This is a genomic window from Bradyrhizobium sp. B120 (assembly GCF_049075665.1).
Lineage (GTDB): Bacteria > Pseudomonadota > Alphaproteobacteria > Rhizobiales > Xanthobacteraceae > Bradyrhizobium.
On the sequence record NZ_CP185242.1, the window covers coordinates 8,305,510 to 8,363,180 of the forward strand.

The window sequence follows — 57,671 nt, forward strand, 5'->3', positions numbered from 1 at the left end:
TGCATGCCCACCGCCGCATTGCTCGCTGCGTGTTCTTCCTCGCCCCGCTTTTGCGGGGAGAGGGTTGGGGTGAGGGGTCGCTCCACAAACCAGATTCGCGGAAGGAGCCCCTCACCCAATCGCTTCGCGCATAGCCGAAGCTGCGCTTCGGCGTCCTTCTTCAAGAACGGCCGCCGGAGGCGGCCTATGCTCTCCCCGCAAGAGCGGGGCGAGGTGAACAAAGCAAGCCACGGGCCAGAATGCCCAAGAGTTACTTCATCGAACACTTGTCGTGAAACTTGTCCTGGTCGTCCTTGACGATGGTCGCGACCGTCTTCAGCGAGAGCTGGCCGTCAGCGTCCTTGACCACGTCCTGCAGATAGAAGTTCTGGATCGGGATGTGGTTGTTGCCATACTTGAACGGACCGCGCAGCGACTTGAAGTTGGCCTTCTCCATCTCCGCCTTCATCGCGTCCTTCTTGGTGAGGTCGCCCTTCACCGCGACGACGGCGCTGTTGATCAGCTGGGCGGCGTCATAGGCCTGGGCGCCGTAATAGGTCGGACGCAAGCCGGGATACTTCTTGCGATAGTCCTCGACGAACTTCTTGTTCTCGGCGTTCGGCAGGTCGTTGACCCATTCCTGCGCGCCGGGAATGCCGATCGCGTTGTCCTTCTGCAGCGGCAGCGACAATTCGTCGACGGTGAAGGCGGTATAGAGCGGGATCTGCGCCTTGATGCCGGCCTGGGCGTACTGGTTCAGGAACTGGACGCCGGCGGCGCCCGGATAAAACACGAAGATCGACTCGGCCTTGGAATTGCGCGCCTTGGTGAGCTCGGCGGAGAAGTCGAGCTGGCTCGGCCACACCGTGTATTCCTCGCCGACCACCTCGCCCTTGAAGGTGCTCTTCACGCCCGCGAGCATGTCCTTGCCGGCGGCGTAGTTCGGGCCGATCAGGAATACCGACTTGACGCCCTTCTGGTTCATGTAGAGGCCCATTGCGGCGGGCGTCTGGTCGTTCTGCCAGGAGGTCGAGAACACGTAAGGCGAGCACAATTCGCCGGCGAGCTGCGACGGACCGGCATTGGCCGAGATCAGGAAGGTTTTCGAATCGACCGCGGTCTTCAGCGACGCCAGCAGCACGTTCGACCAGATGTAGCCGACGATGAAGTCGACCTTGTCGGACTGCACCAGCTTCTCGGTCTTCTGCTTGCCGACGTCGGGCTTCTGCTGGTCGTCCTCGTAGATCACCTCGACCGGCTTGCCGTCGATCTTGCGGCCAAGATGGTCGAGCGCGAGCTCGAACGAATTGCGCATGTCGTTACCGATCACGGCGGTCGGACCGCTGAAGGTCGAGACAAAGCCGATCTTGACGCTGTCAGCCGCCGTCGCGGGCTGCGCGAGCGCCAGAGCCATGGCGCCTGCCAGCCAGAATGCCTTTTTCATATTCACTCCCCTCCTCAACCAAAGATCCCGCCAGGCCTGATCACGTGGGCCCGGGGGTCACGCTTTGCGCGCGCCGTTCTGTGACGTGTTTTGTGCGCGATATCGCAAGTGTGCAGCAAGCATGAACCGACGGCACCCAATTAGAACCTTCGGCGCATACCCCAGCACCTTGCATCATAATTCGTCCAATTCGACCATTGCAAGAAATATAATGCCGGTTGCGCAGGCAACGATTGTCGCAGGTGCCCCCTTGCCCCCGGGACACAGTGCAGCAGGCTTTAGGCATTCGGTAAAGCGACCGGAAACCACATGCCGTGAGAGCGGTCGCGGCTTTATGGTCCGGAAAGCATCAGCCGGTGATGGTCCCAGCCAAAGGGATGCTCACATGCTGAATTACATCTTCGGCTTCAACGCTCGGATGGGCCGGCTGGCCTTCTTCTTCTGCGGCTTCGTGGCGGGCATCGGCTTCCTGATGCTGGTCTACGGTATCACGGGCAACGCACCGGCGAGCGGCAGGACGGACGTGTTGCTGGCGCAGGCGGCGAGCAGTCCCGCCTTGATCTTTGCCTTCTATGGCATGCTGGTCGTCTGCTTCATGCTGCAGTCGATGCGGGTGCGCGACATCGGATGGGATCCGGTTTGCGTAATGGCGGCCTGGATCGCCCTCATGGTGCTCGACAGGGCCGTTGCCGGACGATTTCCCGAATATGCGCTGACCTATCAGCACACCACAACGGTGGTCGGCGCGACCGTCAATGGCGTGATGAACCTGGTCCTGATGTTCTGGCCGGGCAGCGGCCATTCTCATGAAGCGTCGCCAGTGCCGCGCGAGAGCAGCAACGATGGCATGTTTGAACGAAGCAGCGCACCGGCTGCAACCGGCAGCCGTGTCGCGCGGATCGCCAACGGCGAGTTCGGCGGCAAGACGCGGTAGGCACGCTGTCTCAGCATCGTCGTCCCTGCGAAAGCAGGGACCCATAACCACAGGGTTGTGTTGTCGAAGAGGGCTGTGGCCCCAGCGTCGCCCAAAGTCTGCCATTCGTGGTTATGGGTCCCGGGTCAAGCCCGGGACGACACTGAGCTTGTGGCGCGGTTGCTGCGTTACGGAGGCTGCGCGAGCGACCACCACCTACCCCCCATCCACCACCCATTCAGCCCCATCAATCGCATAGGGCGCGTGGCGGAAATCCCGGATCGTCGCGACCTTGTCGGCCGACCAGTCGAGCAGCATGAACGATCGCGGCGGCCCACCCTGTGCGTTCGGATCGAACACCAGGATCGCGGGACGTCCCTCGACCTGTCCGGTCACCAGGTGCCAGTCGTCGATCTTCGCATAATTGCCGAAGTAGCGTGACACCTCGGCCTTGCCGTTCAGCCGCGTCTTGTTGACGAGCTCGAGCCTGATGTCGTCGGCGATCATGGCGCGGATGGCATCGAAGTCGCGGTCATTGAAACGGCCGACATAGGCGTTCAGCCTGAGGCGATCGGCCGGCGACAGGCCGGGCCGCGGCGCATCGTCGGGCTCGCGGGCGAATTGGCGCAGTTGCGTGCGTCCGCGGTAAAGCGCGGCCTTCACTGCGGGCAGGCTGAAATCCATGATGCCGCAGACCTCCTGCAACGAGCAGCCGAGCACATCCATCAGGATCACGCTGGAGCGCTGCGCCACCGGCAGCCGCATGAAGGTGCGCAGGCTGCTTGCTGCGATCTCGCGGCGGCTGACGTCGTCAAGCTCTCCGGCCATCATGTCCACCTCCTCCGGCGCGTGGAGCGCTTCCTGGCGGTTGCGCCGCCTGAGGAAATCGAGCGCGGTGTTGTGCGCGATCCGGAACAGCCAGGCTTCCGGATGCTGGATCGGGGCTGCGGGCGCGAAGGCTTCCATCGCCTTGATCAGCGCGTCCTGCAGCACATCCTCGCCGTCGATGACCGATCCGACCATGCGAGCGCAGTAGCGATGCAGCCTTGGCCGCATCGCCGCCAGCAGCGCCTCGACCTCGGCCGGCGCCTGGGGTGGTGACGTCATGATCGCTCCGCCAGATCGTTTCAAGGCCGGCCGGTTCACTCCGGTCACGGCGCATCCAGCATACGATAGTTTCCGACAATCACAGCACTGCGAACCAGCGGCGGCTCGGCGCAACGATCGCGGATGCCGTCCTGGAAGGCCTGGAACGCCGCCAGCTTCGGGATCGGGCTCGAGCCGTCATCGGCTGTTGTCTCGACCATATGGATGAAGGTGTCGTCCTCCAGTCGCAGGGTCATGTAGCGCACGCCATCCGGGCTGGCCGCCTTCAGCTCGGCGAACACGGCCGCAACCAGCGCGGCATTCTTGTCCGCCATTTCCGGCTTGGTCTTGTACCTGATCAGGGTCCGTCTCATCGCAGCCTCCTTGGCCTGGTTCTGCGGCCCGAACCTGCCGCGTCATACCCAAGGACGTTTGCCGGCGGCGAAAGGATGCGGTCCGGCAAAAATAATTCTCTGCCGCATCCTTTGCCCATCCCGGATCGTCTTGTCGACGAGCGCGCCGCAACCCGGCGGCACGCCAACGGAGAACGACCATGCAGACCCCTCGAGAGCGCAACGAGCAGCGCTGGGTGCTCGGCCTCACCGCGCTGGCATCCTTCATGATGGCGCTGGACGCCATGATCATGACCACGGCCTTCGCCACCATTCGCGCCGATTTCGGCAGCGCCGTGGAGACGCTGCAATGGACCGTCAACGCCTTCAATTTGACCTTCGCGGTGCTGCTCTTGACCGGCGCGGCGCTCGGCGACCGTTTCGGACGGCGCAGGATGTTCGCGGCCGGGATCGGCCTGTTCGTCGTGGCCTCCGCGGCCTGCGCACTGGCAGTCAACGCCGCGGCACTGATCGCCGCGCGCGCTTTGCAGGGCGCCGGTGCGGCGCTGGTGATGCCGCTGGCGATGGCGATCCTGAGCGGCGCGTTCGGCCGCGAGGAGCGCGCCCGCGCGCTCGGCATTTTCAGCGGCATCACCGGATGCGCGCTGATCATCGGCCCCGCGATCGGCGGTTTCATCACCGAACATCTCGGCTGGCGCTGGATCTTCTGGATCAACCTGCCGATCGGCCTCGTCGCGATTGCCCTCGTGCTGGCGCGGCTGCGCGAAAGTTTTGGTCCGGCTGCGCCGCTCGACATCACCGGACTGTCGCTGGTCGCACTCGCGGCGCTCGCGCTGGTCTGGGGCCTGTTGCGCGGCAACAGCGCCGGATGGGCGAGCGCGGAAGTGACGGGCGCGCTGATCGCCGGCGCCGCGCTGGCAGCGATGTTCGTGCTGTGGGAGCTGCGGGCGGTCAGCCCGATGGTGCCGATGCGGCTGTTCGCGGCCAGACCGTTCGCGGCCGGCATCGCCGCAAGCGTGCTGTTCTATGCCGCGATGTATGGCGTGCTGTTCCTGCTGCCGCAATTCCTGCAGATCGCGCTCGGCTTCGACGCCTTCGGTGCCGGGCTGCGGCTGTTGCCATGGACGGCGACATTGTTCGTCACGGCGCCGATCGCCGGCGCCGTGGTCAACCGGTTCGGCGAACGCACGCTCGTCGTCACCGGACTCCTGATGCAGGCGATCGGGCTCGGCTGGATCGGCGAGATCGTCACCCCGTCGATGCCCTACTCCGCGCTGGTCGCACCACTGATGCTCGCCGGCGTCGGCGTATCGATGGCGATGCCGGCTGCACAGAACGCGGTGCTGAGCGCGGTCGCGGTCAGCGAGATGGGCAAGGCGTCGGGCGTCTTCAACATGGGCCGTTTCCTCGGCGGGATGTTCGGCATCGCGGCGCTGGTGGCAACCTTCTCCGCCAATGGCACGGCCGATTCGTCCGGACATTTCACCAATGGATTCGCTGCAGCGATGAGCCTTGCGGCAACGCTGTCGTTCGCCGGCGCGGTCGCGGGGCTGTTCCTGCCGATGCGGCGACGAGTTGTCGCCACGGCCGCGCGGCAGGATGCGTGAGGCTTGCCGCGATTGGGTTTTGCTATCGGGTGATCGGGCATTTCATGTTGGAATGAGGCTGCGAATGACTACATAATGAAATGACGAAGCCGTTCGGAACCGAGGGCGACATCAGATGACGCAAGCGCCGGCCAAACCTCATCGCGTGGTGATCGTCGGCGCCGGCTTCGGCGGGCTCGAAGCCGCCTTCGGTCTCGCAGGCGCGCCGGTCGAGATCACGTTGATCGACCGCCGCAACCATCATCTGTTCCAGCCGTTGCTCTATCAGGTCGCGACCGCATCGCTTGCGACCAGCGAGATCGCCTGGCCGATCCGCTATCTGCTGCGCGACCGGCCCGAGGTGACAACGCTGTTCGCCAATGTCTGCGGCGTCGACGCTGCGAACAAGCAAGTGCAGCTCGACGACGGCGGCAGCATTCCCTACGACACGCTGATCCTCGCCACCGGCGCCCGCCACGCCTATTTCGGCCATGACGAATGGGAGCCGTTCGCGCCCGGCCTGAAGACGCTGGAGGACGCCACCACGCTCAGGCGGCGCATCCTGGTCGCCTTCGAGCGCGCCGAGCGCGAGACCGATCCCGACAAGCGTGCGGCGCTGCTCACCTTCGTCATCATCGGCGCCGGGCCGACCGGCGTCGAGATGGCCGGCACCATCGCCGACCTTGCCAAGGACACGCTGCCGCAAGACTTCCGTCACATCGACACGCGCAAGGCGCGCGTGGTGCTGATCGAGGCCGGCCCGCGCGTGCTGGCAGGATTCCCCGACGATCTCTCGGCCTATGCGCAGGCGTCGCTGGAAAAACTCGGCGTCGAGGTGATGCTGGGCGAGCCGGTCACCGAATGCTCGGCCGACGGCGTCGTGTTCGGCGGCAAGCGGCTGGAGGCGCGCACCATCGTGTGGGCCGCCGGCGTGCGCGCCTCGCGCGCCGCCGAATGGCTGAACGCGCCGGCCGACCGCGCCCATCGGCTGCAGGTCGAGCCGGATCTGACCGTGCCCGGTCATCCCGACATCTTCGCGGTCGGCGACACGGTCACGATCAAGGGTCCCGACGGCAATCCGGTGCCCGGCATCGCGCCGGCCGCCAAGCAGGAGGGGCGCTACGTCGCCGCACTGATCAAGGCCCGGCTCGACGGCAAGACGCTGCCGCCGTTCCGCTACAAGCATGCCGGCAGCCTCGCGCAGATCGGCAAGAAGAAGGCGGTGATCGATTTCGGCTGGCTCAAGCTGCGCGGCTCGCTGGCATGGTGGATCTGGGGCCTCGCCCACATCTACTTCCTGATCGGCGTGCGCCATCGGATTGCGGTGGCGATGAACTGGCTCTGGATCCACACGCGCGACCAGCGCGCCGCGCGGCTGATCACGCAAGGCAGCAGCAAGGTCGCGCAGTAGCGTCGCTCGGAATGTTACGCGCGCTCACTTCATCTCCGTCATCCTGAGGAGCGCGTAGCGCGTCTCGAAGGATCGACGGCCCGGCTGGTGGCCGTCGACCCTTCGAGACGCGCGCAAGAGCGCGCTCCTCAGGGTGACGGAACTGCGTTCGACCATTGTGCACCAACTCCGCGCGTGAAATACTTGCCATGGCAACAATATCAAGCCTTGCGGAGAGGAAACAATGCAGATCGATGCGCGCGCATGGGCGCTTGCGGCCTCGCTTGTCACGCTGACGTCATTCGCATGTAGCGCGGCGACGACGCAGATGACCGGTGATCCCGCGGCAACCTGCAGCGGCCTTGCCGGTCCCGCCGATGGCGCGATCAAGATCGTCAGTGCCACGCTCCAGGCACCATCGCCGCTCTCGGTCGCCGAGAAGGCGCCGACGCCCGCAGCGCGCATCATCCCGGCCAATCCCGCCTTCTGCAAGGTGCCCGGACAGATCACGCCGACCGATCCTGCCGCGCCGCCGATCAAGTTCGAGGTCAACTTGCCAGTGGAGTGGAACGGCCGCTCGCTGCAATATGGCGGCGGCGGCTTCAACGGCGTGCTGATCACGGGTCTCGGCCTGCCGCCGGCCTATCCATTCGACAAGGCCTCGCCGCTCGCGCTCGGCTTCGTCACCGTCGGCACCGATTCCGGCCACGAGCAGAAGCCGGGCGAGCCGCCGCAGCTGTTCGCGCTCAACGACGAGGCGTTCGAGAATTTTTCGCACAAGGCCTACAAGAAGGTGCGCGACGCCGCGCGGACGCTGACGGTCCGCGCCTACGGCAAGCCGCCGGCGAAGATGTATTTCATGGGATCGTCCGAGGGCGGCCGTGAGGCGCTGACCATGGCGCAGCGCTACCCCGACGATTTCGACGGCATTTTCGCACGCGTTCCCGTGATCAACTGGGTCGGGTTGCAGCATGCCGGCACCCGCTCCGGCCTCGTAACAATGGGCGACGGCTGGATCAGGCCGGCGCAGATCAAGCTGGTCGCCGACGCCGTGCTGAAGGCCTGCGACACACAGGACGGCTCCGACGACGTGCTGGTGCAGGATCCCGTCGGCTGCAAGGCCGCGTTCAAGCCGGCCACGCTGGCGTGCGCCGCCGGCCACAGCGGCGACGACTGCCTGACCGACAAGCAGATTGCCGCGATCGAGACCCTGCATGCGCCGTACAAATTCTCATTCCCGCTCGCCAACGGCCTCGACGACTATCCGGGCTGGGGTGTGTCGGGCGAGGATACGCCGGCGTTCGGCCCAACCGGCGGCTGGAAGGCCTGGTGGCTCGGCACCACGGCGCCGGCGCAGCCGCCGGCTCCGACCAACGGCATTGCCTGGATCTACGGCGCCGGCGGCATTCAATATGTCTTCGCCCGCGATCCGAAACTCGACGTCACGACCTACAAGCCCGAGGACCACAAGGCGCGCGTGCTGGAAGTCTCCGCGTTGATGGACTCCACCGATCCGGACCTCACGCGCTTCCACGCCCACGGCGGCAAGCTCGTGATCCTCGAACACATGTCCGACTACGCGCAAAGCCCCTATGCCGGGATCCGCTACTTCGAGAACGTCGAGAAGACGCTCGGCAAGGACAAGGTCGCGGAGTTCGCCCGGCTCTACACCGCGCCCGGCGTCGACCATGTCGGCTCCGGCGCACCCGCCAATGTCGACATGCTGGCCGTGCTGGTCGACTGGGTCGAGAACGGCAAGGCGCCCGGCGATCTCGAAGTGCGCGAGCAGAAGACCGAGGCGCCGGCTTTCGACACTATCCGCGCGCTGCCATTGTGCCGCTGGCCGGCATGGCCGCATTACAAGGCAGGGCCGGTGAACGCGGCAGCGAGTTTTGCCTGCGCGCCGTGAGGTAGGCTTCGTCACAACTTCGGATCGTCGCTCCGCCAGTGGGACTACCCCCTCTTAGCCGGCGGCATTGCCGTATCGCGGCGCGCGGACAGCTCTCATCGATGGTTGATGTGCTACACCATCGCGGTCCCGACCGGCCGAGACAGATCCTCAACAATGATTTTAAGGAGGGAATGCAATGCGAATTTCTTCCGCCTTATGTCTGTTCATTGCGTTGCTCGCGATGCCTGCGACCGCGACCGCCGGCGACGAAAGTCTGAAGCAACAGTTCGAGAAGGTTGCGGCGGTCTACGCCGACAGCTTCAACAAGCAGAATGGCGCGGGGATCGCTGCGCTCTATGCGCCCGGCGGGATGGTCGTCAATGCGACCGGGTCGCACACCGATATCGCCCAGACCTATGAGGGCATCTTCAAGGCCGGGTTCAACCACAATGAAATAACGGTGGACGAGGCCCTGCCGTTGGGAACCGATACGGCGATCGCGACTGGCGAATATCACATCACCGGCAAGAAGCAGAGTGGCGAGCCGCTTGATGTGACTGGCCGCTGGACCGCGGCGTATGTCGGCCAGGGCGGAAATTGGAAGATCCGGATGCTGTCGGCCTTCCCGAAGGCGCCTCCGGCGAAATAGTGTCGTCAGTGATCCTCGCAGCAAAGGGTGCTGCCGATCTCGGTTCGCCTCTCGCCTTGCGCGCGAGGCGGGCCGCATGAAGCGAGGCGGAAGGCGAACCGGTCGACGAGTGGCGATCGCTCCGTGCCGCCCCGCAGCCGCACTGGTGGATACAGCGTCACCCCATCACCTGATGCGGCGAACGGCCGAACGCGGCCTTGAAGGCGCGGCTGAAATGCGAGACGTCGCTGAAGCCGAAGCTGAGCGCCGCATCGGTGACGTGGCTGAAGCGCCGTTCGGCCAGTGCCTGATAGGCGCCGGCAAGGCGCTGCTGCCACAGCCAGCGGATCGGCGTCGTGCCTTCGCGCGCGAACAGGCGGTTGAGCGTGCGCGGCGCCATGTTCTGCGCCGTGGCAATCGCATCGAGATCGAGCTCGGGATCGTCGAGATGGGCCAGCATGTAGGCCTTGACCCGCGCCAGCCGTTCGTCGCCGCGCGGCGGCACATCGTCGGTCAACTCGGTCTGGAGCGTGGTCGCGAAAATATCGAGCACTGAGGCGCCGAGCCTTATCGCAGCAGGCCCGGCCGCGTCGTCGAGGCGCGTCAGCCGGCGGATCAACGATCCCGCCAGCGCACCCACTTTCGACGCATTGCCGACCCGCCGTGCCGTCAGCCGCTGCGCATCCGGCAGGCGCGCGAGCAGCAGCGGCCGCGGGATCGAAACCATGATCGAACGCGCGCTCGGGGCGAATTCCAGCGTGAACGGTTGCGCCTGGTCGTGGAGCATGAGATCGCCGCGGCGCATCCGCACCTCGCGGCCGCCCTGCGCGAAGCTGACCTCGCCGCGCAAGGTGAGCCACAGCATGAAATAGTCGCGCGGGTCCCTGCGGACGTCGCTCGCGCTGCGCATCACCCGGATGCGGTCGGCGGCCGGCGTCGACGACCAGATGTCGTTGATGGCGAGCGGACCGAAATGGCGGATCGAGATCGCCGCCTGAAACGACTCGTCCGCGACGCGGCGGCATTCGGTCAGCGAGAATTCGCGGCAGGTGACGTGATGCCAGCGGTCGAAACCGTCACCCGGCGCGACCAGTGTCTGCGCGACGACTGCGTGATCTGGGATCTGCATCGGACCTTACTCCTGCCCAACCCGGCAGCGAGGTATTCTGCGTCCACCCCTGCATTCTGGCAAGCAGAGTCCAGCAACTGGCCGGCGCAGCCAAGAACGGCTGCCGCGACAGATGTAAAAAAGGTCTCCCACCAGAGGAGGAGACGCCACATGGGCTACCAGTGCGACATCATCGACCCGGCGCGAACCGTCATGATCGTGGTCGACATGCAGAACGATTTCGTGGCCGAGGGCGCCAAGCTGCGTTCGGCGCAGGCCGCCGCCATGGTGCCGCGACTGGCGCAGACCCTGAAGGCCTGCCGCGACAAGGGCATCCGCGTCATCTACACCGCGCATGTGCATCGCCGCGACGGCAGCGACATGGGGCTCTATGACGATCTCTATTCGCCGATCGCCGACCGTTCGTCGCTGGTCGACGGCACCGCGGGCGTCGAGATCTTTAATGACCTCGCGCCGGCGCCGGGCGAGCACGTCATCAAGAAGCACCGCTACAGCGCGTTTTTCGCCACCGACCTCGACCTCATCCTGCGCGAATGGGGCATCACGACGGTGATCATTTCGGGAACGACCACCGAGAACTGCTGCCACGCCACCGCGCGCGACGCCATGTTCCACAATTACAAGGTCGTCTTCCTGTCGGACGCCACGGGCACGTTCGACTATCCGGATGTCGGCCAGGGCGCACTATCAGCCGAACAGGTGCACCGCGCCACGCTAACGATCCTCGCGTTCTCGACCGCGCATGTGATGACGGCGGCCGAGATGCTGGGGCGGGTGAAGGGGGCGGACGGGACGGCGAGCCCGAAGGCGGCTTAACTACAAGAGCGATTCCCTGCGGCATATTCGGCCGCCTCTCCCCTTGTGGGAGAGGCCGGAACGCATGAAGCGAAGCGAAATGTGTTCCGGGTGAGGGGTCGCGGTCTCTCCAAGCGGTACGCCGCGTGGAGAGCCCTCACCTGCCACCCTCCCCTGGAGGGGGAGGGTCGGATCGCAACGAGCGAAGCGACGTGCGATCCGGGCTGGGGTGATCTCTCAACGCGGGCACTGCTCGACTGGAGGGACCTTCACCCCACCTCGGTTCGCATTCCATGCGAACCGATCCTCCCCCTCCAGGGGAGGATGAAGCACGCGCGGCCGAGACCTCACTTCACCAGCGAGCACCCGCCATCGGCCAGCGGCCGGAACGCCTGCTCGGCCGGGATGGTCGCGATCAGCTTGTAGTAGTCGTAGGGGTATTTCGACTCCTCCGGCTTCTTCACCTCGAACAGATACATCGGATGGATGACGCGGCCGTCCTGGCGGATCGTGGTGTCGCCGAACAGTTTGTCCTTGCCCTTGAAGGTCTTCATCTGCGGCACCACGACCTTGGCGTCGTCGCTGCCGGTCGAGGCGACGGCGTTGAGATAGGCGAGCGTCGCGGCGTAAACGCCGGCCTGGTTGCCGCTCGGCATCTTGCCGTTCATGCCGGGACGCGCGGCGAAGCGCTTTGCGAATGCGCGGGTGTCGTCATTCATGTCCCAGTAGAAGGCCTCGAGCAGCTGCAGGCCCTGTGCGACCTTCAGGCCCATGCCGTGGACGTCGTTCACGAACAGCAGGAACGCCACCATGGTCTGGCCGCCCTCCTGGATGCCAAACTCGGCCGCCTGCTTCACCGCGTTGATGGTGTCGCCGCCGGCATTGGCGAGCCCGATCACCTTTGCTTTCGAGTTCTGCGCCTGCAACAGGAAGGACGCGAAATCCGACGTGCCGAGCGGATGCTTGCTCGATCCCAGCACCTTGCCGCCGTGCTTCTCGATGTAGTTGGTCGCTTCAGCTTCAATGCCTTTGCCGAGCGCGTAGTCGACGGTCACGAAATACCAGTCCTTGCCGCCACGCTGCATCATCGCGGCTGCCGTGGTGTTGCCGGTCGCCCAGGCGTCGTTGACCCATTGAATGGTGTTCGGCGAGCAGGCCTTGCCGGTGAGATCGGAGCTCGCGGTCGACGACGCCAGGAACGTCATCCTGGAGTCGCGCAGCACGGTGTTGACGGCGAGCCCGACCGCCGAGTTCGGCACATCGACGATGGCGTCGACGCCTTCGACATCGAGCCATTTGCGCGAGATCGCGGATCCGACGTCAGCCTTGTTCTGGTGATCGGCGTAGACGATCTCGACCTTGATGCCCTTGCCGCCGCCGTTGAAATCCTCCGCCGCCATCCGAGCGGCTTCCACCGAACCCATGCCGTTGGTGTCCTGGAAGATGCCGGAAATGTCGTTGAGCACGCCGACGCGCACGACATTGTCGGATATCTCCGCGCGCGCGCTGCCCGCGGCGCAGGCCAATGCCACCGCAAGTCCGATCCCAAATCGCCCGACCCCGAAGCCCCTCATCGTATCCCCTCCCATGTTTCCTTAAACCAACCGTTTGCCGGTATTGAGCGTCTCGTCAGGCCGGCGTGATCTCGACCGGCAGGCTGCTCAGCCCGCGCAGCGTGTTGTTGAACAGCCGCTTCGGCTCGCCAGTGATTTCGATCCTGGCGACACGACGCGCCAGCGTCGCCATCATCACTTCGCCTTCAAGGCGGGCGACGAGCTGGCCGACACACATATGGATGCCCGAACCGTAGCCGACATGGCCCGACGTCCGGCGCGTGATGTCGTAGCTATCGGGCGCTTCCCAGCGCCGCGGATCACGATTGGCCGCAGCCAGGAACATCAGCACCTTCTCGCCTTCGGGAATGGTGGCCCCGCTGAGCTCGACGTCGCGGGTCGTGGTGCGGAAGAAAGTCTGAACCGGACTTTCGAACCGCACGGCTTCCTCGAACGCGTTGCGCGCCAGCGTCGGATCGCCGCGCAACCTCTCGAACTGGTCGGGGAAGCGGGCGAGGCAGTAGACGGCGGCCCCGATGCCGTTGACGGTGGTGTCGAGACCGGCCGAGAGCAGCGAGCGCACCAGCAGCGGCGCCTCGGTCGCGGTAATGGCCCCGCTATCGACATGGGCGTGGATGCAGGCACCGATACCATCAGGGGTGAGATTGTCGCGCTGACACTGCTCGGAAATATAGGCCTGGTGCGGCGCGGAGCGCTCGATCGCCTGCTGGCGCAGCTCGTTCGGCGGCCCGAAGGCGTTGAACACCAGGCTTGCGTAAGGCAGCAGATTCTCGCGGCCCTCCGGCCGCAGGCCCAGCGCATCCGGGAAGATCGACAACGGATAGGCTTCCGCGAGGTCCTCGATCGCATCGAAACGGCGCTTCTCCAGCAGCGCATCGATGCAGGCCTCCGCCGCGGCGGCAAATCGCCCGCGAAGCTGCTTCATCACGGTCGCCGACAGCACGCTGCTCAGCACCGCGCGGGTGCGGGTATGCGCCGGCGGGTCGGCCTCCAGGATCAGGCTCGGCGGCCGCCAGGGCTTTTCCCTGGAGAAGTCGCTGAGGCCCACGCCGCGGCTGGAGCAGAACGTCGCCGGATCGTTCAGCACGGCATGGACCTCGGCATAGCGCGCCACGCCGTAGACATTCCACTTGTCGAGATAGACCACGGGTGCGGCCTCGCGCAGCCGTTCATGGGTCGGGAACGGGTCGGCGAAGAACTCGAGCGCGAACGGATCGACGTCGAGATGCGGGATGGACGCAGCTTCTGTTGCAGTCATCGGGACCTCCCGAGGTTTGATCTTGTCAATACGGGCCGCATGTCTATTGCTCCCGAACAGTTTCGCAGCGATGATTTGGGAAATGAGCAGCCAGCCCCTCCCCCGAAAGCCCCGCCGGCCCAAACCGGCCGATCCCGCAGATGCCACCGATGGCCCGCTGCTGGACCTTAATCGCTATGTGCCGGCGTTCATCACCTTCATCGGCAACAAGCTGTCGAACAGCGCCACCGCATTTTACCAGAAGAATTTCGGCGTCAACGTCACCGAGTGGCGAATCATCTCGCAACTGGCGATCGAGCCGGGGATTCCTGCCTCCCGCATCTGCCAGGTGATCGGCTTCGACAAGGGCCCGGTCAGCCGCAACCTCGCGGCACTGCAGAAGCGCGGCCTGCTGACGATCCGCACCGCGCCGGACGACGGCCGCACCCATTCGATCACCCTGACCGCCCGCGGCCGCGCCATCCACGACAAGGTCATCGTCGCGGCGCTGGAGCGTGAGCGGCGGCTGCTGGCGTGCCTGAAGAAGGACGAGCGCGAGGTGCTGATCGACCTGCTGCGCCGGCTGCACGAGAATCTCGGCGCCGTGACCGGGCAAGGTACGACCTGACCGCGCGGCAGGAGCGCGGGCGGCGCCCTGCGCCACCGCGATACTCGCCCGGTTGTCCATGCGTGCCGCTCGCGCGCTGCTGCGCAACATTGTCCTCCCAAAAGCGTGGCCGTTGACCGGCCCCGTCCCTATGGGTGCGGAAACTCGCACAGCTTAGTTGCCGTGGCAACTAAAAACGCGCGTGTGCGGCGCGGCGTCCCAGGGAACCGGTGCCGACGGCTCAAGTGGGGTCCACCAGACGTGCCATAAACTCAGTGTCGTCCCGGCCTCCGAGCCGGGACCCATAACCACCAATGCTGATTATTTCACACCGGCGGAACGACGACCTTTGCACACAACTTCGGCCGCGGAGTATGGGTCCCTGCCTTCGCAGGAACGACGACAGTGTGCGCGGCGTCCTGCCAACACCCAACCGGCCCAAATCACGTCACGACCCCGCACAGGCGATCGGCTCGGACGATCCGTCGTCCTCCAGGACCACAACCGCCGCGGCGCGGCGCGTCAGCACGGCGCGCTGGTTGATGTAGCCCTTGTCGGTGATCTCCCCGCCGTCGACCGAGGCAGGCTCGGCGAGCAGCAGCGCACGGGTGGCGTGGCCGGAGGAATGGCCACCTTGCGCCTTCAGCCGTGCCAGCCCCTGCCCGATCGCGGAACGGACCGCCGGATGGCCGATCGCCTCCTGCGCACCGGCGCTCTCGGGCAATCCCGCGAGCGAACGGCAGGCGGCGAGGTTCGGGAACACCAGGAAGCGGACCTCGTCGCGGCCGTGGCCGGTGACGACGATATCCTGCGCGAGCGGTGCCAGCGCCGCGATGCCGGCGACGCGCAGGGTGCCGACGCTGACCCAGGTGCCGGAATTGAGCTTGAAATCCTCCGCCACCCGGCCATCGAAGAACAGGCCGAGATCAGGCCGGTCGGGATCGGCGAAGGTGACGGCGTCGCCGATCTTGTAGAAGCCCTCGCCATCGAAGGCCTCGGCGGTGAGTTCGGGCGCCTTCCAGTAGCCCGGCGTGACATTGGGCCCGCGCACGCGGACCTCGAGCTTGTCGCCCGAGGGCACGAGTTTCAGCTCGGTGCCGGGGATCGGCACACCGATATTGCCGGAGCGTTTTGCAAGGAAGTGGCAATCGGTCGCCAGCGGCGACGTTTCGGTCGAGCCCCAGGCCGACACCATCGGCAGCCTGCGGCCGACCGTTTGCAGCGACAATTCCTCCAACGCGTCCCACAGATTCTGCGGCAGCGCCGCGCCGGCATAGAAGGCGAATTTGGTGCCCGCGAAGAACTTGCGGCGCAACTCGTCATCGGTGCGCAGCGCCGCGATCAGCATGTCGAAGCCGCGCGGCACGTTGAAATAGACCGTCGGCACCACGCTGCGCAGGTTGGCGAGCGAGGTCGCGAACAAGCCAGGCGCCGGCTTGCCGCCGTCGATATAGAGCGTGCCGCCGTTGCGCAGCACCAGATTGAAATTGTGGTTGGCGCCGAAGGTGTGGCTCCAGGGCAGCCAGTCCAATATGATCAGCTCCTCGCCGGCCTGCTCCAGGAAGGTCCAGGTCTGCGCCTTGGCCTGCTGGCTCGAGGTCAGCATGCGCTGGGTGTTGATCACGGCCTTCGGCGTGCCCGTCGAGCCCGAGGTGAACAGGAATTTTGCGATCGTGTCCGGCGTCACCGCCGCAAAGGCGGTGGCGACATCAGGCGATTCAGGCGTCGCCGCGACAGCGCGGAACGCCGGCGCCCCGGCATCATCGGGATTGCCGCTGACGATGGTCGCCCGATGCAGCGGCGCGATCGCGGCAAGCGCGTCTGCAAACGGCTTTGTGCCCGTGACATAGATCGCGCCGGGATCGAGCAGGCTGATCATGCTCTTCAGCTTGTCGAAATCCTTCGACATCAAGGAATAAGCCGGCGAGATCGCGGCCGAGGGCACGCCGACATGCTGGGCGGCGAGCGCGAACAGCGCGTGATCGATGCCGTTGTCGGCGAGGATGACGAGCGGTCGCTCGGTGCTCAGCCCTTGCGCCAGGATCCACGATGCGGCCCGGTGCACGATTCCGAGCGCATCGCGATAGCTGACGGTGCTCCAGGGCGCTTCGGCGCTGGCGCGCTCGCCAAGGAAGACGCGATCCGGCGCCTGCTGCGCCCAGTGATCGAGCCAGTCGCCGACGCAGCGGGCGCTTGGTTTCAACGGCGTGGTGGAGCGGACCAGGATGCTGCCATCCCCGCGGCTAACGGCAACGATCGCAGGCGTCGCGAACAGGCGGTGCGGATCGTCTCCGCTGGCGGCCATCGTCATGGTTTCCTCCTCGCCCGTATCTTATCAGGATCGCGCTGCAACAAGGTGCGGCGGTCCCGGCCGGGCTCTTTGGTCATAATGTTGCGGACATCAATTGTTGTCGTCAACAACAATCTTTCCCTCCCGCCTCAAGCGCGCTAGCGTTACGGCCATGGCAAGCCAGCAAAAGACGTCGCGCAAGGCGGCAGGAACGAGAGCGGCAATTCGCCGCCCCCAGGCGCGCGCGGCAAATGGCCGGACGCAAGGCGGTGACACTGGCGACGACATCGGCCTCGACGCGCTGGTCGGCCACGCCGGCTATGCGGTGCGGCGCTTCCAGCTCTGGATCTTTCAGGACTTCATCAAGACGCTGGCTGCGGTCGATATCCGTCCGACCCAATATTCGGTCATGACCGTGATCGGGGCCAATCCGGGCCTCAGCCAGATGGCAGTCGCCAAGCGGCTCGGAATCGAGCGCGCGCGGCTGGTGCACCTGCTCGACAGCCTGGAAGAACGCGACTTCGTCAGCCGGATTCCTTCCGCCACCGACCGCCGCTCTCACGCGCTGCATCTGACCGCGCGCGGCAAGACCGCCCTGGCGCAATTCAAGCGGCTCGCCGCCGAGCACGAGCGGCATGTCGCCGACAAGATCGGCAAGGAAAACCGCGAGCAACTGCTGCGGATCCTCGCTTGCTTCACCTGATCGATCGACCGGATTTCGGCTGGGTCACGCTTGCCTGAAAATTGAGCAGACAGGCCTCCACGCGAACACGCTCCAACTCCCAGCGACCATTTCAAGCAACTGATATTGTGCAATAATCCGTCGCGCCGCGGGCGCAGGAAAATTGTACACAATGGCACATTGCTTGCTTCGATCAGGCTGCAATTCCCTCGCGGCGGGCATCCTTTGCCTCACCGCGCCAGAGACGAGGCCAACCACGTGACTGAAACTGTCGCCGCGATTGTTGCCGCACACCGCGCCGGGACCATGACGCCGGCGCAAACCGTGGCGCGCAGCTACCAGCGCATCCGCGAGCACAACGATCCCGCCATCTTCATCAGCCTGCGCGACGAGCAGGACGCGCTCGCCGAGGCCGCGCGGCTCACAGACCCAATGCTGCCGCTCTATGGCGTGCCGGTCGCGGTGAAGGACAATATCGACGTAGCGGGGCTGCCGACCACCGCCGCCTGCCCGGCGTTCTCCTACCTGCCGGCGCATGACGCTACGGCGGTCGCCAGACTGCGCGCAGCTGGCGCCATCATCATCGGCAAGACCAATCTCGACCAGTTCGCCACCGGCCTGGTCGGCGTCCGCTCGCCCTACGGCATTCCAAAAAATCCGGTGCGCGATGATCTCGTGCCGGGTGGCTCAAGCTCGGGCTCCGCGGTCGCGGTGTCAGCGGGCCTCGTGCCGCTGTCGCTCGGCACCGACACCGCAGGCAGCGGCCGCGTGCCGGCGATGCTCAACAACATCGTCGGGCTCAAGCCGAGCCTCGGGCTGATCTCCAACGCGGGGCTGGTGCCGGCCTGCCGCACGCTCGACTGCATCTCGGTGTTCTCGCTCACCGTCGACGATGCGCTGGCGGCGCTTGCCGTGATGGCCGGGCCGGATGACGCCGATCCGTTCTCGCGCGATCGCCCGCTGGCACCTCTCGCGACGTTTCCGGCCAAGCTGAAGCTCGGCATTCCCAAGAGCGGTCAATTGATCTTCTTCGGCGATCGCGAAGCCGAGAAGGCCTATGGCGAAGCCTGCAAGCGCTGGCAGGCACTCGGCGCCGAACTCGTCGAATTCGACCTCGAGCCGTTCTACGAGACCGCACGGCTGCTCTATGAAGGCCCATGGGTCGCCGAGCGCTATCTCGTGATCCGCGACCTCCTGGCGTCGTCGCCGGACGCGATCCATCCGGTGACGCGCGAGATCACGATCGGCGGCGCGCGGCCCACCGCGGCGGATACTTTCTCCGCGCTCTATCGCCTCCAGGCGCTGCGCCGCGTTGCCGCGCGCACCTTTGCAGATTGCGATGCGATCGTGCTGCCGACCGCCCCGACGATCTATTCAACCGCTGACGTGCTGGCCAACCCGATCGAGCTCAACTCGCGGCTCGGCACCTACACCAATTTTGTCAACCTGCTCGATCTTTGCGGCCTGGCGCTGCCGGCGGCGATGCGGCCCGACGGCGCGCCGTTCGGCATCACGCTGCTCGCTCCGGCCGGCCGCGATGCGGCGCTTGCCGGCATCGGCCGCGTATTCCACGCCGACACCGGACTTGCCATCGGCGCCAAGGCGGTGCCGCAGCCGCCGCTGGCCGCAGTCCCGGCGCGGGCCAGTGCCGACGAGATCACGATCGCGGTGGTCGGCGCGCATCTCTCCGGCATGGCGCTGAATCACGAGCTGACCACGCTCGATGCGTGCCTGCTGGAAGAGACGGTCACCGCAGCGGACTACAAACTCTACGCGCTCGACACCACGCCACCAAAACCCGGCATGCTGCGCATCGAGGCGGGTGCCGGTCATGCGATCAAACTCGAACTGTGGGCGATGTCGCCGACCGCGTTCGGCAGATTCGTCGCCGCGATCCCGCCGCCGATGGCGATCGGCACGCTCCGGCTCGCCGACGGACGGCAGGCCAAAGGCTTTATCGTGGAGCCCGCCGCGATCGCCGGCGCGAAGGATATCTCCGCCTATGGTGGCTGGAGGGCGTTCATGGCGGAGAAGACAAAGGCGTAGCTCTTCTCGTCATTCCGGGGCGCGCCGCTTGGCGCGAACCCGGAATCCATTTCGCTGCTGTGAAGGTCCTAACGTAGCGCGTCGATGCCGATGAATGGATTCCGGGCTCGTGCTTCGCGCGCCCCGGAATGACGGCGTTGATGGGTTTGCGCGAGACCTACACCGACACCGCGTAGGTCTCGTATTCCCCGCGCACCTGCTCGATATGGGCGCGCATCGCAGCCGCAGCACCTGGCTTGTCGCCGCGCATGATGGCTTCGACGACGCGGTCGTGCTCGGCGTGGGATTTCGCCAGCCGCCCGAGGTTGCGGAACTGGGCGCGGCGGAACGGCTGCACGCGCACCCGCGTCGCAAGCGTGATCTCGGCGATATAGGCGTTCTGCGATCCGGTGTAGATCGCGTTGTGGAAGCGCTCATTGACCTCGTGGAAGCGATCGGGATTGCCGGTGTAGCTCAGCACCCGCAGCTCCTCGTGGACCGCCTCCAGCGCGTGACGCTCCGCGGGCGTCATCCGCTCGGCGGCAAGACCGGCGCACATCGCCTCGAGCTCGGCCATCGCCTCGAACATGCCGGTGAGCCGCTCGAGCGACGGCCGTGCCACCACGGCGCCGCGATGCGCGCGCGCGTCGATCAAGCCGCTGGCGGCGAGCTGCCGCAGCGCCTCGCGCACCGGCGTGCGCGAGACCTTGAAGCGGCGCGCCAGATCGGTTTCATCGAGCCCGGCGCCCGGCGGCAGCGTACCGCGCACGATCTCGTCGGCGAGCTGCAGCCGCAATTCTTCGGCGCGGGTGGTCTTGTCGACCAGCGACGACGGACGGTCGATGCGGCGCACCGTTATCTCGGATTCTGCGCCCTGCGGCAGATCGTCCAGGCTCATCTTCGAGCGCCCTTCAAGCCCCTTTGGGTTCATCGATGACGCTGACATGGGCGGCGACGATTCTCCAGCCCTCGGCGAAACGAATCCATGTCTGCATCTGCCGCCCCACCCGGCCCGGCGTGCTGTCCCGATAGAACAGCGTCGAGGCGATCGCGGTGTCGCGGCCATAGGTCGTGATCACGGTACGGTCGATCCTGCGCATCAGCCCGGCCGCCGGCCGCCCGGCACGAAACGCCGCGATCTCGGCGTAGCCGTAAAGGTTCTCGCCGATGCCATAGCGCAGCGTCCGGCTGTCGTTGCGGAACAGCTCGTCGAGCAACGCCACATCGTTCGAGACCAGCGCCTTCTCGTAGCGCTCGAACTGCGCCGTGACCTCGGCAAGTACGTCGGGAAGATCGATTTCCATTTTAGAGTCCTCTTGGCGCGGGAGCCGCCACGACACCCATCTGTTCCAGCGCGTAGGCGACCCGCAGCGCGATGTCCTCGCGCCAGGGCGCGGCAATGATCTGCACCGCGATCGGCATCGGTTCAAGCGGCACCGGCACGGCGGCCACCGGCAGGCCGATGAAGGAGATCGGCTGGGTGTGGATACCGATATTGGGACGGACCGGAAGCTCGACCCCGTCGAGCGTAAAGGTGGCCTGGCCGATCTTCGGCGCCACACACGGCGTTGCAGGCGCCAGGATCACGTCGACCGACTGGAACAGCTCCAGCACCTTGGCGCGGTACCAGCGGCGGAATTTCTGCGCCTTGTCGACATAGACTGCCGGAATCATCGCGCCCGCGAACAAGCGGTCGCGCACCGGCGGGTCAAAGTCTTTGGCGCGGTTGCGCAGCCGATCGAGGTGCAGCGCGGCGCCCTCGGTGGTCGTCATGATGAAGGCGGCCGCGCGGGCGCGCGCGGCTTCGGGCAGCTCCACGGTCTGGGTGGCGCCGAGCGCCTTAGCGACGCGCGCGACCGCTTCGACCGCCTCGGGGAGCAAATTCTGCTGGAAATAGCCGCCGGCGATCGCAACGCGCAGCCGGCCGACATCATTGGCAAGCAGCGGCACGGTCGGCTCGACCGACTGCACACTGCAGGCGGGATCATCGGCATCAGGACCCTGCATGACGTCATAGGCGAGCGCCAGATCCTTCACGTTGCGCGCAAACGGACCGAGGTGATCGAGGCTGGCGACGAACGGAAAGGAGCGCGCGCGCGACAGCCGCCCATAGGTCGGCTTCAGGCCGAACGTGCCGCAGAATGACGACGGCACCCGGATCGAGCCGTTGGTATCGGAGCCGAGCGCGATCGGCACCAGCGCGCCGCCGACGGCGCTGCCGGAGCCGCCCGAGGAGCCGCCGGCCATCCGCGTCGGATCGTGCGGATTGCGCGACGGACCGTCATGCGCGTTCTCGCCGGTGAAGTCGTAGGCGTATTCGCCCATGTTGAGCGCGCCGACCAGCACGGCGCCGGCGGCTTCCATCCGCTCGATCAGCGTGGCATCGCGCGGCGATGGCGGCAGGTCGCGATTGATCTTCGAGCCGGCGCGGGTCGCAAGGCCCTGCACGTCAAACAGGTTCTTCACCGCGAACGGCACGCCGGCAAGCGGGCCGGCCGGTTGGCCCGCCGCGATCGCGGCATCGACCGCCTTCGCTTTGGCCCGCGCGCGATCGGCGGTGACGTCAGTGAAGGCATTAAGGACCTTGTCGTGCACAGCGATCCGCGCGAGCGCCGCCTCGGTCGCGGCGAGCGCAGTGATCTTGCGGCTCGATACGGCCTGCGCGATTTCGGCGGCCGACATGAAAGCGGGAGTTTCGGACATCGCGATCTCAGGTCGAATAGACGGCGGCTGACGCGAGGTCGTCAGGCAGCGGGAAGTCATCGACCAGCCGCGCCAGCCGCAGCGCGACCTCGAGATTGGCGCGCACCGCCGGACGCCAGGCGTCTTCCAGCGGCAACGCCATCGTCCGGGCGACGGCGGTCATGTAATCGTCGAGATGATCGTCCATTTCGCTCCCAATAACTTTTTTCAGGCCACCGGCAACGGCGGATGCGGGATCGCCGTGAGCAGCTCCCTTGTATAGGCATCCTGCGGATTGCCCAAGACGTCATCGGATGTGCCCTGCTCGACGATGCGGCCGCTGCGCATCACGATGACGCGATCACACAGCAGGCGTACCACGTTGAGATCGTGCGACACGAACAGATAGCTCATGCCCATCGACTGCTTGAGGTCCTGCAGCAAATTGAGCACCACCGCCTGCACCGAGACGTCGAGTGCCGCGGTCGGCTCGTCGAGGATGACGAGCTTCGGATGCAGCGCGATCGCGCGCGCGATACCGACACGGGCCTTCTGGCCGCCGGAAAGCTGATGCGGAAAGCGGTCCAGCAGATTGACCGGCAGGCCGACCAGCCGCGCCAGCTCCTCGCAGCGGTCGCGGAGCGCGTCGCGCCCCCTGATGTCGCCGAGCTGCATGATCGGGTCCACGATCGCGCGCGCCGCGGTGAAGCGCGGGTTGAGGCTGTCGGTCGGATCCTGGAACACCATCTGGATCTGGCTGCGCCGTGGCAGCCGCGCGAAGGATTGCGGCATGATCGCGCCGATGTCCTCGCCGTCGAACACGATGCGGCCGGAGGTCTGGTCCAAGAGCCGCATCACCATCATCGACGTCGTCGACTTGCCGCAGCCGGATTCGCCGACTAGCCCGACGCTCTCGCCGTGGTCGACCTGGAAGCTGATGCCGTCGACCGCGCGGAAGATGTCCTCCTCGACCGGCGGCTTGCGGCCGAACAGTTTTGAGAGCATCGAGCCTGCGCCCTGGCGGGGATATTCCTTGACGAGCTTTTCGACCAGCAGGAGGGGCTCTCTCTTCTCGTCACCCCCGGGCTTGACCCGGGGGTCCATCGCGGAAGACGCCTCCTGCGAAGGCTGATGGATGGCCGGGTCAAGCCCGGCCATGACGGAGGCTGGCTGCGGAGACTTCGCCTCCTCCTCCGGCAGCAGATCCCTGAGCGACACCCCGATCCGCGGCGTCGCGCGCATCAGCTTCTTCGTATAGTCGTGCTGGGGTGCGGCGAAAATGTCGGCCGACTTTGCGGTTTCGACCACGCGGCCCTTCTCCATCACCACGACACGGTCGCAATAGGCCGCGGCGAGGCCAAGATCGTGCGTGATCAGGATCGTCGACATCGACCGGCGCCGGGTCAGCTCGACGATCAGGTCCATCACCGCCTTCTGGGTGGTGACGTCGAGGCCGGTGGTCGGCTCGTCCGCGATCAGCAACTGCGGGTTGCAGGCCAAGGCCAGCGCGATGACGACGCGCTGGCACATGCCGCCGGAGAGCTCGAACGGATAAGCGTGATAGCGCTCGCGCGGACGCGCGATCTTGACCTGCTCCAGCGCCTCGATCGCCGTCTCGCCGCGATCGGTGACCTGCGCCTGCTGCACGTGCTGGCGCAGCACGTCCTCGATCTGGTGCCCGACCTTGCGGATCGGATTGAGCGCCGCGCGCGGATTCTGGAAGATCATCGAGACTTCGCGGCCGCGCAGATCGCGCATCTGGCTTTCGGTCGCCGCCTTGACGTCGATGCCGGAAAACATCACCGAACCTTCGGCGATCCGGCCGGCGCGATCGAGGATGCGCATCACGGCATAGGATGTCACCGACTTACCGGAGCCGGACTCGCCGACGATGCCGACGGTCTCGCCCTTGCCGACTGAGATGTTGACGTGCTGCACCGCCTTGACGATGCCGCGACGCGTCGTGAACTCGACGGTGAGGTCGCTGACGTCGAGCAGCGGCTGGGCGGTCATGCGCGCCGCCCCTCTTGCAGTGCGTCATCCAAAAATCCGCAAAACAACCCCATGCAAAGTAAGGTGGGCACCGCTCTCGCGCTCCCTCCCCCCTTGCGGGGGAGGGTTGGGGAGAGGGGTGGCCCCAGGCAAGGTCGGAGTTCGTGGCTACCCCTCTCCCTGCCCCTCCCCCGCAAGGGGGGAGGGAATGAGAGAACAGTGCCCGCCTCACTTCCAAACGTTGCGCTTCGCTCTCCGCATTTGCCCGTCATCAGGTCCTCCGCTGCGGGTCGACGATGTCGCGCAGGCCGTCGCCGAGCAGGTTGAAGCAGAACACCGCGATCATCAGCGCAAGGCCCGGGAACAGCGCGATCCACCACTCGCCCGACACCATGAAGCCCGCGCCCTCGGCAACCATGATGCCCCACTCCGCGGTCGGCGGCCGGACGCCGAGGCCGATGAACGAGAGTCCCGCGGCGTTGAGGATCGCGTAGCCCATGGTGAGCGACATCTGCACGATCATGATCGGCATGATGTTGGGCAGGATGTGTCCGAGCAGGATGCGGTATTCGCCGTTGCCGGAGAGCCGCGCCGCCTGCACGAAGCCGGCGTTGCGGCGGACGTTGGCTTCGGCGCGTGCGACGCGCGCGTAGAGCGGGAAGTTCACGATCGCGGTCGCGATGATGATGTTCTGCACGGTGTTGCCGAGCGCCGCGACGATGCCCATCGCCAGCACGAACAGCGGGAAGGCCATGATGGTATCGGCGATGCGGCCGACGATGCGGTCGGTCCAGCCGCCGAAATAGCCGGCGGCGATGCCGGCCAAGCCGCCCATCAGGAACACCAGCACCACGGAGGCGACCGCGATGAAGGTATCGAGCCGCGTTGCCACGATGACCCGGCTGAAGATGTCGCGACCGAGCTGATCGGTGCCGAACCAGTGCGCGGCAGACGGCGGCTTCAATGCAGCCGCGGTGTCCGAAGCGAGTGGATCATAAGGCACCACGTAAGGCCCGAACAGCGCGGCAAACATGATCAGGATCAAGAGCGCGAAGGCAAAGCCGGTGACCTTGTTTTCGCTCAGCACATAACGGGTCTGCTCGAAGACTGCGGTGAGCCCGGAGGTACGGGCGGGACCGACCGGCTCAACAGTGGGGGCAACGCTGCTCATCTGTCCTCCCTAACCTTCCAGCCTGACGCGCGGATCGATCACGCCGTAAAGGATGTCGATCAACAGATTCAGCAGCACGTACATGACCGCCATGGTGAGAACAAAACCCTGCACCGGCGCGAAGTCCGACGCGATCAGCGCCTCGACTGCGTAGGAGCCGATGCCGGGCCAGGCGAACACCTTCTCCACCAGCACATTGGCCCCTAGCAGGAAGGAGAACACCATGCTGAGCGTGGTGATGACCGGCAGCATCGCGTTGCGGAAGGCGTAGGTCACGATCACCTTGCCGGGCGACAGGCCGCTGGCGCGCGCGGTGCGGACGAAATCGGACGCCAGCACCGCCAGCATCGAGGCGCGCGTCATGCGCGCGATCGGCGCCAGCGAGAAGATCGCGAGCGTCACCGCCGGCAGGATCAATTGGCTGAACGCCGAACGGAACGCCTCGAAGTCGCGCGCGATCAACGCGTCGATGAGATAGAAGCCGGTGACGGTCGGCGGCGCACTGTAGAACACGTCGAGCCGGCCGAGCGGCGCCGGCGACCAGCCGAGCCGGAAATAGAACACGTAGACCAGCACGAGGCCGGTGAAGAACACCGGCAGCGACACGCCCGCCGTCGTGGTGACGCGGCAGAGATGATCGATCCAGGAGCCCGGCCGCGTCGCCGCCAGCACGCCGAGCGGAATTGCGATCACGATCGAGACGACAAGGCCGAGCAGGGTGAGCTCGGCCGACGCCGGCAGACGGTTGCGCAGCTCGGCGGCCACCGGCTGCCCCGTGGTGAGCGAGGTGCCGAGATCGCCATGGGCGAGATCGTTGGTGTAGCGGACGAACTGCTCGATCAGCGGCTTGTCGAAGCCGAGCTTCTTCCTGATCTGATCGACCGCCTCCTTGGTTGCCGCGGGCCCAGCAAAATACGCCGCGGGATCGCCCGGCAGCGCGCGCGTCAGCAGGAACGTCACGATCACGACCCCGATCAGCGACGGGATCGCGAACAGCAACCGCTTGCCGATCAGGGTCAGCATGCTGACCTCTCAAGCGCATAGCAGAGCGCCACAACGGGACTGGTAGGGCTCCCTCCCCCCTTGTGGGGGAGGGTTGGGGAGAGGGGTGCCGCTTGCTCGGCTACCAACCGAAACGCTTCGCTGATCCACGCGTGATGCTGCGAATGGTCGGGCCCGATCTCGCCTGGCGTCGTCCTTGCGCGTATGCGGCTTACCCCTCTCCCCACCCTCCCCCACAAGGGGGGAGGGAGCCTGAGAGGCGTGCTCACCTCACTTGCGCGTGCCGATGCGTGGCTGACCGTCAGCATCACCGTCTCACCCCTTGGCCATCGCGCGATAGTCGAGCCGGCGGTGGAACCAGTATTGGTAGCCCGAGATGTTCTTCTGCATCGCGACGTTGACGAACGGCTGATACAGCGGGATGCGCGGGATGTCGGTGAAGGCGAGATCGACGAAACCCTTGACGTCGGCGTCGTAGGCCGCGGTGTCGCCGTTGGCGGCAGCGATGCGCGCGCCGTCGATGAGCTTGTCCATCTCCGGCGACTTGTAGCTCATCGTGTTGAAGATCGAATTGTTGCCGTGATAGCACCAGTAGAAGAAGTACTCGGGGTAATCGAGCCAGCCCGAGAACACGTTGGTGAACAGCGGCATTTCCTTCTTGGTGAGCTCGGTTCGCCAGTTGGCGCCGGGCACCTTGTTGATGGTGGTCTTGATGCCGAGCTGCGCCAGGCTCTCCTGCACCAGCACGCAGAGCGGCTCGTTGACCCCTGCGAAATTCAGGTCGAACGAGATCGTGGTCTCGAAGCCGTTGGCGTAGCCGGCCTCGGCGAGCAGCGCCTTGGCCTTCTCCATGTCGGTGACATATTTGGTCGGCTGCGGCCAGGCCACCTCGGTCGGCTTGTCCTTTGGCGCGCCGAACATCGGGTTGGCGAGACCGAAGAGCACCGCGTCCATGATCTTCTGATACGGCATCGCGTAGGCCATCGCCTGTCGCACCTTCGGATTGTCGAACGGTGGCTTGGTCACGTTCATGCCGATGTACTGGATGCCGTTGGAGAACGGCAGCGAGACCACGTTGAGCTTGCCGTTCGTCTTCATCTCCTGGAAGTCCTTGAACGGCAGCTCGTAGGAGATATCGGCATCACCGCGTTCGAGCAGCGCGCGGCGGTTGCCGGCCTGCGGCACCATGCGCCAGATCACGCGCTTGATCTTGGGCATCGGACCAGAGACCCAGTCGTCGTTGCGCTCCATGACGACTTCGGTGCCCGCGGTCCATTTGGTGACCTTGTAGGCGCCGGAGCCCGCGGTCTGCTGCTTGGTGAATTCGAGGCCCCACGGATCCTTCTCGCTGGCGTTCTTCTTCACGAGTTCGGAATTGACGACGCAGGGCACGATCACCGCGAGGTCCGGGATCGTGAGCCTGTCCTTCTTCAGGAAGTCGACGCGCACGGTGCTGTCGTCGACGACGACGAACTGCTCGGGCTTGGTCAGCGAGCCCGCGCTCATCTGGAAGGTCGGAAAGCCGCCGACGCTGACGGCACGATCGAGCGACCATTTGACGTCCTTCGCCGTCACCGGCGTGCCGTCGTGGAATTTGGCGTTCTTGCGCAGCTTGAAGGTGACCGACATGTCGCCGATGTTGAAGTCCTCGGCGAGCTCGGGCTTGAACTTGTCGCGGTCGTAATAGGGCACGCCGCCCGGACCGCTCTTCATCTCGTGGCTGATCAGCCGGTCGTAGCAATTCCACGACACCTCATAGCCGGGCACGTTGGTGCCGACGCCGTGGATATCGAGATTGTTGGGACCGCCTTCGGAGACGATCAGCAGCGTCTCGGAGCGCGCGTCGGCCTTGGCCGGCGACCAGATCGCGGGCGCGGCCGGCGCCAGCGCCCCCGCGGCCAGCCCGGACACCGATTTGAGGAAATCGCGACGCTTCATGTGATGCTCCAACGCCCTTGAGAACGGCCTTGGAACTCAGATCGCAAGGATTGTGCCAACCCTTAATGAGATCTTATGGGGCGCTAACACGCTGGTGATGTAGGAGAAATCGTCGAAGGTATCTTGTTCTGAGGCCGGCCAGCACGGCTTGGATTGCATACAAAGCAAGGCCATCTGCTTAATAGATAAGCAAACAATAGATGCTGCTCGCTTTCTGGCCGGCGACCGATGTCAGTCGGGCCAGACCAGCTCCTGCAACTGCACGAGATCATCGACCCGGTCCGGCCAGCCCGCGATGCAGATGTGCCGGAGCGGATCGCTGGCCGAGTGCAGCATCATCAGCGCCAGCAGCCGCCGCTTCAGCGTGAACGTCACCTCGCTGCGCGGGATGCCGTAGCCGTCGAACAGGCTGCGCACCCGGCGCGGATGCCCGGCGGCCATGAAGGCGCTGGGACCGAGCAGGTCGTACTCGCCCCATCCGGTCCGGACGTCGCCGAAATCGAACAGGCCGGCGACGTGCCAGCCGTCGGCCCGGCGGCCGAGCAGGAAATTCTCCGGGATGTACTCGCCGGTCAGGATCACCGGCGGCGCGCGCATCGGAATCAACTCAGTGGCGTCGCGCAGCAGATCGTCGAGCGAGGTGAGGAATTTCGCCGGCAGGCCGAGCCGTTCATGCCGCGCCCGGCACTGCGCCATCTGCCCGTGCATGAAGGCCTCCCAGCGCGGCTCGATCGCCAGCAGGCTGCCGGGCGGCACGCGCTGCACCTCGGCGATCACGGCGCCGATCTCGCCGAGCACACGCTCGCGCTCGGCTTCCGACAGCGATGGCCATACCTCCGAGCCGACGGTGCCGGCGAGGTGCGTGATGGCGAGATAGGGCCAGCCGTCGCGCTCGCCCTCCGCGACGAGATCGGGGATCGGAATGCCGAGCCGTCCGCGCAACTCGGCGAGCGCGCCGCGTTCGGACACGAATTGCGGGCGCAGAAACGGCGGAAACAGTTTCAGGATCAGGTCACCGTCGAGCCCGACGACGAGGTTGGTGCCGGTCGAGAACACATGCGGCGCGCCACAGGACAGCCCGTGGCGATCGGCAATATCGCGCGCCACCGGCAGCCAGCGCGACGTGTCGCCGCGCCAGGCGCGGTAGGCGTCGTAGTCGGTGATGGGTGGAAGGGATATCATTTCAAGGAATCTCGTAGCCCAATCCATCCTCGTCATCTCTGCGCAAAGGCTTGTTCAACTGTCGTCCCTGCCTAGTGCGCAATTGCGCACGGGAGCAGGGACCTATACTCCGCGGCGGATGTTATGAAAGGGGCTCGTCGTCCCAGCAGTGCGCAACTATGAGCTTCCGTGGTTATGGGTCCCTGCTTTCGCAGGGACGACACCGAATCTGTTGCGCAGTCACTGAGTCATACATTCATCCAGGCTGCTCAACTGCTTCTCCGTCATCCTGAGAGGATATGTGCTCTCACCGGTCCGGATTGGCGCGCTCGAACTGGCGCAGCAGGCGGTTGCCGCGTTCGACGGCGTTGTCCATCGCGGCCTGCGCCGAACGCTTGCCGGCGAACACCTGCTCGAGCTCCTCCTCGATCACGTCGCGGATCAGGACGAACGAGCCGAGCCGGATGCCCTTGGAATTGTCGGTCGGCGGCTTCAGCGTGACCTCCTCGATCGAGATCGAGGCACCGGGATTGCGCTCGTAGAATCCCTGCGTGCGACTGAGATCGAACGCAGCGCGTGTGATCGGCAAATAGCCCGTGTTCTGGTGCCAGGCGGCCTGCACCTCGGGCCGCGACAGATAGGCGAAGAACTTTGCCACCCCGGCATATTCGGCGCGCGGCCGGTCGCGCAGCACCCACAGCGTCGCACCGCCGATGATCGAATTCTGCGGCGCGCCCTGCACGTCGGGATCAAATGGCATCATGCCGTAGCCGACCTCGAATTTCGAATTGGCCTTGATGTCGGCGCGGGTGCCCGACGAGCCGATGAAGATCCCGCACTCCCCCTTCTGAAAGCGCGGCTCGGCGGTCTGGCCGCGGCCGCTATAGTCGAAGGTCTTGTCGGCCTGCCACTGCGCAAGCTGCGCGATGTGGCGCACCACCAGCGGGTTGTTGAAGATCAGCTGCGCGTCGAGCCCGGAAAAGCCGTTGGCCTTGGTCGCGATCGGCAGGTTGTGAAACGCGGAGAAGTTCTCGACATTGATCCAGGACGGCCATGACGTGGTCACGCCGCACATCGCACCCGCGGAACGCAGCCGCTTGGCCACGATGCCGAGCTCCGGCCAGGTCTTCGGAGGCTCGCTCGGATCGAGCCCGGCCGATCGGAACATATCCTTGTTGTAGTACAGGATCGGCGTCGAGGCGTTGAACGGGAACGACAGCATGTTGCCGTCGACATCGGCATAATAGCCGGCCACCGCGGGCAGATAGGCCGACGGCGCGAACGCCTCCGATTGGTCGCGCATCAGCTCGAACACCGGATAGATCGCGCCGCGCGCCGCCATCATGGTTGCGGTGGCGATCTCGTTGACCTGAACGATCGCCGGCTGACTGCGCGAACGGAACGCGAAGATCGCCGCGGTGACGGTCTCGGTGTAGTTGCCCTTGTAGGCGGGCACGATCCGGTAGTCGGATTGCGATGCGTTGAAGTCGGCGGCGAGCTTTTCGAGCTGCTTGCCGAGCTCGCCCGACATCGCGTGCCACCACATGATCTCGGTCGCCGCCTGCGCTGGTGCCACAAGCAGAAGGGTCGCGACGACGAGATGCAACAGCTTCAAAGCGAACTTCACGACCAGCCGTTCCCGGATGCCAACATGCGGTCATACGGCGCTACAACCGCAAATTCAATCGACACCGCAGGTTGCAGCGCGGTTTTAACGTTTGGCAGATGGGCGAACCACCGCCATTCTGCTAAAAGCGTTGAACCTTTTCCTCCCGCCCCGGACTCAAATCACAAGGGGAATTGTAGCCAGTGTATCGCCGCGCCGGCCTTTCGCGGACAATAACGCTTGCCGTCGCGCTGTTATGCACAGTGGTCTCGGCGAGTGCTTTTGCGCGCGAATTCCGCACCGCCGATACCCAGAATGAAGACTATCCGACGGTCCAGGCGCTGAACTACATGGACCGCCTGATCGCCGAACGCACCGGCGGCCGGCACCGCATCGTGGTCTTCCACTCCCGCCAACTCGGCGAGGAGAAGGAGACGCTGGAGCAGACCCGGGCCGGCGCCATCGACCTGAACCGGACCAATGTGGCGCTGATCGGAACCATGGTGCCTTCCGTGAACGTGCTGGCGATGCCGTTCCTGTTTCGATCCCTTGAGCACCTGCAGCATGTGCTGGATGGACCGATCGGCAACGATATCCTGAACAGCCTCGAGGCCCACGGCTTCGTCGGGCTGACCTTCTACGATTCCGGCGCCCGCTCGATCTACAACAGCGTCCGCCCGGTACGTTCGCTCGACGACCTCAAGGGGCTGCGGCTGCGGGTGCAGCAATCCGCACAGATGTCGGACATGATCCGCGCACTCGGCGCCCAACCGGTCGAGATGGCCTACGGCCAGGTGCTGACCGGGCTCGCCAACCGGCTGATCGACGGCGCGGAGAACAACTGGCCGTCCTTCGTCACCACCGGCCACTACAAATACGCCGGCTACTATACCCTGACCCAGCACACCGTGAGCCCCGAGGTGCTGGTGATGTCGCGCAAGGCCTGGGCCAGCCTCACGCCGGATGAGCAGATCATCTTCCGCGAAGCCGCGCAGCGCTCCAGCCTTTACATGCGCGAGAAGTGGCGGGAGCTCGAGGAGCGCTCGCGCAAGCAGGCGGAGCAGGCCGGCGTCAAGGTCGTGACCGATTTCGACCGTAAGCCGTTCGAGGCAGCGATGGCCGGCATCTATGCCAAGGCGGAGCGCGATCCGGCGATAGCTGCGCTGATCGAACGCATCCGCAACATGGAGTGACCGGATCTTGGACGCACCCCAACAGAGCGGGACGATGCGACGGCGGGCGGCCTTTGGGCCGCAGGGCCGTTTCCGCATCGTTCAGTTGCTGCGTGCGGTGCCGATCCGCTGGCGCATTCTTTCGATCGCGCTGCTCAATTCCGCCGTCGTGATCGTGCTCGCGGTGCTGATCTGGAACGGCTCGAAGGTGCTCGGCTCGGCCTGGGACGATGTCCGCCAGGTCCGGGAATCCGACAAGATCCTGGCCAAGCTCGAGAGCGAGACCAGCCGTCTGCAGAACCTGATCCATCGCTACATCAACCAGCCGAGCCCGGACCTGTTCGCGGAAATCCTGCTGCTGCGCGAGGCCGTGCTCGGCACGCTGACCAACCGGGCCTCGACCGACCCGATGCTGTCGGGCTCGGTCGAGCAGCTGGAGCGCGTCACCAGCCGCTTCCTCGACGGCTTCGGTGAATTGCGCACCGTGCAGACCACGATCTCCAAGACCTATGACGAAGAGGTGCTGACGCCGACCAAGGACATGGCCGGGCTCTATTCGATCATCGAGGGCGCCACCGGCCATCGCGACGCACTGATCTGGCCCGCGCTCGGCAAGTCGCGCGAAGCCTTCACCTCGCTCCTGGTCGCCGCCAACGCCTACTATCTCTCGCTTGCGTCCTCGTCGGCCGAGGAAGCCCGCCGCAACATCGATACGATCGAGAAGACGATTCCCGTCATGACCGATCTGGCGGAGAACGATCTGCAGCGCATGGCGCTGGCGCGGCTCAAGGTCAAGACCGCCGAGCTGCGCGACGGACTCGGCAAGCTCAGCGAACAGCTCACCAACCGCACCGATCTGTTGCGCAACTCGATCGACGCCAGCCAGGCCGACGCGATCGGTGCAATCGACGATCTCTCGGTGAAGATGCGCCAGCGCGAGCAGAAGGCGCAGGAGACCTTCGACAAGACGCTGACGTCGATCTCGCGCCGGGTGCTGTCGATCGCCGTCATCTTCCTCGGTGTCATCATGTCGGCCGGCGTCATGATCGCATTGTCGATCCGGCTGCCGCTGGCGCAGATCATGGCCGCGATGCGCACCATCACCTCGGGCGACCTCGACCGGCCGGTGCAGGGCACCTCGGCCAAGGACGAGGTCGGCGCCATGGCGCGTGCGGTCGAGGTATTCCGCGAAAACGCCATCGCCAAGCGCAAGACCGAGGACGAGCTGCGCAGCGCCAAGGAGAAGGCCGAGAGCGCGCTGCTCGAGCTCAACGCCGCGCAGCAGAACCTGATCGATGCCGAGCGCCTCGCCGCGCTCGGCGGCCTCGTTGCCGGTGTCGCCCACGAGGTCAACAACCCGATCGGCATCAGCCTGACGGTCGCCTCGAGCTTTGCCCGCCGCAGCGAGATGTTCGAGAACGACCTGAAGACCGAGCCGCTGCGCCGCTCCAAGCTCGACGAATTCGTGCGCGCCTCGCGTGACGCATCGCAGCAACTGGTCTCGAACCTGCAGCGCGCCGGCGAGCTGATCCAGTCGTTCAAGCAGGTCGCGGTCGATCGCTCGCATGCCGAACGCCGCCAGTTCGCCTTGAGCGAAGCGACCGACCAGATCGTGGCGAGCCTGCGGCCGGTGCTGAAGAAGGCGGCGATCGCGCTGTCCGTCGACGTACCCGACGGGCTCCTGATCGACGGCTATCCCGGCGCCTATGGCCAGATCTTAACCAATCTTTTCCTCAACGCCGTCAATCATGCCTTCGCCGACGGCCGCTCCGGCAACATCACGATCTCGGCGCGCGGCCGCGGCGCTGACGATGTCGAGATCATCTTCGCGGATGACGGGGCCGGCATGACGCCGGACGTGCAGCGACAGGCGTTCGACCCGTTCTTTACGACGCGCCGCAACGAAGGTGGTACGGGCCTCGGCCTCCATATCGTCTATAACCTCGTCACCCAGCAGCTCGGCGGACGCATGATGCTGGAGTCAAGGGTAGGACAAGGCACCACTTTTCGCATTATCATGCCCAGGATCGCCAAGGGACAGCCCACGATCACTGACGCAGCAGCCGACGGAACCAGTCAATGGCCGAACAGGACGATGTCCTCCAACTGATCGACGACACCGAGAGCCCCCCGGAGGACTCGCCGGTACGGAAATGGAAGATCGCCGTGATCGACGACGATCACGCCGTCCACGAAGGCACCCGCTTTGCGCTCAGCGACTACAATCTGAACGGCGCGACGCTGGAGATCCTGTCGGCCTATTCTGCGGCCGAAGGCCGCACGCTGATGCGGGACAACCCCGACATCGCAGCCGTGCTGCTCGACGTCATCATGGAGACCGACGTCGCCGGCCTCGAGCTCGTCGAATACATCCGCAACGAGATCAAGAACGAGACCGTCCGCATCATCCTGCGCACCGGCCAGCCCGGCCAGGCGCCGGAGCGGCGCGTCATCGTGCAGTACGACATCAACGACTACAAGGCGAAGACCGAGCTCACCGCCGATAAGCTGTTCACCTCGCTGACCGCCGCGCTGCGCAGCTACCAGCAGCTCGAGCGCATGGTGCAGACACGGCGCGGGCTCGAGATCATCATCGACGCGGCCTCGACGCTGTACGACTTCAAGTCGATGCAGCGGCTGGCCGAGGGCGTGTTGACGCAACTCGCCTCGCTGCTCAATGTCGACTGCGCCGGCATCCTGGTGCTGCGCGACGACGGCAATTCGGCGGCAGCCGATTTCTCGGTGCTGGCCTGCTCGGGCTGCTACAGCCGCTTCATCGGCACGACGTCCTCGAAGGCACTCGATCCCGACCTGCGGCACATGGTGGAGGAAGCCTTCCAGCGCCGCAAGAACGAGTTCGCCGACCACCGCAGCGTGCTCTATTCGCGCACCGGCAGCGGCCGCGAGGTCGTGGTGCTGCTGCAGGCCGAGCGCCAGCTCTCCGACACCGACCGCGCGCTGGTCGAGATCTTCTCGAGCCGACTGTCGATCGCGTTCGATAACGTGATCCTCTACCAGCAGCTTCAAGAGGCCAACACCCAGCTCGAGGACCGCGTCGTGCAGCGCACCCGCGCGCTGATGCAGGCCAACCGGCGGCTATCGGCGCAATGGCTGCGGCTGCAGCGCGCCAACGGCTTCAAGAATGAAATCCTCGGCACCGTCGCACACGATCTGAAGAATCCGCTCGGCGTGATCCTCGGCCGTACCGAGATGCTGACCGAATTGATCGGCGCCGGCTCGCCGAAGGAAAGCGTCACCGCCCAGGTCGAGCACATCAGGGACGCCACCAAGCGGCTGACCTCGATGGTCGACCATTTGATCTCGGACGCGATGGCCGACGCCTTCGACATCACCATCCGCCGCGAGCCGGTCGACGTCGCGGCCCTCGTGAACGAGGTCACCGAGGCCAATCTGCCCTCGGCCGTCAACAAGCAGCAGAGCATCTCGGTCTCGGGGCCGCAGCAGTTCGTCACGATGTGCGACTCCGACCGGATCCGCGAGGCGATCGACAATTTGGTCAGCAACGCCATCAAGTATTCGCCGATCGGCGGCAAGATCACGGTCGCGGTCAGCCACGAGGGCGACGACACGGTGATCCGGATCGCCGACCAGGGCCCCGGCCTCAGCCCCGAGGATCTCGGCCGGCTGTTCGGCCGGTTCCAGCGGCTGTCGGCCAAGCCGACCGCAGGCGAAAGCTCGACCGGCCTCGGCCTTTCCATCGTCAAGCGCATCATCGACATGCATGGCGGCCATGTGACCGCACAGAGCCCGGGCCCCGGACAGGGGTCGACCTTTACGGTTACACTGCCGGCGACAGAGACATCATGAACCAGAACCCGCATATCTTCATCGTCGACGATGAGGCGCCGGCCCGCGAGATGGTCGGCGATTACCTCAAGATGCACGGCTTCGGCGTGACGCTGTGCGATGGCGGCAAGAGCCTGCGCAAGGAGATCGAGAGCAGCACGCCCGATCTCGTGGTGCTGGACCTCAACATGCCCGAGGAAGACGGGCTCTCGATCATTCGCGACCTCAAGAGCAAGATCAACGTCCCCGTCATCATGCTGACAGCTACTGCCAGCCCGATCGATCGGGTGGTCGGGCTCGAGCTCGGCGCCGACGATTACGTGGCCAAGCCCTGCGAACTGCGCGAACTGATGGCGCGCATCCGCTCGGTGCTGCGGCGGAGCGGGCCCGCGAAGTCAGCTGCGCCGGAATCGGCGAGCGCCAAGGCCGAAAAGGAGCAGCTGGTGCGGTTCGGCACCAAATGGCTCGATCTCGAGGCCCAGGCGCTGCGCGACGACGAGGGCAACGAGCACCCGCTGACGGCCTCCGAATTCGGCCTGTTGAAGGTGTTCGCGGCCAATCCGAAGCGCGTGCTGTCGCGCGAGCGGCTGCTGGAACTGGCCAATGCGCGCGACGCGGAAGCCTTCGACCGCGCCGTCGACCTGCGCATCATGCGCATCCGCCGCAAGATCGAATTCGACCCGACCAAGCCGTCGGTGATCCGGACCATCCGCGGCGGCGGCTACCTGTTCTCGCCGACCGGCGACAAGGCTTGATCGGCGCCGCAGCTGCCCCGTCACCCTGAGGAGCGCGCTATTGCGCGCGTCTCGAAGGGTCGATGGCCACCAGCGGGCCGTCCATCCTTCGAGACGCCGCTTCGCGGCTCCTCAGGATGACGGGACTAGGCTTGCGGGTCACCCTCAAGACAATCGATTTGGCTGTGTGGCAAGAGCGGAATCTACGACACAAAGGCTGTCAATCCGCGCAAAAATCCCTAAGTTTCGGCCATGCCGAAAACAGCCTCCCAAGACCCCGCCAAATCAGCCCCGAAGACCACAGCCAAGCCCGTCGCCGCCAAGCCGGTTGCGAGCAAGCCCACGACCAAGGGCGACCACGTCTTCCTGGTCGATGGTTCAGGCTACATCTTCCGCGCCTATCACGCGCTGCCGCCGCTGAACCGCAAGTCCGACGGGCTGCAGGTCAATGCCGTGCTCGGCTTCTGCAACATGCTGTGGAAACTGCTGCGCGACATGCCGGAGGACCACCGGCCGACCCATCTGGCGATCATCTTCGACAAGTCGGAGATCACGTTCCGCAACAAGCTCTATCCCGACTACAAGGCGCACCGGCCGCCGGCGCCCGACGATCTGATCCCGCAATTCGCCCTGATCCGCGAGGCGGTGCGCGCCTTCGAGCTGCCTTGCCTCGAGCAGGCCGGCTTCGAGGCCGACGATCTGATCGCGACCTATGCGCGGCTCGCCACCGAGCGCGGCGCGACCACGACGATCGTGTCATCGGACAAGGATCTGATGCAGCTCGTCAACGACAAGGTCGTGATGTACGACACGATGAAGGATCGCCGCATCGGCCGCGACGAGGTGATCGAGAAATTCGGCGTGCCGCCGGAGAAGGTGGTCGAGGTGCAGGCCTTGGCCGGCGATTCCACGGACAACGTGCCTGGTGTGCCCGGCATCGGCATCAAGACCGCGGCCCAGCTGATCATCGAATATGGCGATCTCGATCAGCTGCTGTTCCGCGCCGGCGAGATCAAGCAGCCGAAGCGGCGCGAGGCGCTGCTCGAGAACGCCGAGAAGGCGCGCATCTCGCGCCAGCTCGTGCTGCTCGACGACAAGGTCGATCTCGAGGTGCCGCTCGACGACCTCGCGGTGCACGAGCCCGACTCGCGCCGGCTGGTCGCCTTCCTCAAGGCGATGGAGTTCTCCACCCTCACGCGCCGCGTCGCCGACTATGCGCAGATCGATCCCGCCAATGTCGATGCCGATCCCGGCAACAAGAGCGGCGCCAGCGTGTTCTCGCCGCTGCCGCCGTCGGATGTGACGCCGGCGCCGGGAGACGCACCAACATCGGCCGCAGCACCGCTTCCGAAGGCCAAGCCGACCGGTGCACGCGACGACAAGAACTCCAGCCTGAAGGGCACGCCGGCAATCTTGGCCGAGGCCCGCGGCGAGGCGATCCGCAAGACCGGCTTCGACCGCAAGGCCTACCAGGCGATCGGCAGCCTCGACCAGCTCAACGCCTTTGTTGCGCGCGCGCACGACAGCGGCTACATCGCGATCGAGGCGATGTCGGAATCGATCGATCCGATGCAGGCCGAGCTGTCGGGACTGGCGCTCGCCGTGGCGCCGAACGATGCCTGCTACATCCCGCTCAGCCACAGAGAGCCTGGTGGCGGCGCCGGGCTGTTCGATGCCGGCCTCGCGCCCGGCCAGATCAAGACCGCCGATGCGTTGAAGGCCTTGAGGCCGCTGCTGGAGTCCGCCGGCGTCCAGAAGGTCGGCTTCAATGTCAAGTTCACCTCGGTGACCTTGGCGCAGCACGGCGTCACGCTGCGCAACATCGATGACGCGCAGCTGATGTCCTACGCGCTCGATGCCGGCCGCGGCTCGCATGCGCTGGAAGCGCTCGCAGAGCGCTGGTTTGGGCATGCCGTCGTCGCCTACGGCGGCCTCGTCGGCAGCGGCAAGGGCAAGCTGACCTTCGATCAGGTCACGATCGACAAGGCGACCGAATATGCGGCCGAGAGCGCCGACCTGATCCTGCGGCTATGGCGGGTGTTGAAGCCGCGCCTCGTCGCCGAACGGATGACGACGGTCTACGAGACGCTGGAGCGGCCGCTGGTCTCGGTGCTGGCGCGGATGGAGCGTCGCGGCATCTCGATCGACCGCCAGGTGCTGTCGCGGCTGTCGGGCGATTTCGCCCAGACCGCGGCGCGGGTCGAGGCCGAGATCCAGGAGATCGCCGGCGAGCCGGTCAATGTCGGCAGCCCGAAGCAGATCGGCGACATCATCTTCGGCAAGATGGGATTGCCCGGCGGCACCAAGACCAAGACCGGCGCCTGGTCGACCACCGCGCAGGTGCTCGACGATCTCGCCGAGCAGGGCCACGACTTCCCGAAGAAGATCCTGGAGTGGCGCCAGGTCTCGAAGCTGAAATCGACCTACACCGACGCGCTGCCGAACTATGTCAACCCGCAGACCCATCGCGTGCACACGACCTACGCGCTGGCCGCGACCACGACGGGACGGTTGTCGTCGAACGAGCCGAACCTGCAGAACATCCCGGTGCGTACCGAGGACGGCCGCAAGATCCGCCGCGCCTTCATCGCAACGCCCGGCCACAAGCTGGTGTCGGCCGATTACTCCCAGATCGAGCTGCGGCTGCTCGCCGAGATCGCCGACGTGCCGGTGCTGCGCCAGGCGTTCCGCGACGGGCTCGACATTCACGCCATGACCGCCTCCGAAATGTTCGGCGTGCCGATCAAGGACATGCCGAGCGAGGTGCGGCGTCGCGCCAAGGCGATCAATTTCGGCATCATCTACGGCATCTCGGCGTTCGGCCTCGCCAACCAGCTCGGCATCGCGCGCGAGGAAGCTTCCGCCTACATCAAGAAGTACTTTGAGCGCTTCCCTGGCATCCGCGCCTATATGGACGAGACCAAGGACTTCTGCCGCCGCAACGGTTATGTGACGACGCTGTTCGGCCGCAAGTGCTACTACCCCGACATCAAGGCGTCCAACGCCTCGGTGCGCGCCTTCAACGAACGCGCCTCGATCAACGCGCGCCTGCAGGGCACCGCGGCCGACATCATCCGCCGCGCCATGATCCGGGTCGAGGACGCACTCGCCGAGAAGAAGCTCTCGGCGCAGATGCTGCTGCAGGTGCATGACGAACTGATCTTCGAGGTGCCCGACGACGAGGTCGCGGCGACGCTGCCGGTGGTGCAGAAGGTGATGCAGGACGCGCCGTTCCCCGCGGTGATCCTGTCGCTGCCGCTGCAGGTCGATGCCCGCGCCGCCAACAATTGGGACGAGGCGCATTAGAATCCACCTCGCCCCGCTTGCGGGGAGAGGTCGGATCGCATGGAGCGAAGCGGAATGCGATCCGGGTGAGGGGGAGTCTCCTCGGATTCCACGGTCGCCGCGGTTTGCGGAGAGAGCCCCTCACCCCAACCCTCTCCCCGCAAGAGCGGGGCGAGGAGCGCACCTCGCTCGCCACTACATTGCTCCGAGAGCAATTCCCGCATGGCCGCGCGGCGGATGACACGCTAGAAGTGCGTGTATCCCCTCGCGAGACCCATCATGCCCCACACATCCGCGTTGCTCGGCTTTGCGCTCGTCTGCCTCGGCATGGTGCTGACACCAGGGCCGAACATGATGTACCTGATCTCGCGCTCGATCACGCAGGGCCCGGCGGCCGGCATCGTCTCGCTCGGCGGCGTCGCGCTCGGCTTCGTGTTCTACATGCTGTGCGCGGCGTTCGGCATCACCGCGCTGCTGTTTGCGATTCCCTACGCCTATGACGCGCTGCGTTTCGCCGGCGCCGCCTATCTGCTCTGGCTGGCGTGGCAGGCGCTGAAGCCGGGCGGCCGCTCGCCGTTCCAGGTCAAGGCGCTGAAGGTCGACGGCCCGCGCAAACTGTTCGCGATGGGTTTTGTCACCAATCTTCTGAACCCGAAGATCGCGATGCTCTATCTGGCACTGCTGCCGCAATTCATCGATCCCGCCGGCGGCAGCGTGCTGACACAGTCGCTCGCGCTCGGCTCGATCCAGATCGTGATCAGCGTCAGCGTCAATGCGATGATCGCGCTCGCCGCCGGCTCGATCGCGGTGTTCCTCGGCACTCGCCCGACCTGGCTGCTGGTGCAGCGCTGGCTGATGGGCACGGTGCTCGCGGGACTCGCGATGAAGATGGCGCTCGAGGCGCGGCGGGCGTGAACCCAACTCGTCATGCGCGGGCCTGACCCGCGCATCCATCGCCCGCTCAAGCGGGCGGCAACTAAAGGGTTTTTGCCAAGAGGATGGATTGCCGGGTCAAGCCCGGCAATGACACACCCAATCAATCCAGCTTCGCGTCCATGCCCCGCTTGGTCGCTGGGCGGGCCATCAGCGTCTCGTACCAGCGCTTGACGTTGGGGAAGTCGGCCAGGTCGACCTTGTGGCGCGGATGGCGCCAGGCCCAGCCGAGGATGGCGAAATCGGCAACCGAGAGATCGCCGGCGACGAACTCGCGGCCATCCAGCCGGCGGTCCAGCACGCCGTAGAGCCGTCGCGTCTCGGCCATGTAGCGCTTCAGGCCGTAGGCGCGGTCCTGCTCGTTCTCCAGCGCGATGAAATGGTGCACCTGGCCCGGCATCGGGCCGAAACCGCCCATCTGCCACATCAGCCACTCATAGACCGGGATCCGCTCGGCCAGCGGTTGCGGCAGGAACTTGCCGGTCTTCTCGCCGAGATAGAGCAGAATCGCGCCGGACTCGAAGATGCTGACCGGCTTGCCGCCGGGACCATCGGGATCGACGATCGCCGGGATCTTGTTGTTCGGGCTGATTGCGAGGAACGCGGGCGCCATCTGCTCGCCCTTGCCGATATTCACCGGGACCACCTTGTAGGGCAGCGCCATTTCCTCCAGCGCCACCGAAATCTTGCGGCCATTGGGGGTGTTCCAGGTGTGCAGCTCGATGGTCATTTCCGCTTCCCGTGCAAATGTTTGGCCGAGCGTTCAGCCGAGTCTTTGGCGCCTGCTTACGGGGATTGGAACGGCCGCACAACCCGCGTATTCGGCACGCGGCTGCGCTGAAATGGCGGCGCGGGCACTGTTGACGGCGGGATTTACCCGCTGGAATGTGCGCCAGACCGCCGATAGATTGCCGGCCGCCTCAGAGCCCCCAAAGAACCCCTAAGGGAAAAAGCCTTTGTCCAAATCAGCCTCCCGCGCTCGCCTCGCCGAGATCATCCGCAAGCGTTCGTTCGGCCGCGGCGAGATCACGTTGGCGTCGGGCCGCAAGAGCGATTTCTATTTCAACCTGAAGCCGACGATGCTCGACCCCGAAGGCGCAGCGCTGCTCGCCGAGCTCACCTATGAGGCGCTGAAGGACGACAGGCTCGATTTCGTCGGCGGGCTCGAGATGGGCGCGGTGCCGCTCGCCGGCGCGATTGCACAGCTCTCCTGGCTGAAAGGTCACCCGATCGCCGCTTTCTTCGTGCGCAAGAAGCCGAAGGAGCACGGCGCGCGGCTCGCCGTCGAAGGGCTCGCCAAGGGCGAGAGCCTGGCGGGCAAGCGCATCGTGATCGTCGAGGACGTCACCACGACAGGCGGCTCGGCGCTGAAGGCTGTGGAAGCCGTGCGCGAGGCCGGCGGCGAGATCGCACTGGTGTTCACCATGGTCGACCGCGAGGAAGGCGCGACCGAGACGTTCGCCGAAGCTGGCTTGCCGTTCCGCGCGCTGTACAAGGCCGGCGAGTTCCTGAAGGACTGAGTGCCAATCTATCGGTAGTTTCTGTCGTCATGCCCCGGCTTGACCCGGGCATCCACGTCTTCTTCGCAACGCTGAACCAAAGAGGTGGATGGCCGGGTCAAGCCCGGCCATGACGAGAAGGGACCAGCAGCGCAGCCTGCGTTTTCTGTGACGCCGTCACCCCTAGTCAATCGCTCGTTTACCATCCCGCCTTAAGGTGAAGCCGCCGGGGCACCTTGTCGCCGCGGCGAGGCGCGTCGGGTGGAGTTGGCGTTGCGTACAGAGTTGAGTGATCGGCGCATGCGGCGCCGCGTGATGCTTGCCGCCGCTGCGTTTGCGGGTTCCGTCCTGGTCGTGCCCGCTCCCGTCTCGGCCGAAGGGCTGTTCGACTTCTTCTTCGGCGGTTCCCAGAAGCAGCAGGGCCGGCAGGCCCCGCCGCAAGCCAATTTCTTCGCCGATCCGTTCGGCCTCAACCAGCAGCCGGAACGGCAGACGTCCGCACCGGTCTCGGGGACGCGCGTGGCCGGTTCCGGACCGGCGTATTGCGTGCGCAGCTGCGACGGCAAGTATTTCCCGCTGACGATGCGCGGCAACGCGACGCCGGCGCAGCTCTGCCAGGCGTTCTGCCCGGCGAGCGCGACCAAGGTCTATTACGGCAGCCATATCGACAGCTCCGCCTCGACCACGGGTGAGCGCTACGCCGACAGCGAGAACGCCTTCGCCTATCGCAAGGCGCTGCGCGCCGACTGCACCTGCAACGGCCGCGACCCGGCCGGGCTCGCGCCGGTCGACCTCGCGCTTGACGCCTCGCTGAAGGCCGGCGATGTGATCGCGACCACCGACGGCCTCGTCGCCTACACCGGCGTTCGCGTCGGCAACGAGCAGTCCTTCGACTTCACGCCGATCGCCTCCTATCCCGGATTGACCGCGGCGGTCCGCGCGCGGCTCGGCGAAATGAAGGTCGCGCCCGTCAGCGCCGAGATCGCCAGCGACGCGCCGCTGCCGGAAACCAGAAGCGATGTCGCGCCGGCGACGCCGGCGTCTGTTGTGCCGAAGGGCAATGCTGCCAAGCCCGCCAAGCGGGCCGAAGCGAACTGACGGCGTAAGCCGTCATTCCGGGGCGATGCAAAGCATCGAACTACGGTGCGCAATTGCGCACCTGAGAATCTCGAGATTCCGGGTCTGGTGCTTGCGCACCATCCCGGAATGACATTAGGACACGCACTCAGCGCGCCACGATCACGCCGATCACGTTCGGCGCAGCCATGTATTTCTCCTCGATCGCGGCCCGCGCGGCGGCGCGGTTCTCCGGATTGAGGAGGCCGCGCTTCTCGGCGAGGATCATCCAGCAATAGCCCCACCAGTCCGTCAGCATGCCGTGATCGTCGACCAGATCGTAACCCTGCTCACCGGCGAAGATCCGCGCATGCGCCTCATCGAGCGAATCGAGCCAGGCGTGATCCTCGTTCGAGAACAGCTCGTCGCTGAAATCATCCGTGGTGTAGCCCCAGATCGACATGCAGACCGCGTTGAACTCGCGGTCGAGCTGGTCATCGTCGATCGGCTGGCGCCGCGAGGCCTGGTGCAGCCGCGACAGCGACCGCGCGAAATCGGCAATCCGGGTCAGAGCGAATTGATCAAAGGCGATGGTGGACATGTAGCCCTCGCGGAGACTGAGAGACCATAGATATTGTGTCGGCGCAGGCACCGAATCACAATGATATATCAAAGACTTGCTAAAGTGTTCTTAATTCGTTCTGATGTCCTCAATGGGCGTCGCCCCGGCGAAGGCCGGGGCCCATAACCACCGCTATCGGACATCTCACGTGACCGGTGCCCCGAAATGAATGCCCCAGCCTATTACGTTTACATTCTCGCGAGCCGCCGCCACGGAACGCTCTACATCGGCGTCAGCAACGATCTTTCCAATCGGCTTACGCTTCATCGCTCTGGACGCGGCTCACAATTCGTCAAGAAGTACGGCGTCACGCGACTGGTTTACATGGAGGCCTACGCTTCACCACAGGAGGCGATCGCACGGGAAAAGGCGCTAAAGGAATGGCGCCGCGACTGGAAGGTTCGCCTGATCGAGCAAGACAATCCGGAGTGGAGCGATCTGTCCCATCTTCTCTGACTGCTGTGGTTATGGGCCCCGGCCTTCGCCGGGGCGACGAATTGCGGTGACTGCCTTTGCCTCTTGAAAAAGCGGTCGCCGTGCTCGCCCTGCCCCACAAAGCAATTGGGCCGCTGACTAAGTCAGCGGCCCGTTGAAAATTGCTTCGGAATGAAATGCGTCGGAGCTGGAAAATGTGCCCGCCCCACGAGCGACAGCTGTGTTTGTAAAGAACTCGTTAAGACTTGGAAATCCGTATCACTCCGGTGTTCGCGATCGCGCGTGCAGGCCCGCTGTGCGGCCACCTTAATTCGCTGCGGACAGCAGCTTGTCACCGCAGGCATTCGCGTAGAACTTGCCGCCGCATTGCCGCTTGATGGCGGCGCAGCGCGCGGCCGGCGAGGCGTTCTGCGCCACGCTGAAGCTGCAGCTCAGGCCGTCGGCGCTGCGGCCCGGTCTGCCCGCCGCATAGGCTGCGCTCGTCGCCGTGATGCACACCATGAGCAACGCCGCGGCCGCGATCTCGATCAAGAGTCTCATCACGCGTCCTCCGCCAATTGTCGCAAAATCCGGGCTTTCGCCGCCGATCGTAGCACCGGCAATGACGGTTCCGAAGGCCCCTGAATCGGCCCGGTCCTTGCATAAAATATCGGCAGCGCCATGCACGGCAACGTTCCGGGCGGTTTCGGTTGCCATGCAACGCGCGTATCATCGACTTGGGGCATGATCCGGACACTATGATCGCATCATGATCCGGAAAATCTGAACGGCAGGGATTGAGCGCTTTGCACGAACAAACAAACTACCCGGCATTGAACCAGCCGATCGACGAGCTGGCGCTGACCGAGATCAAGGGCGCGATCCTCGCCAAGCTCCGGCTGGCGATCGGCAAGGACGCCGGCATGGCGACCAGGCGCGACTGGTACAAGGCGGCGGCGCTGGCGCTGCGCGACCGCATCGTGCACCACTGGCTGACGGCCGAAAAGCAGACCTACGACGCCGGCTCCAAGCGCGTCTATTATCTCTCGCTCGAATTCCTGATCGGCCGCCTGTTCACCGACGCGCTGAACAATATGGGATTGCTGCCGCTGTTCGAGGCCGCGCTCGGCGACCTCGGCGTCGATCTGTCGGACCTGCGCAAATGCGAGCCGGACGCGGCGCTCGGCAATGGCGGTCTCGGGCGGCTCGCGGCCTGCTTCATGGAGAGCATGGCGACGCTGGCGATCCCGGCGACCGGCTACGGCATCCGCTACGATTTCGGCCTGTTCCGCCAGATCATGAACCAGGGCTGGCAGCAGGAATATCCCGACGAATGGCTCGCCTTCGGCAACCCCTGGGAATTCCAGCGGCCGGAGGTGGTCTACAATGTCCACTTCGGCGGCCATGTCGAGCACGTCGACGAGCGCGGCCGCGACCGCGCCACCTGGCATCCGGCGGAAACCGTCGAGGCGATGGCCTACGATACGCCGATCGTCGGCTGGCGCGGCAAGCACGTCAACGCGCTTCGGCTGTGGTCGGCGCACGCGCCCGATCCGCTCCAGCTCGACGTCTTCAACACCGGCGACTACGTCTCGGCGAGCGCCGAGCAGGCGCGCGCGGAGGCGATCTGCAAATTCCTCTATCCGAACGACGAGAGCGCAGCGGGCCGCGAGCTCCGGCTGCGCCAGGAATATTTCTTCGTCTCGGCCTCGTTGCAGGATCTCGTGAAACGGCATCTCGCCTCCGACGGCGGCCTGCGCAACCTCGCGCAGAAGGCGGCCGTGCAGCTCAACGACACCCATCCGAGCCTTGCGGTCACCGAGCTGATGCGCATCCTGGTCGACCTGCACAATTTCCGCTGGGACGAGGCCTGGAAGATCACCGTCGCGACGCTGTCCTACACCAACCACACCCTGCTGCCGGAAGCGCTCGAGACCTGGCCGGTCGAATTGTTCGAGCGATTGCTGCCGCGGCACCTCGAGATCATCTACCGCATCAACGTGGCCCATCTGGCGCTCGCCGAGGAGCGCTTCCCCGGCGACATCGAATACCGCGCCTCGGTCTCGCTGATCGACGAGCGCAGCGGCCGCCGGGTGCGGATGGGCCAGCTCGCCTTCGTCGGCTCGCACCGCATCAACGGCGTCTCGGCGATGCATTCCGACCTGATGAAGGAGACCGTGTTTCACGACCTGCATCATCTCTATCCCCAGCGCATCACCAACAAGACCAACGGCATCACCTTCCGCCGCTGGCTGATGCTGGCCAACCCGCGGCTAACCGCGCTGCTGCGCGAGACCTGCGGCGAGGCCGTGCTCGACGACTTCTCGTTGCTCGAACGGCTCGAACCCCACTCGAGCGATCTGGAATTCCAGAAGCGCTTCCGCGACGTCAAGCATCACAACAAGCTGGCGCTGGCGCGGCTGATCGGCGAGCGCAACCACATCAAGGTCGACCCGTCGGCGCTGTTCGACGTGCAGATCAAGCGCATCCACGAATACAAGCGGCAGCTGCTCAACATCCTGGAGACGATCGCGCTGTATCACGCGATGAAGGATGATCCGGCGGCGAACTGGGTGCCGCGGGTAAAAATCTTCGCGGGCAAGGCGGCGGCGAGCTACCGCTACGCCAAGCTGATCATCAAGCTGATCAGCGACGTCGCAGAGGTCGTCAACAACGACGCTTCGCTCGGCGGCAGACTGAAGATCGCCTTCCTCGCCGACTACAATGTCAGCCTCGCCGAGGTGATCATCCCCGCTGCCGATCTCTCCGAGCAGATATCGACCGCCGGCATGGAGGCCTCCGGCACCGGCAACATGAAGCTCGCGCTGAACGGCGCGCTGACCATCGGCACGCTCGACGGCGCCAATATCGAAATCCGCGACAATGTCGGCGAGGAGAACATCGCGATCTTCGGCCTCGAGGCCGGCGACGTCATGGTCCGCCGCAAGCAGGGGCTCGATGCCAGCGACGTGATCGGCAAATCGCCGCGGCTCGAGCGCGCGATCCGCGCCATCGAGAGCGGCGAGTTCTCGCCGGGCGATGCCGCGCGCTTCGCCTCGATCGGGCACGCGCTGCGCTACCTCGACCACTACATGGTGTCGGCCGATTTCGATTCCTACTACGACGCGCAGCGCGGCATCGACGCGCGCTGGCAGGTGCCTCCGGCCTGGACCCGCGCCTCGATCCTCAACGTGGCGCGCATGGCATGGTTCTCCTCCGACCGCACCATCCGCGAATATGCCGAGGACATCTGGCACGTGCCGGTGCATCCGAGCGCCTCGCCGCAGCTCGGCAACCAGCGCGAGGCGAAGGGGTAATCCCGGGACGCGGAAATCGATTACGTCCGACATCATTGAATCCGGCACGATAGCCCGCGATATAGTCAGTGAACTTCACGCAGTCATTGCGAGCGAAGCGAAGCAATCCATCGCGCGGCATATGCGGATCGATGGATTGCTTCCTCGCTTCGCTCCTCGCAATGACAGCCAAATAGATTTGCAACCAGGGAATTGCATGCTCACCAAGGCTCCGCACCTTTTCGATGAAGCCACCGCTGTGACGGCCGGCGACAGCCGCTGGCAGGGACGGACCAGCCCGGATTACTGGGCGTTCGTCGGCCCGTTCGGTGGCTGCACGGCCGCGACGATCCTGCGCGCCCTGATGCAGCATCCGCAGCGCGCGGGCGATCCGCTGGCGCTGACAGTCAATTACTGCGCGCCGGTCGCCGAGGGCGTGTTCGATCTCGATGTCCGCCTGGTCCGGGCCAACCGCTCGAGCCAGCACTGGTCGATCGAGATGACGCAAGGCGGTGGCGAGGTCGCGACCTTGGCGACCGCGGTGTTCGCCGAGCGCCGCCCGTCGTGGTCGCACCAGCCCGCCGAGTTTCCCGGCGCGGTGCCGTTCGAAGAGCTGCGGCCCTATCCGAAGCTCGCGATGACCTGGGCCAACCAGTATGATTTCCGCTTCGCCGAGGGCGAGCCGAAGCTCGGCGGCGGCGCCGCGAAGCTGCCGTCGAGCCCCTATTCAAAACTCTGGATCGCCGACCGCGTGCCGCGCAAGCTCGATGCGCTGTCGCTGATGTCGATGTCGGACGCGTTCTTCGGCCGCGTGTTCCACGCGCGGCATGAGCTGGTGCCGTTCGGCACGGTGTCGCTGACGACCTATTTCCACGTCGATGGTGCCGACATGGATGCGGAGGATACCACCCGCGTGCTCGCCACCGCCGACGCCAAGACCTTCCACAAGAGTTATGGCGACCAGCACGGCGAATTGTGGTCGCCCTCCGGCCGCCTGCTCGCCACCACAACGCAGATCGCCTATTTCAAGGCGTAGAGCGTTTTCGAGCGAGGCCTGTCCCGCACGTAATGCGGGATGGGCGCCGCTTCGCAGTGACCACAGCGCGTCAGACCTGGGCGCACAACTCAACTATCCACATGGCCGGATTGGACCGGGTTGCCTATTTCAAAGGTTGGGGGAACAGTGGCGCGTCGCTTCTGTTCCACGACTTTGGGAGCCCTGCCGCATGTCCGAAGCCGACAATTCAAGACCCTCGCGCATCGCCTTGCTTGGCGTTCCCATCGAGATCGGCGCGTCGCAGCCCGGCCCGCTGATGGGCCCGGACGCGCTGCGCACCGCGGGCATCGCGCGCCTGCTCGAGCAGCTCGACTTCCGGGTTGACGACCACGGCAACCTTGCGATCCCGGCCGTGGTCGCCGACGGCCCCGCGCCGGCGAACACCAAGTTCTACGACGAGGTGAAGACCTGGACACGCGCCCTCTCCGAGCGCGCCTACTGGCTGGCGCATTCCGGCGCGATCCCGATCTTCATGGGCGGCGACCACTCGCTGTCGATGGGCTCGATCAACGGCGTCGCGCGCTACTGGCAGGAAAAGGGCCGGCCGCTGTTTGCGCTGTGGGTCGATGCGCATGCCGACTACAACACGCCGGCCACCACCATCACCGGCAACATGCACGGCATGTCGGCGGCCTTCCTGTGCGGTGAGCCCGGCCTCGACGACCTGCTCGGCGGACTGCCGCGCGCCTCGATCCCGCCGGATCAGCTCGACCTGATCGGCACGCGCTCGGTCGATCCGCTGGAGCGCAAGCTGCTGCGGCAACGCAACGTCTCGATATCCGATATGCGCCAGATCGACGAGTTCGGCGTCGCGGTGCTGACCCGCCGCATCATCGAGCGCGTCAGGGCCAAGAACGGCGTGCTGCATGTCTCGTTCGACGTCGACTTCCTCGATCCGCAAGTCGCGCCCGGGGTCGGCACCACCGTGCCGGGCGGCGCGACTTATCGGGAAGCCCATCTCATCATGGAGCTGCTGCACGATTCCGGACTGGTGCGCTCGCTCGACATCGTCGAGCTCAATCCGTTCCTCGACGAGCGCGGCCGCACCGCGCGCGTCGCGGTCGAATTGATCGGCAGCCTGTTCGGCCTGCAGATTACCGACAGACAAACGCCGAGCAACGCGGTGCTGCCGGAGCTGGGCGAGTAGCGGAGCAACACACGCGATGTCGTCCCGGCGAAAGCCGGGACCCATACTCCGCAGCGGATGTTGTGGACAGGACCCGTCATTCCACCGACGCACAACGATGACCATCGGTGGTTATGGGTCCCGGCCTTCGCCGGGACGACGGTGGAGTATGTGGCGCCGTTCGCTGCTCAGCTTGACGGATTGAGATGTCGTCGAGCCGACCAGGCAACAAAAAAGGCGGCCACGAGGGCCGCCTTTTCAAATCGCGTATCGCTTGCGCGGTTTACTCCGCCGCGAGCTTCACTTCCGGCGCGGCGGCGCGGACTTCGGCGTCGACCTGTGCTTCGAACTTGGCAAAGTTCTTCTGGAACATGCCGACCAGCGCACGCGCAGTCTTGTCGAACTCGGCCTTGTCGGCCCAGGTCTTGATCGGATCGAGGATGTGCGGCTCGACGCCCGGCAGCGAGGTCGGCACCGCGAAGCCGAAATACTTGTCGGTGCGGAAGTCGGCATTGCGGAGCGAGCCGTTCAGCGCCGCGGTGAGCAGCGCGCGGGTCACCTTGATCGGCATGCGGCGGCCGGTGCCGTACTTGCCGCCGGTCCAGCCGGTGTTGACCAGCCAGCAATCGACATTGTGCTTGGCGATCAATTCGCGCAGCAGATTGCCGTAGACCGACGGATCGCGCGGCAGGAACGGCGAGCCGAAGCAGGTCGAGAATTCCGGCTGCGGCTCGTTGCCGAGACCACGCTCGGTGCCGGCAACCTTCGCGGTGTAGCCGGACAGGAAGTGATACATCGCCTGCGCCGGTGTCAGCTTGGCGATCGGCGGCATCACGCCGAAGGCGTCGGCGGCGAGCATCACCACGTTCTTCGGATGCGGCGCGCGGCCGGTGCGCGAGGCGTTGGGAATGAAATCGAGCGGATAGGCCGAGCGGGTGTTCTCGGTCTTCGAGCCGTCGTCGAAATCGGGCACGCGATCATTGGCGCCGAGCACGACGTTCTCCAGCACCGCGCCGAAGCGCTTGCTGGCGGCATAGATTTCCGGCTCGGCTTCGCCTGAGAGCTTGATGCACTTGGCGTAGCAGCCGCCTTCGAAGTTGAAGACTCCGTCCTCGCTCCAGCCATGCTCGTCGTCGCCGATCAGCGTGCGCTTGGGATCGGCAGAGAGCGTGGTCTTGCCGGTGCCGGACAGGCCGAAGAAGATCGCGGTGTCGCCGTCGGGGCCGACATTGGCCGAGCAGTGCATCGGCATCACGCCCTTCTCGGGCAGATAGAAGTTCAGCGTGGTGAACACGCTCTTCTTCATTTCGCCGGCATAATAAGACCCGCCGATCAGGACGATCTTGCGGGCGAAATCGATCGCGACGACGTTCTCCGACTTGCAGCCGTGACGTTTCGGATCGGCGCGGAAGCTCGGCAGATCGATGATCGTGAGTTCGGGCACGAAGCTCGCGAGCTCCGATGTCTCGGGGCGAATGAGCAGCGTGCGGATGAACAGCGAGTGCCAGGCAAGCTCGGTGAAGACCCGCGTCTTGATGCGATGCTTCGGATCGGCGCCGCCATAGAGATCCTGCGCGAACAGCGTCATGCCTTCGGCATGCTTGAGGAAGTCGGCGTGGAGCGTTGCGAACTGCTCCGAGGTGATCGACTGGTTGCCGGCCCACCACATGCTCTTGTCGGTCAGACCGTCGCGGACCGTGAACTTGTCCTTCGGGCTGCGGCCGGTGAACTCACCGGTATCCGCGCAAAGCGCGCCATCGGCCGAGAGCACAGCTTCGCCTGATCGCAACGAGTGCTCGTAGAGCTGCGGCGCGCCATAGTTCCAATGCACGCCCTTGAGATTTTTTAAGCCGAATTTGTCGGCGCCGAAGGCACCGTTATGCACGCCCGTCTCTTGCACGAAGAACCTCCTCGAACCCGCGTATCCTTGTTCGCGCGAACATCGCTAGTCGCGCTCCGCCGCGGTGACCGTCATCAGAATAATATAGCCTCTCGGCCCCGGTCCGGCGACCTAATAGTGGGGATCGCCGGGCTTGCCAAGCCAGTCGAACGGCTTTTGGCTTATTCCAAGGCGGGCACATCATCGGGCGCAAATACCGCAGCGCGAAACGCTTTCGCTTTGCTTTCGCTTTCTCGTTGTTTTCGCGGCGATCGGGCGACGTTTCGTCGCCTTTCCCGCCGCGAGCAAGGCATTGCGATGCACAAAGAGTGCCAGCGATCGGCGTGTCTCCGCGCCGAGCAACGCAACAGGCACGGAGAATGCCGGGTATGCATTTCGCGCTGAGGATGTGTCGTTGAGATGGACCGCCGCGAGTTGACGCTGCGTTGCAGTGCCAGACATGTCGTCCACGATCGTGTTGCACGCGGATAGCACCACTGGGTCGGCATTGAGCTGCATTCGGTCGAGCTCAATCCGCCGTCGTCGAAGCTGGGTGACTACAATGCCCGGCAGCAGCGAATGTTCCGCAACACGGGCTGCGTTCAGCGGCAACAGCATCACTGATCGTAGCGATCGATGGTAACGCAATCACCGCGTTGCACATGCATGTCGCCGGTTGAAGCTCGCGATCCCTGCGATTTTTCGGAGCAGCAGCGCCGGGAATTCTCGCAACCCGCATCGCGCCCATCGGAGATCATATCGGCGCCGGCACGAAATGATCGCGCTGTCAGAGGCGCTACACCCGGCCTCGGCAAACACGCACGCGGAGCCGCACCGTGCGACACCATGCCTCGTCGCGCACGGCACCGCCCGTTCGGAGCGAGCCGGTCGTGCTCCCTATCCCTCCCTCTATCCCTTGGCGCGCGCCTCGCCGGCGAGCCGCACCAGCATCTTGCGCAGCTCGGTGCCGTTGCTGACCCGCTCGGGGAAATCGAGCCGCAGCGTGTCGCGGCCGGCCTGCATGTCCATGCCGTCGGGGTCGCAGCCGGTGCACAGCCAGTCGGCACTTTCCGCACCGAGCAGCCGCGTGGCGTAGAGGTTCATGGCCTCACGGTGATCCTCGTTCATATGCGCCACCGCGCCCGGCTCGGCCTCCAGCAGCGCTTCGGCACCGCCGAGGTTGGTCAGAAACTGCACAGGCTTGAGGTCGACGATCCGGCCGAACCCGGCGACCAGATGGGCGCCGCCCGGCCGGATCACGAAAAACGAAAAATCATTAAATTCTACAAAGACTTCCGCCGATGGATGGGCCCTAAGGTAGCGCCGGCGGACGAGCTCCCGCTCGGCCTCCGCGACCTCCTCGGCTCGGCCGGCCAGCATGATCCGGGCGCCCTCCAGCGGATCGCCCTCGGCGCGCTCGTCCAGCATCAGCGACACCCGGTCGTCGGCCAGGATATTCCTGGTGTGCAGCGCGAGCCGGGAAATCAGCAGGATCGGCGAGCCGTCGGGGTGGCTGGCCAGGTTGACCAGCGAGCAATAGGGATCGCCGGAGCCGGTCATCAGCGTGGCGAGCGCGCCCTGGCGGCTGCGGCGGAGCAACGAGCGGGCAAGGTGGGCGGGGTCGAAGTCGGCGGTCGGTTGCATGGGCTTATCAGGTCATTTTGGAGGCGAATCGGGCCGGTTCCCGTTGAAAAAGGGCCTTTTCTCATGGTCTCAGGGTGCTATATGGGGTCCAACGCGTGGGTCGCAGAGCGTTTTGCGGAACTCGGTCACACTTCAGCCCAGCTTGCATTGCTCGTTGACCGCGTTCGAAGCCCATGTTCTACGGCGAGTCGCCAGAGTGCCCGCCGTCTAAACCACTCTCATTGTGAAAGCAGCTCATGCCCACAATCGCCTTGGTCGACGACGACCGCAACATTCTCACGTCGGTCTCGATCGCGCTCGAAGCCGAAGGCTATCGCATCATGACCTACACGGACGGTGCGTCGGCGCTGGATGGGTTTCGCACGTCACCGCCCGATCTTGCGATCCTCGATATCAAGATGCCGCGCATGGACGGCATGGAAACGCTGCGCCGGCTGCGCCAGAAATCCGACCTGCCGGTGATCTTCCTCACCTCGAAGGATGAGGAGATCGACGAATTGTTCGGCCTGAAAATGGGCGCCGACGATTTTATCCGCAAGCCGTTCTCCCAGCGGCTGCTGGTGGAACGCGTCAAGGCCGTGCTCCGCCGCGGCCAGCCGAAGGATCCGACCGCGGCACCGAAGGAGCCGGATGCCCGCGCGCTCGACCGCGGCCTGCTGCGGATGGATCCGGAGCGCCACACCTGCACTTGGAAGAACGAACCGGTGACGCTCACCGTGACCGAATTCCTGATTCTGCAGGCGCTCGCCACCCGCCCCGGCGTCGTGAAGAGCCGCAATGCGCTGATGGACGCGGCCTATGACGACCAGGTCTATGTCGACGACCGCACCATCGACAGCCACATCAAGCGGCTGCGCAAGAAGTTCAAGGTGGTCGACGACGATTTCGAGATGATCGAGACGCTGTACGGCGTCGGCTATCGCTTCAAGGAAGCCTGATCTGCGCTTCCCGGGCGGCTTGTTAACTGACAGGCCCCGCACGGCTGGGGTAAGCTCGGGCGACTGTCTGCTTCGCGGGACGACATCCATACCAACCGGCAGCTTTGCCAGTGCTTGATCGAACGCAGCTCGAGCAGGGACTGAACACCGAGGACGCGTCACAGCTCCTCGATCAAGAGGCCGTGGCCGACGATCTGGCGCAGGACAAGGGCTGGCGCCGTCCGCTCGGCTGGGTGCGCCGCGCCGGTCAGTTCTTCTTCGCGCTGTCGTTCTCGAGCCTGACGCGCCGCATCGTCTCGCTCAACCTGGCCGGCCTCGTCGCGCTGGTCGCCAGCATCCTCTATCTCTCGCAATTCCGCGCCGGCCTGATCGAGGCGCGCACGCAGAGCCTTTTGGTCTATGCCGAGATCATCTCGGAGGCGATCGCGGCGTCTGCGACCGTCGAAGGCAATACCGTCACCATCGACCCCGACCGGCTGCTCGACCTCAAGCCCGGCGAGAGCTTCGGCCAGCCGGATGAATCGGCGGATTTCCCGATCAATCCCGAGCGCGTCGCGCCGACCCTGCGCCGCCTGATCGCGCCGACCAAGACGCGAGCCCGCATCTTCGACCGCGATGGCGGCCTGATCCTCGACAGCCGCAACCTGTTCGCGCGCGGCGACGTGCTGCGCATGGAGCTGCCGCCGCCGTCGGAGAAGCCGTCGCTGTATGAGAAGACCAAGGCCACGATCAAGACCTGGCTCAATCGCGGCGATCTGCCGATCTACCGCGAGCTCGGCCCCGAAGGCGGCAAGGGCTACTCCGAAGTCGCGCAATCGCTCGAGGGCATGAAGGGCAGCGCGGTGCGGGTCACCGATCGCGGCGCGATCATCGTCTCGGTTGCCGTTCCGGTGCAGCATTTCCGAGCCGTGCGCGGCGCACTGATGCTGACCACGCAGGGCGACGACATCGACCAGCTGGTGCTGTCCGAGCGCCTCGCCATCCTCAAGATCGGCGGGGTCGCATCCGCCGTCATGATCATGCTGTCGCTGCTGCTGGCGAGCACGATCGCGGGCCCGGTGCGGCGGCTCGCCGAAAGTGCCGAGCGCGTTCGTCACCGCATCCAGACCCGCGTCGAGATTCCCGACTTCACCGGACGCCGCGACGAGATCGGCCATCTCTCCGGCGCGCTGCGCGACATGACGAACGCGCTCTACAGCCGCATCGAGGCGATCGAGATGTTCGCCGCCGATGTCGCCCATGAGCTGAAGAACCCGCTGACCTCGCTGCGCTCGGCGGTCGAGACGCTGCCCCTGGCGCGCAACGAGAACAGCCGCGCGCGGCTGCTCGCCGTGATCGAGCATGACGTCAAGCGGCTCGACCGCCTGATCTCCGACATTTCCGACGCGAGCCGGCTCGACGCCGAATTGCAGCGCCAGGATATGGCACCGGTCGATTTGCGCCGGCTGCTGACCACGTTGACCAGCGTCGCCAACGAAACCCGGCTCGGCCACGACGTCGCCGTCGAAGCCCGCTTCGAGGGCCGCGGACCGACCGACACGCTCTCGGTGCCCGGCCATGATTCCCGGCTCGGCCAGGTGGTCTCGAACCTGCTGTCGAACGCGCAATCGTTCTCCAAGCCGGGCGACAAGGTGCGCATCATCTGCCGCCGCACCCGCGGCGAGGTCGAGATCGTGGTCGACGATGACGGGCCCGGCATCGGCGAGGACGCGCTGGAGCGGATCTTCGAGCGCTTCTACACCGACCGGCCGCACCAGGGCTTCGGTCAGAACTCCGGCCTTGGGCTCTCGATCTCCAAGCAGATCATCGAGGCGCATGGCGGACGCATCTGGGCCGAGAACCGCGCGGGCCCTGCGGACGAAGACGGCAAGCCCACCGTCGCCGGCGCGCGTTTCGTGGTCAGGCTGCCGACACTATGAGCGACAATTCAAGCTTGCACGCATCCGCCGTTCTGGTCGGCGAGCGTGCGGTGCTGATCCGCGGCCCGTCGGGGGCCGGCAAGTCGCGCCTGGCCTTCGATCTGATTCTCGCCGGGCGCACCGGAGTGCTTCCGCCGGCCATTTTGGTGGGGGATGACCGTGTCCATCTCGACACAGCCGGCGAACAATTGTGGGTTCGCCCGGCACAGCAATTGGCCGGTTTGATCGAGATCCGAGGCCTCGGAATCCGCCATTGTCCGTTCGCAGGTGAGGCCGTGGTCGGCCTGATCGTCGACCTTGCCGCCGACGATGCCGAGCGGCTGCCGCCGCCCGAGGCGCTCAAGATCCGCCTTAATGGTGTTTCAATACCGCGAATTCCCGTGCCGGCCGGCTTCCAACCCCTGCCGCTGGTTGTCGCTGCGCTGACGACAACCTGAAAGTTCATGTTCCCGTAATCTTGCGGCCAATTGTGGGAAGGGAATTGGTAACCATATCACATCCACTATCGCGTCGGATTTTGCCGGCGCAGCCTCCCCTCTCTACCGCCAGGAACCGGGAGACTAGCCAAGATGCCCTCTTGCGCAGGGCCTCTGGATGGTCAAAGTGGCGCGTTCGTGCGGTGCACCAAAGGGCGCCCGCGAGGAGTTTCCGATGATTGGTCTAGTGCTGGTGACCCATGGGCGCCTTGCTGACGAGTTCAGAGCCGCGCTCGAACACGTCATGGGTCCGCAGAAACAAATTGAAGCAATTACGATCGGGGCCGAGGACGATTCCGATCTCTGTCGAAGCGACATCATCGAAGCGGTGAATCGCGTCGATAGCGGCGACGGCGTTGCGATCCTCACCGACATGTTTGGCGGCACGCCGTCGAACCTTGCGATCTCATGCATGAGCCGCCCGAAGGTGGAAGTGCTCGCGGGCATCAATCTTCCCATGCTGGTCAAGCTTGCCAAGGTTCGCGAAGAGCGTTCGCTGCCCGACGCGATCGCGATGGCCCAGGAAGCCGGCCGCAAATACGTCACCATTGCCAGCCGCGTTCTCGCAGGCAAATGAGCGGCGAGGCCCCGGGCGAAAACCATGTCGGCCCGGGCGTGCCAGCGGGCGCCATTTCGCGCGAACTCCTGATCGT

49 protein-coding genes (1 of these 49 running past the window's edge) are annotated in these 57,671 nt (G+C 65.3%); 26 read left to right on the top strand and 23 right to left on the bottom strand.

Going from position 1 to position 57,671, the window contains the following annotated elements; all coding sequences use genetic code 11:
• Nucleotides 1–250: 250 nt before the first annotated feature.
• Nucleotides 251–1,423: an ABC transporter substrate-binding protein gene (locus ACOIX3_RS38535; RefSeq protein ID WP_050426229.1), complete on the bottom strand. Its 1,173-nt coding sequence runs from the start codon at nt 1,421–1,423 to the stop codon at nt 251–253.
• Between the two features lie 385 nt (nt 1,424–1,808).
• On the opposite strand from ACOIX3_RS38535, the gene ACOIX3_RS38540 reads away from it, so the two are divergent.
• Entirely contained in the window at nt 1,809–2,357 is a 549-nt protein-coding gene (locus ACOIX3_RS38540; protein WP_420967192.1) for a DUF805 domain-containing protein, read from the top strand.
• Nucleotides 2,358–2,552: 195 nt separating this feature from the next.
• On the opposite strand, the gene ACOIX3_RS38545 is transcribed toward ACOIX3_RS38540, so the two are convergent.
• Entirely contained in the window at nt 2,553–3,443 is an 891-nt protein-coding gene (locus ACOIX3_RS38545; RefSeq protein WP_420967194.1) for a sigma-70 family RNA polymerase sigma factor, read from the bottom strand.
• A gap of 44 nt (nt 3,444–3,487) precedes the next feature.
• Nucleotides 3,488–3,796 (bottom strand): hypothetical protein, encoded by a 309-nt coding sequence (locus ACOIX3_RS38550; RefSeq protein ID WP_420967195.1) that lies wholly within the window; start codon nt 3,794–3,796, stop codon nt 3,488–3,490.
• A gap of 179 nt (nt 3,797–3,975) precedes the next feature.
• On the opposite strand from ACOIX3_RS38550, the gene ACOIX3_RS38555 reads away from it, so the two are divergent.
• From ACOIX3_RS38555 to ACOIX3_RS38570, 4 genes are all read left to right on the top strand, one after another.
• Nucleotides 3,976–5,382, top strand: coding sequence for an MFS transporter (locus ACOIX3_RS38555; RefSeq protein WP_420967197.1), 1,407 nt, complete (start codon nt 3,976–3,978; stop codon nt 5,380–5,382).
• Between the two features lie 115 nt (nt 5,383–5,497).
• Nucleotides 5,498–6,772, top strand: a complete 1,275-nt coding sequence (locus tag ACOIX3_RS38560) for an NAD(P)/FAD-dependent oxidoreductase (protein ID WP_420967198.1) — start codon at nt 5,498–5,500, stop codon at nt 6,770–6,772.
• Between the two features lie 307 nt (nt 6,773–7,079).
• Nucleotides 7,080–8,660: a tannase/feruloyl esterase family alpha/beta hydrolase gene (locus ACOIX3_RS38565; RefSeq protein ID WP_420971898.1), complete on the top strand. Its 1,581-nt coding sequence runs from the start codon at nt 7,080–7,082 to the stop codon at nt 8,658–8,660.
• A gap of 178 nt (nt 8,661–8,838) precedes the next feature.
• Nucleotides 8,839–9,291, top strand: coding sequence for a YybH family protein (locus ACOIX3_RS38570; protein WP_420967199.1), 453 nt, complete (start codon nt 8,839–8,841; stop codon nt 9,289–9,291).
• A gap of 157 nt (nt 9,292–9,448) precedes the next feature.
• On the opposite strand, the gene ACOIX3_RS38575 is transcribed toward ACOIX3_RS38570, so the two are convergent.
• Nucleotides 9,449–10,399, bottom strand: a complete 951-nt coding sequence (locus ACOIX3_RS38575) for a helix-turn-helix domain-containing protein (protein WP_420967201.1) — start codon at nt 10,397–10,399, stop codon at nt 9,449–9,451.
• 150 nt (nt 10,400–10,549) lie between these two features.
• Here ACOIX3_RS38575 and ACOIX3_RS38580 point away from each other — a divergent pair, with 150 nt between their 5' ends.
• Nucleotides 10,550–11,215 (top strand): isochorismatase family protein, encoded by a 666-nt coding sequence (locus tag ACOIX3_RS38580; RefSeq protein ID WP_420967202.1) that lies wholly within the window; start codon nt 10,550–10,552, stop codon nt 11,213–11,215.
• A 326-nt stretch (nt 11,216–11,541) separates the two neighbouring features.
• Here ACOIX3_RS38580 and ACOIX3_RS38585 read toward each other — a convergent pair whose 3' ends face one another.
• Nucleotides 11,542–12,768, bottom strand: coding sequence for an ABC transporter substrate-binding protein (locus ACOIX3_RS38585; RefSeq protein ID WP_420967203.1), 1,227 nt, complete (start codon nt 12,766–12,768; stop codon nt 11,542–11,544).
• A 55-nt stretch (nt 12,769–12,823) separates the two neighbouring features.
• A complete protein-coding gene (locus ACOIX3_RS38590; protein WP_420967204.1) occupies nt 12,824–14,026 on the bottom strand; it encodes a cytochrome P450 in 1,203 nt (400 codons plus the stop codon).
• 82 nt (nt 14,027–14,108) lie between these two features.
• Here ACOIX3_RS38590 and ACOIX3_RS38595 point away from each other — a divergent pair, with 82 nt between their 5' ends.
• On the top strand, nt 14,109–14,633 hold the full coding sequence (locus tag ACOIX3_RS38595; RefSeq protein WP_420967205.1) for a MarR family winged helix-turn-helix transcriptional regulator: 525 nt from the start codon (nt 14,109–14,111) through the stop codon (nt 14,631–14,633).
• 427 nt (nt 14,634–15,060) lie between these two features.
• Here the strand turns inward: ACOIX3_RS38595 and ACOIX3_RS38600 are convergent, their stop codons facing one another.
• On the bottom strand, nt 15,061–16,923 hold the full coding sequence (locus tag ACOIX3_RS38600; protein ID WP_420967206.1) for a feruloyl-CoA synthase: 1,863 nt from the start codon (nt 16,921–16,923) through the stop codon (nt 15,061–15,063).
• A 151-nt stretch (nt 16,924–17,074) separates the two neighbouring features.
• Here ACOIX3_RS38600 and ACOIX3_RS38605 point away from each other — a divergent pair, with 151 nt between their 5' ends.
• Nucleotides 17,075–17,605 (top strand): MarR family winged helix-turn-helix transcriptional regulator, encoded by a 531-nt coding sequence (locus tag ACOIX3_RS38605; RefSeq protein ID WP_420967207.1) that lies wholly within the window; start codon nt 17,075–17,077, stop codon nt 17,603–17,605.
• A 237-nt stretch (nt 17,606–17,842) separates the two neighbouring features.
• On the top strand, nt 17,843–19,630 hold the full coding sequence (gene atzF, locus ACOIX3_RS38610) for an allophanate hydrolase (RefSeq protein ID WP_420967208.1): 1,788 nt from the start codon (nt 17,843–17,845) through the stop codon (nt 19,628–19,630).
• A gap of 157 nt (nt 19,631–19,787) precedes the next feature.
• Here the strand turns inward: atzF and ACOIX3_RS38615 are convergent, their stop codons facing one another.
• The 10 genes from ACOIX3_RS38615 to ugpB all read right to left on the bottom strand — a co-directional run bounded on the left by ACOIX3_RS38615 (nt 19,788) and on the right by ugpB (nt 31,101).
• Nucleotides 19,788–20,507: a GntR family transcriptional regulator gene (locus tag ACOIX3_RS38615; protein WP_420967209.1), complete on the bottom strand. Its 720-nt coding sequence runs from the start codon at nt 20,505–20,507 to the stop codon at nt 19,788–19,790.
• Nucleotides 20,508–20,520: 13 nt separating this feature from the next.
• Nucleotides 20,521–20,913, bottom strand: coding sequence for an oxalurate catabolism protein HpxZ (gene hpxZ / locus ACOIX3_RS38620; protein WP_420967211.1), 393 nt, complete (start codon nt 20,911–20,913; stop codon nt 20,521–20,523).
• Nucleotide 20,914: 1 nt separating this feature from the next.
• Nucleotides 20,915–22,291, bottom strand: coding sequence for an AtzE family amidohydrolase (locus tag ACOIX3_RS38625; protein WP_420971899.1), 1,377 nt, complete (start codon nt 22,289–22,291; stop codon nt 20,915–20,917).
• Between the two features lie 28 nt (nt 22,292–22,319).
• Nucleotides 22,320–22,499, bottom strand: a complete 180-nt coding sequence (locus ACOIX3_RS38630) for a DUF4089 domain-containing protein (protein ID WP_420967212.1) — start codon at nt 22,497–22,499, stop codon at nt 22,320–22,322.
• Nucleotides 22,500–22,519: 20 nt separating this feature from the next.
• Entirely contained in the window at nt 22,520–24,304 is a 1,785-nt protein-coding gene (locus ACOIX3_RS38635; RefSeq protein WP_420967213.1) for a dipeptide ABC transporter ATP-binding protein, read from the bottom strand.
• Nucleotides 24,305–24,554: 250 nt separating this feature from the next.
• Complete coding sequence (locus ACOIX3_RS38640; protein ID WP_420967214.1) at nt 24,555–25,454, bottom strand: ABC transporter permease; 900 nt, start codon at nt 25,452–25,454, stop codon at nt 24,555–24,557.
• 9 nt (nt 25,455–25,463) lie between these two features.
• The gene (locus ACOIX3_RS38645; protein ID WP_092122920.1) at nt 25,464–26,477 is read right to left on the bottom strand and encodes an ABC transporter permease; all 1,014 of its coding nucleotides are present in this window, start codon (nt 26,475–26,477) and stop codon (nt 25,464–25,466) included.
• A gap of 294 nt (nt 26,478–26,771) precedes the next feature.
• Nucleotides 26,772–28,394 carry an ABC transporter substrate-binding protein gene (locus tag ACOIX3_RS38650; protein ID WP_420967215.1) on the bottom strand — a complete coding sequence of 541 codons (1,623 nt, stop codon included), beginning with the start codon at nt 28,392–28,394 and terminating at the stop codon, nt 26,772–26,774.
• A gap of 231 nt (nt 28,395–28,625) precedes the next feature.
• Nucleotides 28,626–29,576, bottom strand: coding sequence for an aminoglycoside phosphotransferase family protein (locus tag ACOIX3_RS38655; protein ID WP_420967216.1), 951 nt, complete (start codon nt 29,574–29,576; stop codon nt 28,626–28,628).
• 286 nt (nt 29,577–29,862) lie between these two features.
• Nucleotides 29,863–31,101 (bottom strand): sn-glycerol-3-phosphate ABC transporter substrate-binding protein UgpB, encoded by a 1,239-nt coding sequence (ugpB, locus tag ACOIX3_RS38660; RefSeq protein WP_420971900.1) that lies wholly within the window; start codon nt 31,099–31,101, stop codon nt 29,863–29,865.
• 263 nt (nt 31,102–31,364) lie between these two features.
• Between ugpB and ACOIX3_RS38665 the strand changes: the two genes are divergently transcribed.
• The 6 genes from ACOIX3_RS38665 (at nt 31,365) to ACOIX3_RS38690 (ending at nt 41,074) form a co-directional block, all read left to right on the top strand.
• Nucleotides 31,365–32,354 carry a TRAP transporter substrate-binding protein gene (locus tag ACOIX3_RS38665; RefSeq protein WP_420967217.1) on the top strand — a complete coding sequence of 330 codons (990 nt, stop codon included), beginning with the start codon at nt 31,365–31,367 and terminating at the stop codon, nt 32,352–32,354.
• A gap of 34 nt (nt 32,355–32,388) precedes the next feature.
• Nucleotides 32,389–34,443: an ATP-binding protein gene (locus ACOIX3_RS38670; protein ID WP_420971901.1), complete on the top strand. Its 2,055-nt coding sequence runs from the start codon at nt 32,389–32,391 to the stop codon at nt 34,441–34,443.
• Nucleotides 34,413–36,161 carry a DUF3369 domain-containing protein gene (locus ACOIX3_RS38675; protein WP_420967218.1) on the top strand — a complete coding sequence of 583 codons (1,749 nt, stop codon included), beginning with the start codon at nt 34,413–34,415 and terminating at the stop codon, nt 36,159–36,161. Before ACOIX3_RS38670 ends, ACOIX3_RS38675 begins: the two co-directional genes overlap by 31 nt.
• Nucleotides 36,158–36,895 carry a response regulator gene (locus ACOIX3_RS38680; RefSeq protein WP_420967220.1) on the top strand — a complete coding sequence of 246 codons (738 nt, stop codon included), beginning with the start codon at nt 36,158–36,160 and terminating at the stop codon, nt 36,893–36,895. The genes ACOIX3_RS38675 and ACOIX3_RS38680 overlap by 4 nt, the downstream gene beginning before the upstream one ends.
• Nucleotides 36,896–37,126: 231 nt before the next feature.
• Entirely contained in the window at nt 37,127–40,180 is a 3,054-nt protein-coding gene (polA, locus tag ACOIX3_RS38685; RefSeq protein WP_420967221.1) for a DNA polymerase I, read from the top strand.
• A gap of 258 nt (nt 40,181–40,438) precedes the next feature.
• Nucleotides 40,439–41,074: a LysE family translocator gene (locus ACOIX3_RS38690; RefSeq protein WP_420967222.1), complete on the top strand. Its 636-nt coding sequence runs from the start codon at nt 40,439–40,441 to the stop codon at nt 41,072–41,074.
• Between the two features lie 121 nt (nt 41,075–41,195).
• Here ACOIX3_RS38690 and ACOIX3_RS38695 read toward each other — a convergent pair whose 3' ends face one another.
• Nucleotides 41,196–41,822, bottom strand: coding sequence for a glutathione S-transferase family protein (locus ACOIX3_RS38695; protein WP_420967223.1), 627 nt, complete (start codon nt 41,820–41,822; stop codon nt 41,196–41,198).
• 226 nt (nt 41,823–42,048) lie between these two features.
• On the opposite strand from ACOIX3_RS38695, the gene pyrE reads away from it, so the two are divergent.
• The gene (gene pyrE / locus ACOIX3_RS38700) at nt 42,049–42,612 is read left to right on the top strand and encodes an orotate phosphoribosyltransferase (protein WP_092122894.1); all 564 of its coding nucleotides are present in this window, start codon (nt 42,049–42,051) and stop codon (nt 42,610–42,612) included.
• Between the two features lie 279 nt (nt 42,613–42,891).
• On the top strand, nt 42,892–43,689 hold the full coding sequence (locus tag ACOIX3_RS38705; protein WP_420967224.1) for a DUF2865 domain-containing protein: 798 nt from the start codon (nt 42,892–42,894) through the stop codon (nt 43,687–43,689).
• A gap of 127 nt (nt 43,690–43,816) precedes the next feature.
• On the opposite strand, the gene ACOIX3_RS38710 is transcribed toward ACOIX3_RS38705, so the two are convergent.
• Complete coding sequence (locus ACOIX3_RS38710; RefSeq protein ID WP_212317066.1) at nt 43,817–44,248, bottom strand: hypothetical protein; 432 nt, start codon at nt 44,246–44,248, stop codon at nt 43,817–43,819.
• Between the two features lie 186 nt (nt 44,249–44,434).
• Between ACOIX3_RS38710 and ACOIX3_RS38715 the strand changes: the two genes are divergently transcribed.
• Nucleotides 44,435–44,725 carry a GIY-YIG nuclease family protein gene (locus tag ACOIX3_RS38715; RefSeq protein ID WP_420967227.1) on the top strand — a complete coding sequence of 97 codons (291 nt, stop codon included), beginning with the start codon at nt 44,435–44,437 and terminating at the stop codon, nt 44,723–44,725.
• A 285-nt stretch (nt 44,726–45,010) separates the two neighbouring features.
• Here the strand turns inward: ACOIX3_RS38715 and ACOIX3_RS38720 are convergent, their stop codons facing one another.
• Entirely contained in the window at nt 45,011–45,244 is a 234-nt protein-coding gene (locus tag ACOIX3_RS38720; protein WP_420971902.1) for a hypothetical protein, read from the bottom strand.
• 245 nt (nt 45,245–45,489) lie between these two features.
• Here ACOIX3_RS38720 and ACOIX3_RS38725 point away from each other — a divergent pair, with 245 nt between their 5' ends.
• From ACOIX3_RS38725 to rocF, 3 genes are all read left to right on the top strand, one after another.
• Nucleotides 45,490–48,000: a glycogen/starch/alpha-glucan phosphorylase gene (locus ACOIX3_RS38725; protein ID WP_420967228.1), complete on the top strand. Its 2,511-nt coding sequence runs from the start codon at nt 45,490–45,492 to the stop codon at nt 47,998–48,000.
• Nucleotides 48,001–48,196: 196 nt separating this feature from the next.
• Nucleotides 48,197–49,015 carry an acyl-CoA thioesterase gene (locus tag ACOIX3_RS38730; protein WP_420967229.1) on the top strand — a complete coding sequence of 273 codons (819 nt, stop codon included), beginning with the start codon at nt 48,197–48,199 and terminating at the stop codon, nt 49,013–49,015.
• A gap of 190 nt (nt 49,016–49,205) precedes the next feature.
• A complete protein-coding gene (rocF, locus tag ACOIX3_RS38735; protein ID WP_420967231.1) occupies nt 49,206–50,183 on the top strand; it encodes an arginase in 978 nt (325 codons plus the stop codon).
• 262 nt (nt 50,184–50,445) lie between these two features.
• Here the strand turns inward: rocF and ACOIX3_RS38740 are convergent, their stop codons facing one another.
• From ACOIX3_RS38740 to ACOIX3_RS38750, 3 genes are all read right to left on the bottom strand, one after another.
• A complete protein-coding gene (locus ACOIX3_RS38740; RefSeq protein WP_420967232.1) occupies nt 50,446–52,062 on the bottom strand; it encodes a phosphoenolpyruvate carboxykinase in 1,617 nt (538 codons plus the stop codon).
• Between the two features lie 180 nt (nt 52,063–52,242).
• Nucleotides 52,243–52,659: a hypothetical protein gene (locus tag ACOIX3_RS38745; RefSeq protein ID WP_420967233.1), complete on the bottom strand. Its 417-nt coding sequence runs from the start codon at nt 52,657–52,659 to the stop codon at nt 52,243–52,245.
• A gap of 291 nt (nt 52,660–52,950) precedes the next feature.
• Nucleotides 52,951–53,685 (bottom strand): HugZ family protein, encoded by a 735-nt coding sequence (locus ACOIX3_RS38750; RefSeq protein WP_420967235.1) that lies wholly within the window; start codon nt 53,683–53,685, stop codon nt 52,951–52,953.
• A 236-nt stretch (nt 53,686–53,921) separates the two neighbouring features.
• On the opposite strand from ACOIX3_RS38750, the gene ACOIX3_RS38755 reads away from it, so the two are divergent.
• The 5 genes from ACOIX3_RS38755 to ACOIX3_RS38775 form a co-directional block, all read left to right on the top strand.
• Nucleotides 53,922–54,623: a response regulator transcription factor gene (locus ACOIX3_RS38755; RefSeq protein WP_016843287.1), complete on the top strand. Its 702-nt coding sequence runs from the start codon at nt 53,922–53,924 to the stop codon at nt 54,621–54,623.
• A 110-nt stretch (nt 54,624–54,733) separates the two neighbouring features.
• Entirely contained in the window at nt 54,734–56,542 is a 1,809-nt protein-coding gene (locus tag ACOIX3_RS38760) for a stimulus-sensing domain-containing protein (RefSeq protein ID WP_420967236.1), read from the top strand.
• Complete coding sequence (locus ACOIX3_RS38765; RefSeq protein ID WP_420967237.1) at nt 56,539–56,979, top strand: HPr kinase/phosphorylase; 441 nt, start codon at nt 56,539–56,541, stop codon at nt 56,977–56,979. The genes ACOIX3_RS38760 and ACOIX3_RS38765 overlap by 4 nt, the downstream gene beginning before the upstream one ends.
• A 214-nt stretch (nt 56,980–57,193) precedes the next feature.
• Entirely contained in the window at nt 57,194–57,595 is a 402-nt protein-coding gene (locus ACOIX3_RS38770) for a PTS sugar transporter subunit IIA (RefSeq protein WP_021076632.1), read from the top strand.
• A protein-coding gene (locus ACOIX3_RS38775) for an HPr family phosphocarrier protein (protein ID WP_173639261.1) crosses the window boundary here: on the top strand, nt 57,592–57,671 show its beginning. The gene runs 247 nt beyond the window's last position; the window shows 80 of its 327 coding nt (coding positions 1–80); its start codon is at nt 57,592–57,594; its stop codon lies beyond the right edge, outside the window. The genes ACOIX3_RS38770 and ACOIX3_RS38775 overlap by 4 nt, the downstream gene beginning before the upstream one ends.

Coding starts and splice junctions, on each gene's coding strand:
- ACOIX3_RS38535 (WP_050426229.1), bottom strand. CDS start 1,423: ATGAAAAAGGCATTCTGGCTGGCAGGCGCCATGGCTCTGGCGCTCGCG.
- ACOIX3_RS38540 (WP_420967192.1), top strand. CDS start 1,809: ATGCTGAATTACATCTTCGGCTTCAACGCTCGGATGGGCCGGCTGGCC.
- ACOIX3_RS38545 (WP_420967194.1), bottom strand. CDS start 3,443: ATGACGTCACCACCCCAGGCGCCGGCCGAGGTCGAGGCGCTGCTGGCG.
- ACOIX3_RS38550 (WP_420967195.1), bottom strand. CDS start 3,796: ATGAGACGGACCCTGATCAGGTACAAGACCAAGCCGGAAATGGCGGAC.
- ACOIX3_RS38555 (WP_420967197.1), top strand. CDS start 3,976: ATGCAGACCCCTCGAGAGCGCAACGAGCAGCGCTGGGTGCTCGGCCTC.
- ACOIX3_RS38560 (WP_420967198.1), top strand. CDS start 5,498: ATGACGCAAGCGCCGGCCAAACCTCATCGCGTGGTGATCGTCGGCGCC.
- ACOIX3_RS38565 (WP_420971898.1), top strand. CDS start 7,080: ATGACCGGTGATCCCGCGGCAACCTGCAGCGGCCTTGCCGGTCCCGCC.
- ACOIX3_RS38570 (WP_420967199.1), top strand. CDS start 8,839: ATGCGAATTTCTTCCGCCTTATGTCTGTTCATTGCGTTGCTCGCGATG.
- ACOIX3_RS38575 (WP_420967201.1), bottom strand. CDS start 10,399: ATGCAGATCCCAGATCACGCAGTCGTCGCGCAGACACTGGTCGCGCCG.
- ACOIX3_RS38580 (WP_420967202.1), top strand. CDS start 10,550: ATGGGCTACCAGTGCGACATCATCGACCCGGCGCGAACCGTCATGATC.
- ACOIX3_RS38585 (WP_420967203.1), bottom strand. CDS start 12,768: ATGAGGGGCTTCGGGGTCGGGCGATTTGGGATCGGACTTGCGGTGGCA.
- ACOIX3_RS38590 (WP_420967204.1), bottom strand. CDS start 14,026: ATGACTGCAACAGAAGCTGCGTCCATCCCGCATCTCGACGTCGATCCG.
- ACOIX3_RS38595 (WP_420967205.1), top strand. CDS start 14,109: ATGAGCAGCCAGCCCCTCCCCCGAAAGCCCCGCCGGCCCAAACCGGCC.
- ACOIX3_RS38600 (WP_420967206.1), bottom strand. CDS start 16,923: ATGACGATGGCCGCCAGCGGAGACGATCCGCACCGCCTGTTCGCGACG.
- ACOIX3_RS38605 (WP_420967207.1), top strand. CDS start 17,075: ATGGCAAGCCAGCAAAAGACGTCGCGCAAGGCGGCAGGAACGAGAGCG.
- ACOIX3_RS38615 (WP_420967209.1), bottom strand. CDS start 20,507: ATGAGCCTGGACGATCTGCCGCAGGGCGCAGAATCCGAGATAACGGTG.
- hpxZ (WP_420967211.1), bottom strand. CDS start 20,913: ATGGAAATCGATCTTCCCGACGTACTTGCCGAGGTCACGGCGCAGTTC.
- ACOIX3_RS38625 (WP_420971899.1), bottom strand. CDS start 22,291: ATGTCGGCCGCCGAAATCGCGCAGGCCGTATCGAGCCGCAAGATCACT.
- ACOIX3_RS38630 (WP_420967212.1), bottom strand. CDS start 22,499: ATGGACGATCATCTCGACGATTACATGACCGCCGTCGCCCGGACGATG.
- ACOIX3_RS38635 (WP_420967213.1), bottom strand. CDS start 24,304: ATGACCGCCCAGCCGCTGCTCGACGTCAGCGACCTCACCGTCGAGTTC.
- ACOIX3_RS38640 (WP_420967214.1), bottom strand. CDS start 25,454: ATGAGCAGCGTTGCCCCCACTGTTGAGCCGGTCGGTCCCGCCCGTACC.
- ACOIX3_RS38645 (WP_092122920.1), bottom strand. CDS start 26,477: ATGCTGACCCTGATCGGCAAGCGGTTGCTGTTCGCGATCCCGTCGCTG.
- ACOIX3_RS38650 (WP_420967215.1), bottom strand. CDS start 28,394: ATGAAGCGTCGCGATTTCCTCAAATCGGTGTCCGGGCTGGCCGCGGGG.
- ACOIX3_RS38655 (WP_420967216.1), bottom strand. CDS start 29,576: ATGATATCCCTTCCACCCATCACCGACTACGACGCCTACCGCGCCTGG.
- ugpB (WP_420971900.1), bottom strand. CDS start 31,101: ATGTGGTGGCACGCGATGTCGGGCGAGCTCGGCAAGCAGCTCGAAAAG.
- ACOIX3_RS38670 (WP_420971901.1), top strand. CDS start 32,389: ATGCGACGGCGGGCGGCCTTTGGGCCGCAGGGCCGTTTCCGCATCGTT.
- ACOIX3_RS38675 (WP_420967218.1), top strand. CDS start 34,413: ATGGCCGAACAGGACGATGTCCTCCAACTGATCGACGACACCGAGAGC.
- ACOIX3_RS38680 (WP_420967220.1), top strand. CDS start 36,158: ATGAACCAGAACCCGCATATCTTCATCGTCGACGATGAGGCGCCGGCC.
- polA (WP_420967221.1), top strand. CDS start 37,127: ATGCCGAAAACAGCCTCCCAAGACCCCGCCAAATCAGCCCCGAAGACC.
- ACOIX3_RS38690 (WP_420967222.1), top strand. CDS start 40,439: ATGCCCCACACATCCGCGTTGCTCGGCTTTGCGCTCGTCTGCCTCGGC.
- ACOIX3_RS38695 (WP_420967223.1), bottom strand. CDS start 41,822: ATGACCATCGAGCTGCACACCTGGAACACCCCCAATGGCCGCAAGATT.
- ACOIX3_RS38705 (WP_420967224.1), top strand. CDS start 42,892: ATGCGGCGCCGCGTGATGCTTGCCGCCGCTGCGTTTGCGGGTTCCGTC.
- ACOIX3_RS38710 (WP_212317066.1), bottom strand. CDS start 44,248: ATGTCCACCATCGCCTTTGATCAATTCGCTCTGACCCGGATTGCCGAT.
- ACOIX3_RS38715 (WP_420967227.1), top strand. CDS start 44,435: ATGAATGCCCCAGCCTATTACGTTTACATTCTCGCGAGCCGCCGCCAC.
- ACOIX3_RS38720 (WP_420971902.1), bottom strand. CDS start 45,244: ATGAGACTCTTGATCGAGATCGCGGCCGCGGCGTTGCTCATGGTGTGC.
- ACOIX3_RS38730 (WP_420967229.1), top strand. CDS start 48,197: ATGCTCACCAAGGCTCCGCACCTTTTCGATGAAGCCACCGCTGTGACG.
- rocF (WP_420967231.1), top strand. CDS start 49,206: ATGTCCGAAGCCGACAATTCAAGACCCTCGCGCATCGCCTTGCTTGGC.
- ACOIX3_RS38745 (WP_420967233.1), bottom strand. CDS start 52,659: ATGCTGTTGCCGCTGAACGCAGCCCGTGTTGCGGAACATTCGCTGCTG.
- ACOIX3_RS38750 (WP_420967235.1), bottom strand. CDS start 53,685: ATGCAACCGACCGCCGACTTCGACCCCGCCCACCTTGCCCGCTCGTTG.
- ACOIX3_RS38755 (WP_016843287.1), top strand. CDS start 53,922: ATGCCCACAATCGCCTTGGTCGACGACGACCGCAACATTCTCACGTCG.
- ACOIX3_RS38765 (WP_420967237.1), top strand. CDS start 56,539: ATGAGCGACAATTCAAGCTTGCACGCATCCGCCGTTCTGGTCGGCGAG.
- ACOIX3_RS38770 (WP_021076632.1), top strand. CDS start 57,194: ATGATTGGTCTAGTGCTGGTGACCCATGGGCGCCTTGCTGACGAGTTC.